This window comes from Patescibacteria group bacterium (assembly GCA_035288465.1).
Classification (GTDB): Bacteria; Patescibacteriota; UBA1384; order DATEAH01; family DATEAH01; genus DATEAH01.
Window position 1 is genome coordinate 57,672 of record DATEAH010000007.1, and the last position, 57,671, is coordinate 115,342.

Here is a 57,671-nt window from a genome sequence, read left to right on the forward strand (position 1 = left end):
GCGAGGTTTTACCCAGGATGATGCGCACATCTTTTGTACTCAAGGCCAAATGGAAGATGAGTTAGTAAAAACCGTAAAATTAGCGCAATTTATGTTAAAGAAATTTGGTTTTAAAAATTATAAAGTCTATCTGGCGACTCGACCTGAGGATTTTGTGGGCAAAATTGAAATTTGGGATAAAGCGGAAAAAGCCTTAGATTCAGCTTTAAAAAAAGCCGGCGTAGAATTTCAAATAGATGACGGCGAAGGCGTTTTTTATGGTCCCAAAATTGATATTAAATTAGAAGATTCTTTGGGCCGGTTATGGCAAGGTCCCACAATTCAGATTGATTTTAACGAACCAAAGAAATTTAAGGTTAATTACACTGGTGATGACGGTCAAGAACATCAAGCGATTATGATTCATCGCACCGTCTTAGGTTCAATGGAAAGATTTTTTGGTTGTTTAGTTGAGCATTATGCAGGGGCATTTCCATGGTGGTTGGCGCCAGTTCAAGTAAAGGTGGTGCAAATTACTGATCGAAATCAAAAATATGCTAAAAAGATTGTTGAAGAATTGAGCAGGCGAAAATTAAGGGTTGAATTAGATGATCGAAATGAATCGGTAGGTAAAAAAATCCGCGACGCGGAATTAGAAAAAGTGCCTTATATTTTAGTAGTTGGCGATAAAGAAGAAAAAGCAGAATCTGTTTCAGTGCGAAAGCGGGGGAGTAAAGAGCTGAAAAGCTTAAAAATTGATAAATTTATACTTCAAGTCACCGAATAAATATAAATATTAAATTCTATTTATTAATTAATGTGTTTAAAATCTGCCAGCGACGTTTCTTCTCGAGGCGTGAAACGTCATCTTTGAGACGAGCCGCGGCAGTGTCAGGTCTGGGTGAATATTGGGAGATGTAAGCCTTGTCAAATTGAGCTTTTCGACAAAGCAAGGGTGTGTTTTGAAAAGCTTTTTTTGTTTCGCCAGGAAATCCGACAATAATATCGGTGGAGAGTTTCAGACCCGAGATTTGAGACCTGAGATTTGAGACTAAGTCTAAATATTGTTTTGAAGTATAAGGTCGGTTCATGCGCTTTAAAATCTGATCATCGCCAGATTGGACTGGAAGGTGGATTTGTTTAGATATTTTAGGCTCGGTGGCAATTAGTTTGATTAATTCAGCCGGAAAATCCCAGGGATTCGGGCTCATAAAAAGAAGCTGAAAATTACCCGGGATCTTGATTAATTTTTTCAATAATTCCACAAATGGAGTTTTTGTATTTAATAATTTTGAATTTTTTCTTGTCATTTTGATTTTTGATTTTTGATTTTTTAATTTATAACGATTCACATTTTGCCCAAGGAGCATTATTTTTTTCGCGCCATTTTTGACCGCTTTTTTGACTTCGGCAATAATTTCTTGCTCCGAGCGAGATTTTTCGCGACCTCGGGTAAAGGGGACAGCACAATAAGAACAGAAGTTGTTACATCCATATATAATAGGAATATAAACTTCATCCTTTTTAGAATATTGAGGGGTGATTTTGGAATAATTTTTCGGACAAAGCCAGCTTTTTTCCAAGTGGGTGATTTCTTGAATTTTTTTTGCTAGCTTATTAAGATCATTAATTTTAAAAATCCAGTCAACTCTAGGGGTAAGTTTTTTAATATCTGCCGGTAGAATGCAGCCGGTAAGGAAAATGAGCGGTTTTGATTTTTTTTGCCAGACTTTAATGCGGCCAAAGATTCGATCAACCGCGGCTTGGCGGACCGAGCAAGCATTGATAATTACCAAATCAGTCCCGCCAGCTGGCGGGACTGATTTTAGTCCGCTCTTTTCGCAAACTGTTTTTAGACGCTCGGAATCAGAAATGTTCATTTGACAACCGAGCGTTACAATAAAATATTTCATAAATTAAAAATTATCGAGGATTGTTATTTTCAGGATTTTCCGGCGCCGGAGTTGGAGTAGCGGGTGTGGCCGTTTTTTCACCCTGTGCTTCTTCGGTACCAGCGGCAACTTCTGTTTCTTCGCCTTTTTCAGCTTCCGCTTCAACTTCGACTTCTTCAACCTTTTCTTCAACTTTTTCTTCCAATTCAGCTAATTCTTCTTCCGAACGAGGCGGCATCACCATTGCCACCACTTCATCCGGATTATCTAAAATTGTGATAGTTTCCGGGACTTTCAAATCAGAAACTAAAATACGGTCTTCGAAAGTTTTAAGGCTAGAAATATCAATTTTAATTTCGTGAATTAAATCTTGAGGGAATGTTTCAGTTTCCACCGTCGCTTTTTGCAGGATTAAACTGCCTTCCAAGTCTTTCACTGCCGCAGATTCGCCTTCAGCTGAAATTGGAACATCGGTTTTAATTTTTTCGGTCATTTTCACTTGATATAAATCAGTGTGAATTGCGTCACCTGAAATTGGGTCAATTTGGACTTCTTGGATTAAAACTTTTTTCGGATTTTCATTTTCAATTTTTAAATCAACCAAAGTGGTTTGGCCAGCTTCCTCAAAGACTTTTTCAAAATCTTTATGAGGAATCTGCAAACTTATATTCTTGGTTTTATGGCCATATAAAATAGCCGGAATAAAGCCTGATTTTCTCAAAGCCTGATTTTTTTTGCCGAAAGTGTTTCGGATTTGCGCGTTTAGTTTTGTCATTTCCATTTTAAATCCTAAATAGGGATAGGTTTATTTAATGTTGTGAAAAATTATTTAAAAGAGATCTGAAATTTTGCCGCGATAACGAGTTAAAAATTGATGCATTTGGATGATTTCATCGCTCGAAATTGGGACGCGATTTTGAGATTTTTTAGTTTTAGTAATATCTTGGCCAATTTTGTTTTGGGTATGGGTAGTTTTGGGCAAATTTGGAAGATTACCCTTAATGGCGATGTTCGCATAAACCGGAGTTTTACAATTAGCACAATTCAACTGCAATTGGTAATTTGAGCCAGCTTGGCCCTTAAGGAAAATATTTTCCAGATGAAAAATCTGGTTACATTTTGGACAACGCATCACAATTTGCAAATTTTTAATTAACTCACGGATTTGTTCAGAATTCATATGCCTCCTTTATCTCGAGCTTGCTGAGAAATTTACCCCGACTTATCCCGAACTTAGTTGAGGGAGTATGCTCGAGGGGTTTGTCCGGTAAAATTACTAGATTTTACATTTATATTCTATCTTTAAAAATTAAAATTGTCAAGATAAAATTGGTAATATTTTGTAGGCTAGCTTGATTTTGACTTAGTTTTGTGGTATTTTTTAGTTTTAGAACCTTTATAATTTATCCTGAAGCGGAAAGGGTGATCGGCATGGTCGGCGCGGCAAAAGCCATCTTCATTACGTACAATTCGGTTGGTATTGGTCGTGAAATGTTGGGCAATGGCTGGCACGGCAAAGATGGCGAACATCAAATTTTTATTGCGAGTACGGAAAGCATCCGAACAAAATCAATTACAAGCGGTAAGGCAATTCGAGAAAAGGACATTGATGGAATACTCGTCCCCCTTGCTGATATTCTTCATCTTATGGATGAAAAAATGATTTTTGTGATTTATCTTGGCGGGGAAGGACATGAACATATCTTTTCATATCTTTACCAGATCCCTGCAGAAAGAATAGTTTTCGTGATGTGCGAATGTGATAGACAAGGAAAGATGCATCAACTAAGAGAACACCGTTTGCTTGGAGCTCGAAGGATTGACAGCGAATGTGGTGGAGAGCTGACAATGAAAAAATTAGCTGATCACTTTCTGACTACTGGTCAAATTCCAGAGACAGAAGAAGAATGGGTTGGAGATCCAAATTCGGCAATCGTCTGGCGACGAAAATGAAAAAACAATAAATTAAACTTGACAAATCGTGATAAGTTTGGTATAATAAGGACATTCCAGCCTTGATTGTTTTGATTCTGCTCACCTCAGGCTTTGTGCCTGATAATCTCTGTTTAGGGGGGAACGTTATGTCGTTGAAGTTCTGGGCCATCGTGGCTGCGATCATCTCCTTCGGGCTATATGCCTGCGGGAAGGTCGAAGCCGGAAATGACGTGGCGTCCACCGGTTGGTGGATAGCCTCGACCATCGGTATGGCGATCGCGTTTTTCCTGGCGATTGCCTGCATGTGGCAGCCGTTCGAGGACATCCCTGACACCGCCGACGACTTTGAGTCGTACTGACGATTAGGTTTCGCCCCCAGTTTCACCCCGGTTGCGTTTCAGCACCACAAACCCCAGGAGGAGTCGATCAGATGGGCAAGAAGCAAACGTCTAAAGGACTCTGTTCCGCGATTGTCGGCTCTGCACCGTGCCAGCGAGCTTTCAAGAGCCACACCTGCCCGGCACACCCGAGCCGCAAGAATGACAAGACCTGCCTGGGGATCGCGAAGTTCGCGAAGGGTAGCGGACACCGCAAAAAGCGGTGACTACCGCGCCACACCAACCCGACAGCATTCGTTGTTTACCGGCGAGCAAGAGTGGAAAGGGCTTCACCCCTTTCGCAACCCCCACTCCTTGCCCGCCGGTTTCTTTTTATCGCCTCGATGGCGATAATCCCGCACTCCTAGCGTTATAATCGGAAAATCTGCGGGATAAAGAGAACTTATTCAAATAGCTTTTTAATCCGCACCTTAGAACCCTGGGCGGCTTTTTTTAATTCAATAATTTCATCGCGGATTTCGGCGGCTTTTTCAAATTGTAAATTTTTTGAAGCCAATTCCATCTGATTCTGTAAATTGACAATCAATCGTTTTAGCTCATCTTTGGGAATTTTATCTAAATTTATCACTTCTTCTTTTGGAGCAATAAATTCTTCACCAATTTCTTTTTGGATTGATTGAGGTTTTATACCGTGTCTGAGGTTATGTGCAAGTTGAATTTTACGACGACGGCCAGTTTCTGCGATCGCTTCGCGCATAGATTTGGTGGTTTTATCCGCATACATTATCACTTGACCCATCTGATGACGGGCAGCACGCCCCATCACCTGAATGAGCGACCAACGGCTGCGCAAAAAACCTTCCTTGCCTGCATCTAAAATCGCCACCAATGAAACCTCAGGCAGATCCAAACCTTCGCGCAACAAATTAATACCCACCAAAACATCATAAACTCCAAGCCTGAGATCGCGCAAAATTTGCGGTCGCTCCAAGGTATCGATTTCATGGTGCAAATAAGCGGTTTTAATGCCTTTTTCAACTAAAAATTCAGTCAGTTCTTCGGCCAATCTTTTAGTTAAAGTAGTGATCAAAACGCGTTGTTTTGAGGCAATTCTTTTTTTTACCTCAACAATCAAATCACTAATTTGTCCTTGAGTGGGTCGAATTTCAATTTCCGGGTCGATTAAACCGGTAGGTCTAATAATTTGTTCCACGACCTGGTTTGATTTTTCTAATTCAAACGGACCTGGTGTGGCAGTGGTAAAAATTGTGGTGCCGAGCCTTTTTTCAAATTCCTCAAAGTTCAAAGGCCGGTTATCCATAGCCGAAGGCAAACGAAAACCAAAATCAACCAAGGTTTGTTTTCGAGCTTTGTCTTGATTATACATACCACGAATTTGCGGCACGGTCATATGTGATTCATCAATAATTAATAAAAAATCTTTAGGAAAGAAATCCAAAAGCGTAAAAGGTGGTTTACCCGCTTGGCGTCGGTCAAAATAACGGGAATAATTTTCAATCCCCGAGCAAAAACCAGTTTCTTGAATCATTTCCAGGTCAAAATTAGTTCGAGATTCAAGACGGTGCGCTTCGAGAATTTTGTCTTGATTTTTTAACAGCGAAACTTGTTTTTTGAGATCTTGGCGAATTTGGGCGGTGGCTAATTTGGTGACACTTTCGTCTGTGATGTAATGGGTAGCCGGAAAAAGATCAATATTATTGAGAGTTGAAATGACCTCGCCAGAAATAGGCGAAAGGGTGAGAATTTTTTCAAGCCGGTTACCAAAAAATTCCAAACGGATGACTTCTTCACCATAGGCTGGTAAAATTTCCAAAACATCACCTCTGGGTCGGAAACTGCCTCGTACCATCTCAAAATCATTTCTTCTATATTGGATGGCCACTAATTTTTTAAAGAGTTCAGTCATGGTTTGATTTTGATTTTTCGCTAAGCTAATTTTGGTTTGGTCGTACAAAACTGGTGAACCTAAACCAAAAATACAAGAAACCGAAGCGACAATAATGACATCTTTCCGAGTTGCCAAGGCTTGGGTAGCAGCATGGCGGAGTCGGTCAATTTCGTCGTTGATGTTGGTTTCTTTTTCAATATATGTGTCAGTACGCGGTAAATACGCTTCAGGCTGGTAATAATCATAATATGAAACAAAATAATTGACTGAGTTTTCCGGGAAAAATTGTCGAAATTCTGAGGTCAGTTGGGCGGCTAAGGTTTTGTTATGGGAAATAATTAAGGTAGGTTTTTGATATTTGGCGATCAAATTAGCCATGGCAAAGGTTTTACCAGAACCGGTCACGCCCAAAAGAGTTTGAAATTTATAATTCTTTTTCAGGCCAGAATTTAGTTTTTCAATCGCTGTAGGTTGATCACCGGTAGGATTAAATGTAGAAACTAATTTGAAATTCATATTCCCTTTTTAGTTTTAAGGCTGACTTGCCCCGCATATATGACACCGTGAGGCGAGAATGGAATTCTCGCGAACTGCGAATATTGTGCGGGGTCGACGGTCGGTAAAAATTTAGAATTTAATTTAAAGCGCATAAAATTCTCATTAATTATTTTTTAAGAGATCTGGCCGATTTTTTTTAGTTTTTGAAAGCGACATTTTTTGACGCCATTTTTGAATTTGAGCGTGGTTTCCAGAAAGCAATATTTTTGGCACCGCCATTTTTTGGTAGATTTCTGGTCGGGTGTATTGAGGATATTCGAGAAGTGAATTTGAGAAAGATTCTTCTTTAAGCGATTCTTCTTTGCCGACCACGCCTGGAATTAAGCGTACTACCGCATCGCAAACAACCTGACTAGCTAATTCTCCGCCAGTGAGGACAAAATCACCAACCGAAATTTCCATATCCACTAGTTTTCTGATTCTTTCGTCAAAGCCTTCAAAATGGCCACAAATTAAAATTAAATGATCAAATTTAGATAATCTTTGCGCCATTTTTTGATGAAAGGTTTTCCCTTGCGGTGTCAATAAAATTACCTTTAGCTTTTTACTTTTTACTTTTGATTTTAAGTTTTTCAGGGCTCGATCAACAATATCCACGCGCATCACCATACCAGGGCCGCCACCGTATGGGCGATCGTCAACGGTGCGATGTTTGTCTTTGGTGTATTTTCTTAAATCAATCACGTTGATTTTAACAATTTTATTTTTTTGAGCTCTCAAAATCAGGCTTTGGTCTAAAAAGCCTAAATAAGCCCCAGGGAATAAAGTTAAAATATCAATAATCATTTTTTCCTATAAAAAAGATCGTAACCTAAAGTCTGTGGTCACGACCTTTTTAATAGCTCCGATTAAGTTCGAAGCTTTTCCCAAATGGGATAGCGTCATCTGTATTATGCTTGAGGTTCTTCTTCTTTTTTCGCCTCAGTTGAACGTTGTCCGCCAGCAGGTTCAATAATCTTCAAGTTGATTCTGGCGTTATTCTTGGCTCCAAGAACTCTCAAAAGGGTTCGCAAAGCTTTTGCGGTTTGCCCTTCTTTCCCGATGACTTGACCCATGTCTTCTGGGTTAACAGTCAATTCGATTAAAACACCCATTTCATCGACTGTTCTTTTAACGGTAACATCATCAGGATGGCTGACGAGAGCTTGAACGACGTATTCAACAAACTCTTGATCTTTTTCTGCCATTTTTACTCCAAGTTTGATTTTCTTATATCGGTACGTTCGACCATTTCCCTCTGATTACATATTAATGATAACAAAAATATTTAGCTTCGTCAAGTGTTTTTTAGGATTTTGGCTGGTCTGCCGGCTGTTTGGTTTCGGGCTTTTTTTCTTGGGGATTTTCAGCGGTATCAGCTGGTGATTTTTCGGGTTTATTTTCGGCTAGCGTAGATTCAGGCGTGGTTTCTTCGGCAGGGGTTTCTTCAGTTTTGGCTTCTTCTTCCTTTAATTCTTCCTCGGCTTGCTCTAAAAGTCCGCCACCTTCAGTTTCGGCTTTTTGCTGTTGAGGCGTTTCAATCACAGCTGGTTTTTCGGGCTTTTCTTCTTTTTTCTTTTTCTTCTTTTTGGTGACGGTTTTTTTAATAAGTTTAGATTTTTTGAAAAAGCCAATTTTAACTAATAAATTATTGACTGTGTCAGAAGTCAGGGCGCCATTTTTTAACCAATATTCAAGCCGGTCTTTTTTAATTTCAATTTTTTCCGGATTTGAAATTGGATTATAAGTGCCTAAAATTTCAATAAATTTACCTTTGGGGCTGGTGGTTTTGGGGGTGACGACAATTCGATAAAAGGGTTTTTTCTTTTTGCCATCTCGTTTTAATCTGATTGATAACATGATTTTACTCCTAAATTTAATCCTGATTTCTTGATTATAATCTTAAAATTAGAAAAAGTCAAATGATTATTTTTAATTATTTTTTAGAATGCTGCCGATAAAATCTGGGTAACCATTCATAAATTCAGTGCCGGTTTGGGGTTTTTTGCCTTCGAGTTGAAGTTCTAAAAGTAATAAACTGCCGGTGCCAGCCAAAACCGCTGGTAATTTGAGGTGTTGATCTAAAAATACCGTACCGGCTGAAGCGGGTGGTTCGGGAATGTTGGGAATTGCTTTGGCGTTTTTGATAATCAGTCTTTTTTTATCCCAAAAACTATAACTTTTTGGCCAATTCACGTATGAGCGAATTTCTCGTTCGAGAGTAATGGCAGGTTTGGTAAAATCCAACAAGCCGGCTTCTTTTTTGATCATTTGGCAATAAGTGGCTAGTTTGTGATTTTGGGGAGTAGGTTTAATTTTTCCAGAGAGATACCCGAGCAGAGTTTTGGGCAAAATATTGGCGGAAATAGCAGTTAATTTTTGAGAAAGAGTTAAAAAATTATCATCAGATAGAACTGGGACCTTTTTTTGTGCCAAAATTGGTCCAGTGTCCATTTTTTCGTCAATGAGCATCAGGCTCGTGCCTGTGGTTTTATCGCCTGCCAAAATCGTAGACTGGATAGGCGAAGCGCCACGCCAGCTCGGCAACAAGGAAAAATGAACATTAATAATACCATGCTTAAAAATATCAATAATTTCTTTGGGAATTATTTGGCCATAGGCGGTGACAACCGCTAAATTTGGTTTAAGTTTAATTAATTTTGATTTGATCTGTACAATTTTTTCAGGTTGCAAAATATCAAGACGATGTTTTTGGGCATAGTCTTTAATAGCTGAAGGTATAAATTGATTTCCTCGCCCAGATGTTTTATCTGGTTCACAAATGACTAAAATTATTTCAAAATCCGGAGTTTCTAATAAGCTTTGTAAGATAGGAACGGCAATTTGCGGCGTGCCCATAAAAACAATTTTAGTTTTTGCAGCTCGATTCATTTTAATCCTTTTTTAAATTTTCAAGATCTTTGGGCTCGATTTGGCGCAACGTTTCTGGTTTCACTTTATCGATAAATAAGACGCCATCCAAATGGTCGATCTCGTGTTGTAAGGAGACTGATGCCAGGTTTTCGGCAGTTAATTTCACTTTTCCACCATTTTCATTTTTGCCTTGAACTCGGACTTTTTTAGGCCGTTCAACTTCACCATAAAGTCCGGGGAAGGATAAACAGCCTTCTTCGATAGTGGCTTTTTCAGAAGAAGATTTGCATATCTTGGGATTAATTAAAATTCTGGAATGATCGCCATCTCGAAAAACTATCAAGCGAATCAATTTTCCGACTTGATTGGCAGCTAAACCGGCGCCATCATTTTCTTCCATTAACTTGATCATTTTTTTGCCCAATTTAACAATTTCCGGCGTGATGGCGGAAATTGTTTTAGCTTTTTCTCTTAAAGTTGGGTTTGGGTATTTAATTATTCTCATTTACTTTTCGCAGTTATTAATTCTTGGTATAAAGTGGCTAATTTTTGGGCAGTTTTGGTAGCGCTAAAATCTTGAGCTCTAATGATGGCATTTTTAGACATTTGTTCTCGTAGCTGGTCGTCTTTGAGTAATTTTAAAGTTTTTTGAGCAAATTTATCAACATCACCAGGGGTAGTGAGATAGCCTGATTTTCCGTCTTGGACAATTTCCGAAGGACCAAATTTATTAACTGCCACGCAGGGGATACCACCAGCAAATGCTTCAGCCACCACAATTCCTTGAGTTTCGGTCAGGGACGGCATGACAAAAATATCAGCTTCGGCAAAAATATGGTTAGTTTTTTCGTGTTCCAAATAGCCGGTCATGGTGACATTTTCTTTAAGCCCTAAATTTTCAACTTCGAGTTGATATCTTTTTTCTTCTTCGCCGCCACCCACTATTAACAAATGGCATTTTGGAAATTCTGAGTGAATTTTTTTAAAGGCTTGTAGCAAAAAACTTAAATTTTTTTCAGGAGCGAGGCGGCCAACATTTAGCAAAACTTTCTCATCGGGATTGATTTTGAACTCTTTTTTAAGCTCGTCAGAAGAAAGTTTTTGATAATTTTCGAGGAAAATGCCAGTTGGGACAGGTTCAATCCTGGATTTAACGCCATAAGAGCGGAGCAAGTCTCGAATTTGGGAGGTTGGAGTTATCACCAAATCTGCAGAATTAGCAAAATCGCGTGACAATTTGATTAAAACCTTTTTGGTAATTCCTTTAAAAAATGGCACATAATGAGCGTATTCGGTAAGCAGGGTGTGGTAAGTGTAGACTAAGGGCAGATTTAAATTTCTGGCAACTTTACGGCCGGCTCTGCCCATGCCAAAAAGATGTTGAACATGAATAATGTCAAGATTTAAAGGAGCTAGTTTTTTTGAAAGATGCGAAAAATAGGGGATACCGAGCGGGTAATAATTTTTGCCAGGTAAGGAGATTGAAGGTACGCGAATGATTTTTTCGTCGTCATTGTGGTAATTTTTATCTTTGGTGGCCGGGGCAATTACAAAAACTTCATGACCCATTTTGGTTAATTCTGACCGAAAAGTCTTAATAGAAATAACCACACCATTAATTGTTGGTTCAAAACATTCGCTAAAAATGCCAATTTTCATCATTCCTCAAGCCTAATTATAACCCAAAATTAAAAAAAGGGCAAAAGGATTTGAGGTTGAAGAAGGGTTTTGTGGAAGAGAGGCGTAAAGCGGAAAAATCCTTTTGCCTAAAATGGTTGAAAATTGTTGAGATTGATTTTATTGAGGAGTGTTTTGAAGAATAACCTTATTGGTTATGTCGTGGATAGAGGTCTTGGAAATTTTTTTATCAACATTGTCAATGTTTAAATTCATGTCAAAAGCTTCCTCGAGGCTTAAGGTAAAAGTGACAATATCGAGACTGTCAAAGCCAAGATCTCCATCAAGTGTAGCTGAGGGGGTAATTTTTGTGGCAGGGACATTGAATTCATTAGATAAAATATCTACAATTTGATTTAAAACGTCGCTATATTCCATTTGGGGTTTGATGTCGACAATGTCCTGAGTAGGCGGCATGCTGATTCCCCCAAGTCCAAGCGTTGCCAGCTAACCTGATTTTATATTAAAAATGATTTTTTGTAAAGATAATTATAATAGAGAAACCGGATCAACCTCAATTTTGATATCTTTAGGTAAAACCTCTGGGACTGGCATAATTTTAGTACCTTTGAGGATTATTTGCCAACAGAATTTTTCAGCTTTTTTGAATTTGAAACAAGGTGATGATCCCAAAATTTTAAGCGAAGAATCAGAATTTTGGATTTTTTCCACCAAAGACATGGCCTTTTCTTCTAAGTGTTTTAGATTTGAATCAGTAAGGATTAGTCTGATTAATTTGCCAAATGGCGGGTAGCCGGATTTTTTTCGAGCTAATAATTCTTGATGATAAAAAAGCTGATCTGAGTCGCGCAAAATTGCCTGATAAATTAAATGTTGCGGATAATGTGTCTGGACTAAAAATTCGTTTTTGGCATAAAGTTTCGCAATTTTTAGAAGCTGATAGGTTTTTTCAGCGGATTTAAAATCCGGCAAGTTTAAAGTTAAGTCTGGCTCAACTGCGACCACTAAATTAGCAGGTTGAAATATTTTAGAAAAGATTTGTTGTGTACCAATAATTAAATCGTATGACAGATTTTGTAAATTTATTTTTTCAAAATGATCGCTTTCTAAACGTAAAATTTTGGCTTCAGGTATTATTTTTTGAACTTCAGTGGCAACTTTTTCCGTACCGCCACCCAAAAAGCGTAAATTTGATCCTAAACAATTTGGGCATTGATTAGTAATTTGTTGAAAATATTGGCAGTGATGGCAAATTAAAGCTTGGCTAACTTGACCATATTGGATTCGAAAAGTGAGGACTTTTTGGCATTTGGGGCAGCGAAAAATATGCTGGCAGTCGCGGCATAGTACCACTGAGGCTGAGCCCTTTTTATTAATAAATAAGATTGAAGTTTGGTGATTTCGAAAATTTTCAATTATTTTTTGTTGAACAAGATCTGAGAGTAAGTTAAGGTTTTTATTTAAATATTCCAGATTCATATCAATTAGTTTGGTTTTAGGGGAAAAGGGGAGTTGGGGCTTGAGCCAGCTGATTTTTCGTTTTTTAATTTCCAGAAAATAATCTAAATTTAAACTTGGGGAATAAAAAAATAAATTGGCTTTTTGCAGTTGGCATAATTGTTCAGCCACTCGCCTGGTGTCATATCTGGGAGAGCGGTCTTGTTTATAGGTTTGATTTTCTGCCCCATCAATAATAATTTGGCCCAAATTAGCCAAGGGCGTAAAAACCGCAATTTGTGAGCCGACCACGACTTTTGCCTTTTGCGATAAGATTTTTAAATAATTTTGCCATTTTTCGGAATTTGGAAGCTGTGAATGATATAAAATTGTTTCGTTTTGAAGACGCTTTGGTAAATATTGATAAAATAATTTCGCGTTTTCAACGTCGCCAAATAACACAATTGATTGTTTATTTTTGGTTTGTGTTTTTTCAATTAGTTCTATAAATTTAATTAATTTAGTTTTAAAAATTAAGTCTTTATCAGTCAGCTTTTGGGGCTTTCTGAGGGTGGAAATTTTGGCGCGAGGCTTTAAAACTGGTTTTGGCAATAGGGCAAAAATGACTTGGGAAAGAGGAACGTGGTAGTAATTTGAAATCCAAAGTGATAATTTTTTTAATTGAGTTGGAAATTCAAAATCCGAAACCACAATTTTCACAATGCTTTTAAGTTTTAAATTTTGAATTTTGAAAGATCTTTTTCTTTTTATATCAAAAACCAAACCTAAAATCTTACGATTGCCAAAAGGAATTTTTACCAACGAACCTATTTTAACTTCTGGCAATAATGAGGCTGGAATTTTATATGTGAACAAGGTTTGTTTAAAATCAGTTTTAATATTTGGAACGATTTGGGCATACTGCATAAAAAATCCTTCGGATTTTTTTAAATCCTAAATTCAAATATCGAAATCCTAAACAATATCAAAATTCAAATTTTCAAAATTGGAACTTATTTGAGATTTGTAATTTTGAATTTATAATTTATTCCTCATGTCTTTTGACAGTGAATTTATACAAAAATACGGGTTCACCTTCAATAATACCGGCTTTTTGGCTGGCAATGGCGATTTGTTGATTGGCGGAATCTACCCCGTCTAAATCTGGTAATAATAAACCAGAACGACCATCAGCAGTTTTGACAATCACGCCATATTTTTTAGGATTTAGCTCACGATCGGGATTTTGAACTGGTTTTGGTGAGGATAAGACATCAACTGAAATTTCGATACTTTTTAGTTCAGACAAAGTTACCGGTTCAAATCTGGGGTCGCTGGTGGCCGCAGCCACCGCGTTTTTGATAATTTCTTCGGCTAAATTTGGTTGGGTGGCTAAGAAAGTGCCGATGCAACCTCGCAAATCATCATTTGATAAATGCAAACTGATAAAAGTCCCGGCGCGTTTGGTTAAGTTTTTTGGTAATGATTTTGGGGAATTTAAAAATTTGCCAGTTTTCAAATAATTATAAATTGATTTTCGAGCCAAGTTTGTATAAATATTTTTCATATAATTTATTTAATTTTAAATTCAACAACGGCATAACCGACGCCAAAGGGACATTCGTAGGAGAGTTTTTTAACTTGATATTTTAAATGGCTAATGGCACCCAATAAGATGAGGATTGAGCGATATCCACATTCACCAGCTTCATCTATAAATTCTTCGTCAAAATTTAAAATCTTAGTGACTTCATTTTTTTCAAGCGCTTTAATGAGCTGCTGGTCAAATTTTTTACCGAGGGTTGAATAACCGGCTGGAGATTGGGGTAAAAGCCGGTGGGACAAATCACCAGAGGCGATAATGGCAACCCTTTTGTTTTTGAGCTTTTCTAAAACATCGGCTAAGGCTTCACCAAAAGCAAAATGTGAATTTACATTTAAGTAAGAATAAGCGATTGGGACAACTTTTACATTTGTGAGGTGTTTGCAGATAAAATACAAAGGCACTAAACTGCCGTGGTCTAATTCAAAAGTGTTGTCCGGATTATCATTGGTATATAGCAGGGTTTCAATTCCTTCGGCATCAGCTTTGGCGTTAATTTCTTTGACAAGTTGCAGATCGTTTTCAAATTTGAATTTAATTTCCGGGTGGCCAAATTGAGAAAAATCGCCTTTTAATTTTGGCATGCCACAAATATTCATCCGGTCAGGATAAACTAAACCATGTGGGGAAATTAAAATAATCGTTTCCGGATCGGTTTTATCCAAGTCTTGGCTAAATTTTTCCATGGCGGCAATGGATTTTTGAACTTTTGTTGAGTCTGTTCCGCCAATTTCAGGAACCATAATCGGTGGATGTGGCGTTATCGCTGCGAAAATTATTGACATAATTTTCTCCGCTTAAATTTAAAATTAAAAAGTCAAAAATTAAAATTGATTATTCGAACCTATTATAGCACAATTTTGATTTTTAAGCTTGACTTCCAGAGAGAGAGTTAAATGGAAAATAGAGAACAATAAACAACTAACAATAATCCGCCGACGAAGCGGAAATGACCCACCTTCGCTAAAGCTATGGTGGGCGGGGAGGAAAATTATGACATCAGAAACTGAAGGTTATCAACCAGGTGAAGAAGAAGTTCAAGCAGCCGAAGAAATGATGGATGATAAACAAAAGAGAGAGAGTATGGGAAGAGAACGGGACATGTTAGACGAAAAAAGGCTTGAGGAAGGAGAAAAAATTGGCGATCCAACTGAAATGTTAGTTGACCATTTCCAAACCACGGCAGACAAAATGAAAGTAGAAGGGTTAGATAGTGATGCAAGAAGTGTTGAAAAATTAATAAGTATTTTTCAAAATTTTTCCAACAACGCAAAAAAAGAATACGAAAAGAAAAAATCCTTAGGACTTAATCCTGTTTGGCTGCGGGAGGATAAACGTTTAGCTATATTCTATAGCGGAAGAGGAATAGAGTTAGTAAATGTGCACAGAGGTGTTGATGTTTATGATGAATTGACAACGAAACGACAAAGCCCCGAACCTAAAACAACCATAGCTGGACCACTTGGTCGCTTATCTGAAAAGGGTTGGAAAATTTTTTACGAATCAACAGGTATTGATGAGAATTTAATGGAAATAAATAAAGAAGCATTTGATAAAAATTACAAATCAGCTAAAGATAAACACAATTTTAGTGTGGAAACAGAAGAATCTACAAATATTCCTGGTGTAAGATTAAGAGCTCGATCTAATGGTGCTAATTTTAACACAGAATACTACATTTCTTATAGTGAAGATTCGGTTCGTATATTATTTGATAATACTTTTATGAACCGAATGCGAAATAGAAGCGAAAGAGAAAAATAATTATTGTACGAGCTAGTTTATTAACTCTTGATAATTTACTAAATAAAATAATGAAGGTTTATACATTTCCCAAATGAACATATTTTAAGCCGGATTTTTTACCAATTTGGGCGGCTTTTTGACAAAGGATTTTTGGATGATATAATGAAAATCAGAACATTGAAAAGTTTTAAAGGGAGTAAAATGGCCTTAGAAAAAAAAGATTTTGAACAAATTGAAAAAATTGTCAATAAAACCGAATCTCGGTTAGAGAAGAAAATTGGTGCGACGGAAACCCATCTGGAAAAGAAAATTACTTCCACAGAAACTGGTCTGGAAGAAAAAATTGGTTCTATAAAAACTCATCTGGAAGAAAAAATTGAAGATTCTGAAAATAGAATTATTTCTGTTTTGAGCCGGGAAATCACTGATTTAGCGGAAATTAACCGAGCCGTAATTGAGAGAGTGGATCAAATTGCTGAATTAGAAAAACGTATTATCCACATTGAACATAAAATCGGAATCACCACTTGAGATTAAACATTTCCCAAATGAACATATTTTAGACCAGATTTTTTGCCGATTTGGCTGGCGAGCTCTAAAGTTTTAATTGGTGTGATGGTGCTATCCATCATTTTGAAAGCCGGGAAGAAGCGAGAGATGTGCCAGGGAATATTTTTATCAATTTTTGCTAAGAACTCGGCAATTTGGGTGAGTTCTTTTTTTGAATTATTAACACCCGGAATTATTAATGTTGTCACCTCTAAATGAATTTTTTTGGTGTGAACTGTCTTAATATTTTCTAAAACTGGGGCGAGTTTTGCGCCGCAGTATTTTTGATAGGTTTCGTCTTTGAAAGCCTTAAGGTCGATATTGATCGCGTCTAAGAATGGCGTGATGAGATTTAAAGTTTCTTTTGAAAAATAACCATTTGAGACCCAGGTATTTTTTAGACCTTTCTTGTGGGCGATTTTCATCGTATCTAAAGCAAGCTCTAAAAAGATAGTCGGTTCAGTATAAGTATAGGAAATAGACGGACAATTATTTTTGATAGCTTCAGCGACAATTTCTGCTGGCGTCATTTTTTGAAAAGGAATTTCGTCGATTGGTAAATTATATCCTGAAGCTTTTGAAGCTTGGGAAATATCTGCATTTTGGCACCAAGCGCAACGGAAATTACATCCAACCGTAGCGATAGAATAAGTCAAAGTTTTCGGCATAAAATGAAAGAGTGGTTTTTTCTCAATCGGGTCAATGTGGGCAGCAATTATTTTTCCGTAGGCTAAAAAATATAATTTACCTTGCTGATTTTCGCGCACACCACAAATTCCCCGATTCCCGGGTAAAATTTGACATTGATGAGAACAAGTTAGGCATTGGACTTTTTGCCCGCCCAATTTTTGATATAAATAAGATTCTTTCATTTTTAATTTTAATTAGAACCAAGAGATTATTTGGAGGCCAAAAACTTCATTTTCGGCAACAAAACATTATATTTTGGTCGTAAAATTCGGTGAAAGTTACGAAAAGAAATCATGGGTTTGCCAATAATTAATTTTTCATCAAGTGCTCCAAACGATCTGGAATCCAGGCTATTGGCACGATTGTCGCCCATCACAAAAACTTGATTTTGCCCTAAAGTAACTTTGAAATTAGTGGAGGTGGACGCAGAATAAATATCTGACGGTAAATAAGTTTCGCCTAAAATAATACCTTGCGGATGTTCATTATTAACAATGGTGATTTTGCCATTTTCAATTTGGAGCGTTTCGCCGGGCATGCCAATAATTCTTTTTATAAAATCGAGTTGCTGATTTTGTGGATATTTAAAAATAACTACATCACCGCGATGATATTTTTTTAGTTTAGGGGTAACCTTTTCAACTAATAAATATTCTTTATCATAATAATTTGGTTCCATACTTGGACCATCCACAATAAAGGGCTGAAAGACGAAAATTCTAAAAAGTAAAGCCAAAAGAAATAACAATATCACACCCTTGAAAAGGTCGAAAATAAAATAAGCGATTTTTTTCAGATTCGCAATTGAATCATTTGACATTTTTTCCCTAATTTTATTTTTATTTAAATCTCTTGGCCACTGACCGATTCGAACGGTCGACCTTCGCGATGTGAACGCGACGCTCTAACCAGCTGAGCTAAGTGACCATAGATTAATTTTATCTAAAAATCACTAATTTTGCAATTGATTTAAGGCTAAAAAAGTTTTATCTTGATAATTTTTGGTTTAATATGGTATAATAATAGCAAGGCACTACCCAACATTTTGGAAATTCAGGCTTTCAAAACAAGCTTTGAATTAGTAATTTAAGTAAGTAGGAGGTGAGATGTTAGACGAGAAATTTATTCGTGACAGGAAAGCTGATCTTGAGAAAGCAAAATTTAGACTTGAAAATGAGCTGGGAAAAGTTTCCACGGGCAAAGGGAAAGACCGACAAGCTCTTTTTCCTGATATTGGCAGCAAAGAAGATGAATCCGCCCAAGAAGTAGAAATGTACGAAAGCAGTTTATCACTTGAAAAGGGCATGGAACAAAAATTAAATGAAATAAATATCGCCTTAGATAAAATCGAAAAAGGTAAATACGGTTATTGTGAAAATTGCCGGAAAGAAATTCCCAAAGATCGGTTGAAAGCATATCCTGAGGCGACGACATGTTTAAATTGCCATTAAAAAAATTTGCAAATTATAATTTTTGGATATCGTTCACCCTCATCGTAGTTTTGGATCAATTATTAAAATTGTTTGTTCTCAAAATATATCCCGGAATAGTTTATGTAAGCTCGGGCGTATTCAGCCATTTTAATTTTGCTTGGGCGGGAATTTTACCGGCCTTTTTGGTGGTAATCTTTATAATTTTTCAAGAAACATTTTTTAAAGAAACCATCACTGCGGTTACATTTGGCGCTTTGTTGGGTGCGGCAATTAGTAACTTAATTGATCGGATTTTTAGGCATAGCGTTTTAGATTGGATTCCGATTTTTGGTGTAAAATTTAATTTTGCCGATATGATATTAATTATCGGTAGCATGATTTTGATCATTAATTTGTGGCAAAAACCAGAAGACTCGAAAAAATAGAACTTTAACTTATTTCAAATAAATTGAAAAGTTTGTTTGAAATATTTGCCAATAACGTCGTTTTAGTGTCAAGAAAATATATTGAAGAAATAAATGCGGCAATAATTAAGATGACCCAAGCAACCTTAAACAAATCAGATTTAACTTTGTGATCATCTATTGCCACGGTGGGCTTTTCAGTTTTATGGCTTTTTTTATCAAATTTAGAGAGAGCTTGAGTTAGATTTTTGTCTGGCGCAGATTCGGTTTGCGCCATTTTCAATCTTTGTTCAATGAGTTTTTTGAGTTGAAGTTTCGCTTTCTTATTTTTTGCCATGTGACTCCTAAGGCTAATTATAAGTGAATCGTTTTGGGATTGCAAGCAAGTGTTGATTCTTGATTTTATTGGTGGGATTTGATATTATTAAACTAAATTTCTGAATTCAAATTGCGGGTGTCGTATAGCGGCTATTATACGTCCTTGCCAAGGACGAGACGGCGGTTCGACTCCGCTCACCCGCTCATTTCGTCAATAGCAAAAAGAGCGAGGCTTACCATTTAAGGCGACTCGCTCCACAACTCTTCTTGGCCTAGTGTCCGAGTAGTTAGGAAGCGGTCTGCAAAACCGCGTACCCCGGTGCAAATCCGGGCTAGGCCTCCACCAATTTATCACTTCAATTTAAACAAAGGAAAAAATGGACAAAGCGATTAATATCGTCCAGATTACATCAGCATTATTATTAATCCTGACAATTTTACTTCAGCAACGCGGAGCAACTTTGGGGGGCGCTTTTGGCGGTGAAAGCGCAGTTTATAATACCAGAAGAGGACCCGAAAAATTGCTTTTTATTATTTCGATTATTTTTGCGATTATTTTTTTGGTTTCAGCCGTAATTAATGTTCTCAGGTAGGGGGACAATTTGAATATTAGGAAGGCAAAGCTATTTTTGTCTTTTAAATTGCGCCATTTTTTGAGACTAATCATCACTAAAATTAGTGGTTTTATTTCAATTTTTAAACGAATGAGACTCGCATTGGGTTTACTTTCGATTATGGAAAAAAGAATCATCATTATCTGTACGATTGTTTTTTTGGTGGCATTAGGTTTTTTGGTGCGAAAAATATACCTAAAAAATTCATATTTAGTCCCAGCAGTTGGCGGTAAAATCTCCATTGCTGAGGTTGGGGAACCAAAATTATTGAATCCGCTTTTTGCTAAATCCTCTGAAGATAAGGACGTGGTGAATTTGGTTTATTCGGGTTTATTTTACTGGGATAATAATTTAGTCTTAAAGCCTGATTTGGCAAAAAAATGGGTGATTTCTGAAGATCGAAAAACCTATACTTTTGCCCTAAACGAGGTAAATTGGCATGACAATATGCCAGTTACTTCTGAAGATATTGCTTTTACAGCAAGCGTGATTTCTGATCAACAATATGCCGGTCCTTTGAAGGGTTTGTTTGATAATGTCACAGTTGAACCGGTTGATGATAAAACAATTAAATTTACCTTAGCTGAACCTTACCAGCCATTTTTAAAAAGACTTACCTTTGGGATTTTGCCAGCACATGTTTTAGGTAATGTGCCAACTGATCAGCTCGAGGAAGATAATTTTAACCTTTCTCCAGTAGGCTCGGGACCTTATATGGTGCAAAAAACCAAACTTATCGGCAACACAAAACAAGTAATCTTAGAAAGAGTTGCCACGAGTAAAAATCGTGATTCCTTCATTTCTGAAATCACTATTAATTATTTTAAAGATTTTGAAGGAGCTGCTAAGGCTTATCAAAAAGGCGAGGTTTCAGTTTTAACCAATATTCCAGTAGAGGAATTTAAAGAAATTAGCAAGAATCGGGATTTAAATTTGTATCATCTTAAAGCTGCCAGTTATATGGTGTTATTTTTTAACCTGACAAGTGACAATTTAAAGCAAAAAAGCATTCGTGTCGCAATTGCGGAAAGCATTAATAAAAATGCGATCATTGACGAGGTTTTATCTGGCAACGCAGAACCGGTTGAGGGTCCGATTTTGCCAGGCTTTTTAGGCTATTCTGAACAAATGAAAGCGGTCAAATATGATTTTCAAAAAGCCGAAAAAGATTTAGCGCAAATAGGTTTTAAGAAAAACGATTTAGGAATTTTAACCAAAAATGGCAAAGTGCTGGAGTTTAATTTAGCCCTAACTGATGATGAAGTGAGTATGGCCACAGCGGAAAAAATCAAAGCGCAATTGGCCGAAGTTGGGATTAAGGCAAATGTGATACAAGCAGATTTGTTAACGCTCCAGACAGATTACATTTTTAACCGTAAATTTGATATGTTGCTTTTTGGTGAAAATTTAGGTCCAGACTCCGATCCTTACCCATTTTGGCATTCTTCTCAAATTGGCACGACTAAGCTAAACTTTTCTGGATTTTCCAATAAAGAAGTTGATAAGCTTTTGGAGCAAGCTCGAACCACCAGTGATAAAAAACTACGTCAGAAAAATTATCAACGCTTTCAACAAATTATTATTGATGATGTACCAGTAATCTTTATTTTTCGACCAGATAGTTTGTTGGCGGTGAACTCAAAAGTGAAAGGGGTTGAAGAAAATAACCTGATTTCAAGTTCTGATAAACTTTTTCAACTTAAAAACTGGTATTTAAAGATGGGTAGAAAAAAGAATAAATAAAGTTAGAGATTGAAATTTGAACTCAAAAAGGTTAAAATAGAGCTTGAATGGGGCGAATGGCGGAATTGGTAGACGCGCAGCGTTCAGGTCGCTGTGGGAGCAATCCTGTGGAGGTTCGAGTCCTCTTTCGCCCAGCGTGAAAATTGTGGGGACGTGGTGGAATTGGTATACACGACAGGTTGAGGGCCTGTGCTCGCAAGAGCGTGAGAGTTCAAGTCTCTCCGTCCCCATTTATATAATTTGCAGCCTTTAAACTAAAGTTTGGCTGTTTTTTTATTAATTATATGTTATACTTTCATCAAGTTGATACTCGAGTCCAATCCAGAACCGGAGGTCATAGGAATGGAACTGACAGCTAGAAACACGATTGTTTTAGCTATCAAGCGAACATATCCTCGAGGTTGTTGGGGTGAGAAAAATTACTGGTTTGATCAATTTCCGAAAGGTTCAGATTTACTCTCTGCTTCTCTTGCGCGTAATGAATCCGATAATTGTTGTATTTCAGCTCTGCTTGCTAAAGGGGTCGGGCAAAATGAAGCCCCAACGATTGCCAATTGGATATCTTTTGTGCTGGCTGGTGCAATTATCGCCACCAAAACCAGGAAATACATTATTCCTCCTGAAAAGAAACCATACGATTGGGAATCTAATATTGAGCAATTTGTTTGGGAACAGCTCTGGATGAAGATCCAGTGGAAGCGCCATCCCCTTGATTCTGATTTTGTGGTCGTTATGCTGCGTGAATTTGTACCCAGGCATCATATGGGCGGTGAGCTTTATCCTAGTTTTTGCCGAAGCACCTTTGCCGGTCTTTGGCCTCATGTGTATCAACCGGTGGGTGGATCTTCTATCCATTCATTACTACCAGAAACATTAGAGTTGGGTAACCGATCCTTTGATACTTCATCCGAAGAAATTCAAGATTCAATTCTTCAGGTGGCAGAACATGTTCCGACCATGCTTGAGATTGCCAATGCCCGAATTCGGAAAACTTATTCTTGGTGACCCCATTGATTCGGGAGGTGAGATGGGTGAGAAAACCGAATATCGGATCGATTTTGACGGATTAATTCTAAATGTCGCTGAACTGAAAGCTCGGGAATTGGCACATTTTGGTTTAGAGGTGGAAATTGACGGGGTTAAACGTAAATTTATTGTTGAGGAAGGGCTACTCACAGATCCAGAATATTCGGCTTTTCTTAAAGAAACTTATCGAAACCGAGACTTGATGAGAACCTATCAACCCGTACCAGATGCGATTGGATCAATTTGGCGTTTACAAAATGAAGGTTACCAAATTGTTGTGATTACGGCTCGCGAAGGTGAGGCATTAAATATTGCCAGGGATTGGATGCGAAGAGTAGGATTAGAATTAGAGATTTTAGGAGTCGGCTTAAGATAAGATAAGGTTGATGTTGCACGAGCATGCGAGTTGGCTATTTATATTGATGATGATATTGATAAACTCGCACCCTTGGTTGGTATTGTTCCATATCTTTTCTTGTTTTCCTGGCCATATAATCTTGCCGAAGATGAAAGAAATATTGCTAAGAGAATTTTTTCTTGGCAAGAGTTTTATAGGGAAATTCAACAGCTTAGGAAGGTTTAATTCCAGAGGGAGCCTTCCTTTTTTAATTTGCGGCAAAGCGAACAAAATGGTAAAATTTATTTAATAAAGAAATTAAATTCCTCGAGGATAACTGAGCTAAACCCCTAGAGCATACTCGGGGTAAATCCCGCCGAAAGTACAACGGGATAAAGGAGAAAAATGCTTTCAAAAATACCCACTGATTTATCCAAGATTAAAAAAGAAGACAAAGACCGACAAATTTTAAGGTTGGGAATGATGGCGGAATTAGATGCGATCAGCGTTTATGAACAATTAGCTGCAGAAACTAATAGTCGCAAAATCAAAAATGCCTTGTTGGATATTGCTCGAGAAGAAAAAACCCATGTTGGTGAATTTGAAACCCTGCTTTTACAAATCGACAAAGAACAAGTCGAAGAATCTGCAGCTGGTAAAAAAGAAGTTAATGAATTTTAAAGATATTATAAATTATGAAAATTTATTCTTGGAATGTGAACGGGATAAGATCAGCTTGGAATAAGGGTTTTTTAAGCTGGTTTGAGACGGAAAATCCAGACATTGTCGGTTTGCAGGAAATGAAAGCACAACCCGAAACGATTGAACATCTTGAAATTCCCAAAAATTACCATTTTTATTTTAATCCGGCTCAGAAAAAAGGCTATGCCGGGGTAGCGGTTTTTTCTAAAATTAAGCCTCAAAAAGTACTCTATAATATAGGAATAAAAAGATTTGACTCAGAGGGTCGTTTTTTACGTTTAGATTTTGAGGATTATATTTTAATTAGTGTTTATATGCCTCACGGAGGGCGCGCTAAAGAGAATTTGGATTATAAATTACAGGTCTATAAAAAATTATTGATTTTATTAAAAACATTGACTTCGCAAAAGGTAATTTTGATTGGTGATTTTAATATCGCCCATGACGAAAGAGATTTGGCAAGACCCAAGGAAAATAAAAATAATATTATGTTTTTGCCCGAAGAAAGAGAAAAAATAGATCAATTGATAAAAATGGGTTTTATTGATAGTTTTCGAAAATTTCATCAGAATAATGGACATTATTCTTGGTGGCCATATTATCGCCAAGCTCGTCAAAGAAATTTGGGTTGGCGTTTAGATTATATTTTTGTTTCAGATAAATTAAAATCAAAATTAAAAAACGCCCAGATTCAAGTGCGGGTTTTAGGTTCTGACCATTGTCCAGTTCAAGCGGAACTAATTAACTTCGCAAAATAATTTTTGGTTGTTGTTGAGTAAAATCAACAATTTTTGAGAGAGGTTTTTGAGGTAAAATACCAGCATCAATGATTAAATCTGGTTTAACTTTTTGTGATTTAAAAAATTTAATCGCCTTTTGAGCTGACCAAATTTCAGGGGATCCGGACAAATTGGCACTTGTTGCAGTATATGGGAGTTGAATCTGAGCCGAGAGAGCTTCGGTAAAAGGAAAATCAGGTATTCTTAAGCTAATTGAATTATTGGTGTTGGTATAAATTTTTTGATTTTTTTTCAAGGGTAAAATAATTGTATATGATCCTGGCAATATTTTTTTTAGCTCGATTTTGGTATATTGGTTAATTTTGGCAAATTTTTCCGCCATTTCTAAATTCGTCACGATTACTGAGATCGGTTTATCGGCCGGTCTGTTTTTAATCTGAAAAACTTTCCGAACCGCTTTCGGATTGGTGGCATCGGCCGCTAAACCATAGCAAGTGTCTGATGGAAAAACTATTACTCCGCCTTTTTTAATGATTTGGCTGATTTTGATTAATTTATTTTTCGAAATATTTTTAAGATTTATTTTGATAATTTTCATAAATCTATTATAAACTTAAACTTGATTTTAGGCGAAGGTTTTGATAAAATTGTTATGAATTGATTGGGATAAAAGGACGACCTTTGCGAAACGCACCCGTAGCTCAGCGGTTAGAGCGCTTGGTTTACATCCAAGAAGTCGTCCGTTCGAATCGGACCGGGTGTACCATTAGTGAAAGTTGCCGCGACGTGCCGAGGTAGCTCAGTGGCAGAGCACATGACTGAAAATCATGGTGTCGGCAGTTCGATCCTGCCCCTCGGCATAGCTTTTCATCTTTTTTGGATGTAAATATTTTATGAAGAATTTATTATTCGAGTTTTTTAAAAAATATTTTTCCCGCCAATTTTTATTGACTAATCAAATTGTCCCGCAAATTCAGGACACAGTTTTAATCATTTTGTTAGCAATTCTAATTTTAGCAACGATTATTAAGGTGGCGGAATATATTTGGTTTAGGACAAAAACTCCCTGGCAGCACTTTTTAAATCAAATTTTTAGTTGGTTGCTGACGGTGGCGTTGATTGGATTGGGATTTTGGCTTTTTGCTAAGGCTGATTTGCCTTTTTTCTCAGATTTTTTTTGGTGGTTATTGCTATCATTGACATTTATAGTTTGGGGGTTTATAATTTTAAATTATGGGATAAGAAAATTCCCGCAAGAATTATTTAGGCATCAAAATCAAGTTAGAAAAGAAAAATATCTGCCTCATCGGCAGACAAGCCTGCTTCGAAAACGGGTTAAGATGGCTAAATCTAAAAGGTAAAAAAGCATGATTAAAACTGAAGCGAAAATGGAAAAAATTCTTAAAAACCAGGTTTTGTATTTGCCCTTGAAAGAAGGTGATACTGCCGAAGGGTCAATTTTAAGTAAGACTCGAAATCGAATTTGGGTTGATGTCGAAGGTCGCGGTATTGGTATGATTCCGCCTCGTGAAATTCCTTTTGAGGCAGAAGATTTAAAAATTGGCGAAAAAATCATCGCCTTTGTCTTAAAACCCGAAGACGAAAAAGGCCATATCATCCTTTCTTTGAAAAAAGCGGATCGGGAAAAAATTTGGTTGAACCTAAAGCGCAAATTTGAAGATCAAGAAAATATTTTCGTGAAAGTCGTGGAAGCAAATCGGGGCGGTTTGATGGTGGAAACTTCTGGGGCAAAAGGATTTTTGCCTTTATCACAATTATCATCTAAGCATTATCCGCATGTTGGTGGGGACAAAGAAAAGATTTTAGAAAAATTAGCCAAGCTCGTTGGCTTGAAATTAGACGTTAAAATTATCAGTTTTGACCAACAAGCCTTAAAATTAATTTTTTCCGAGAAAAAAGCTTCTTCAAAGGTTGAGAAAGAAAAAATTGCGAGTTTGAAAGTTGGCACTAAAATTAGCGGAACAGTTTCAGGAGTAGTTGATTTTGGAATTTTTGTCCGCTTTAATTTGGGCGAAGAAGGCTCAGAAGAATATGAAGGTTTGGTCCACATTTCTGAAGTTTCCTGGAGTAAAGTCGAAGATATCAAAAAAGAGTTTAAAATTGGCCAAAAAATCGACGCCGAAATTATTTCCACCGAAGAAGGCCGGATTTCGTTAAGTATTAAAAGACTTTTGCCTGATCCTTGGGTGAAAAAAGTTAAAAAATATAAAACTGACCAAAAAATCTTCGGCAAAATTACTCGTGTGACGCCGTTTGGAGCTTTTGTACAATTAGAAAAAGATATTGAAGGTTTAGTTCATATTTCTGAAATTGGTGATGAACACATCACTGATCCGAGAAGTTTACTCGAAGAAGGTCAAGAAAAAGAATTTCGCATCATTTCGATTGAGCCAGGCGCACATAAAATTGGTCTCAGTTTAAATATTCCAAAAAGCAAAAAATAAATTAGCGATCATTAATTTATTGAGGGTAAAATGGAAATTAAATGGTATGGGCAATCATGTTTTGCCCTGCAAACCAAAAAAGTAAAAATTATTATTGATCCATATTCGGACAGCATTGGTTTGAAATTACCCTTACAATTAACGGCAAATATTGTTTTAGTCACCCATAATCATCAAGATCATAATAATGTTGAGGCAATTTCAGGAAACAATGGCGAAAAACCTTTTAGGATTACCGGTCCGGGCGAGTATGAAGTTTCGGGGATTTATTTTCATGGTATCGGAAGTTTTCATGATAAGTTAGAAGGAAAAGAGCGTGGTTTAAATACAATTTATACTATCGATGATGGCAATATTCGACTTTGTCATTTAGGAGATTTAGGCACGGGTTTAAGTGACGAGCAATTGGAACAAATTGGCGAAGTTGATATTTTATTTGTGCCAGTGGGTGGTACGTATACGATTGACGTGGCGAAAGCCGTCGCGGTAATTGGCCAAATTGATCCTAAAATTGTCATTCCAATGCACTATCAATTGCCGGGCTTGCAAGTTGATTTAGCTGAAGTCGGAGAATTTTTGGAAGCTGAGGGAATTTCTAACAAGGAAGCATGTGAAGTGTATCGAGTGGCAAAATCTGATTTACCAGCCGAAGAAAGAGATGTAGTGATTTTTAAGGCACAGAATAAGTAAATTTCTAATATCTAAGTCCTAATTTCTAAATAATTACCAAATCCCAAACATCAATAACCAATCAAATTCTAAACCTCAAATCTCAAAAAATTTGGAAATTGAAAACTAATATTAAGTTAATTAGAATAATTAGAAATTTTAATACTATGCCCGAGTGGTGAAATTGGTATACACGCGACACTTAAAATGTCGTGGCCTAAACAGCCGTGCCGGTTCGAGTCCGGCCTCGGGCACCAGATCAATCTTGCAGAAACAAAAGGAGTTTCTGTTTTTTATATTGATAATCACTTGCTATTTGGGAATTCTTGTTGTAAAATAGACAAAATAAGGGCTGAGCCTTGAGCTTGGTCTTGGTGACTTTAACAATTCAACCTAAGGGGGGTCGAGGATATGGAAAGTCCAGTCGTTCAGATTAGCGATGAGTTGTTTGAAGAATTGCGCCAGCTTTGGCGCGAATCAGGACTTTCCAGATTAGGATATTCATTCCATGCTTTTCCTCGGCATCTTCAACAAAAATTCGGTATCAAGAAAATGCCATTGCAGGACAAACTCTTGCTTTATGGCAGGGCGCGCAATGATACACATTTGTCAGAGCAGTTGGTTGGAAACCTAATCGCCATTTTTCCTGGCGTAGTAATATTTAAAGACACATCATTTGAACATCAACTCGATGGGCTTATGGTTCGCGTTGGTCCGACTCACCCATCAGCATTTATACTCCGGTCATTTCGAGCTCCGCATAGTAGCGTTTCGCTCGTAATTAATGTTTTTATTAAACCGGAAAACTATTTCGTTGACGGTCAGATTTGTCCAGCCTGTATTAGTTGGGGAATTGGTGGCGGCGGAGGATCCGGAAATACTTTGGCCATTGATCAGAACCGATGGGAAGCAATGATTGCCTGGCTTGACAAATGGTTGCCACCAACAGAAACTTAGACTTAATAGTATTTTTTCTTGACGGGGATGGCCCGATTCAAGACCCAGACCAACCCCGTTTTTTTATTTGTACTAAAAATTTGTCAAATTGTGAAAAATTAGTTATATTAATATTAGGATATTAAAAACTCTAAGCACGAAATCCTAAATTCGAAACAAATTTTAATAACCAAAATTAAAATATTCCAAACAGGTTTTGAACATTTGAACATTTGGATTTTGATATTGTTTGTTTAGAATTTAGATATTAGAGTTTAGAATTTGCGACCAGAGGGAGTATTTATGCCCATAGAGCCTGTAATAAAAAGTTACCTGCCTTTGGATGATGATTCAGAAACGCCAGATTCGAAAGAAGAAAGAATTGTTGAAAAGGAGGGAGATTCCAAGGAACCATTTTCCCTGGAAGACGAAAGAGCTTTTGCCGTAGGCCTTACCACCATCATTGTGGTAGTGGGTTTATTGGTAATTTTTGGTGTTTGGTATTTCGTGACGCATAACCAAGCCGCAGAAGTATCAACAAATGAATCTATGTCTGATCAACCGGGCGAAAAGGTTTTGGGCGAAAGCATCGAACCGGACCAAAATACTATTCCCACTGATTCCGAACAAACGGTCGGGACTGAAACTGAAACAACTTCAACATTTCCCGGCGGTGTTTATACAGTTGAATCAGGTGATACTTTATATTCAATTGGTTTGAAACTGAAAGTCGATTGGAAAGAAATTGCGCAATTAAACAATTTAGAGAGTCCATATAATTTAAAGAAGGGTCAGGAATTACAAATTCCCCAATAATAAATTCCTGATTAAGGATTAAATGAAACGTAAAATTAAAATTCTATCAGTAACGTTCATTGTTATTTTGGTCGGAATTTTCGTTTATTTCTATCTTCCAAAAATTTTAAGCGACACGGTTTATCCTTTGGAATATAAAGATTTAATTAAAAAATACGCGACAGAATATCAACTTGATCCAAATTTCGTTGCCGGGGTAATTTTTTCCGAAAGCCATTTTAACGCTCACGCGACTTCACCGGTGGGAGCACGAGGCTTGATGCAAATTATGCCCCAAACTGGCAGAGGAATCGCCCGCAGTTTGGGAGAAGAAGCAAGTTATAGCCCCGATAAATTATATAATCCCGAGACAAATATTAAGTATGGTTGCTGGTATTTGCGGAATTTAACCAACAAATATCCTTGGGATGTGAGTTATGTTTTAATCGCTTATAATGGCGGGGTAGCTTTGGCTGACAGATTTGCCACCTATGGCGGTTCGCTCAATGCGGAAACTTCATATTATTATGTGAAAGTGCAAAAGAATAAACAAATTTATGATCAATTATATGGTAAGTGGTGGGAAAGCGAAAAGAAAGTTAAAATGAAGCCAACCCTTAAAGATATAATTTTGTCTTGGATGTTAGGTCGGTAATAAAATAAGAGAATAAAGATTGTGATAAAATGAATTCGAATACAATCCGTGAAAAATTTGTCAGTTTTTTTAACAATAATAAGCATCAATTGGCCGCGCCATCTTCTCTAATACCCCACGAAACCGATGCCTCGGTTTTATTTACAACCGCCGGGATGCAGCAGTTTAAAAATTATTACGCTTATCCGGATCGTGCCTCAACTGCCAGGATGGTGACTATTCAACCGTGTGTGCGGACTTCTGATATTGAAGAAGTCGGTGATAAAACCCACCTCACTTTTTTCGAAATGCTGGGCAATTTTTCTTTTGGTTATCCTGGTAAAAAGGGATCATATTTTAAAAAAGAGGCGATTGATTTCGCGTGGGAATTTTTGACTGATAAAAAATGGTTAGGAATTGATCCTGGGAGAATTTCGGCGACTTATTTTGGCGGTGACGAGGAAAAAAAGTTAATGATTGATGAGGGTTCAAGAAGAAACCTTGAATCTGTCAAGGGTTTGGATAAAATTGAACCTCACGGTTTTGAAGATAATTTTTGGACTTTGGGGACAGAGTTAAGTCCGGCTGGTCCGACTATTGAATTTTATGTGGACCCCTCGACTTCGCTCGGGGCAGGTGGCATTGAAGTTTGGAATTTAGTTTTTAACGAATATGTTTTTCATGACAATGAATACGGACCTTCAAGATATCAAGGTGTTGATACGGGGATGGGTTTGGAACGGTTAGCAGCAATAATGCAAGAAAAAGATGATGTTTATGAAACTGATTTGTTTTGGCCAATAATTAAGTATTTAGGTGATGGTGAGGTGTTACCACTTAATTATAATCGCGATAAAGAATCTTTAAAAATTATTGTAGATCATCTTAAAGCCGCAACTTTTTTGGTAAACGATGGAGTTTTTCCCTCAAATAAAGATCAAGGTTATATAGTTCGAAGATTGATTAGAAGAGCATTATTACATAGTCAGTGGAGTGAATATAAAAATGATTGGGTTCCTGAAATTATCGAAGAAATCATTAATATTTATCCTTCACTTCAGAATTCAAAAGATAAAATTAATAAAGTGATTAGTCTGGAAATTGAAAAATTTCAAACAACAGTTGAGCGAGGGAAGAAAATTATTACAAAACTTGAAATCCTTGATGCCAAAGCAGTTTTTGATTTATATCAAACTTATGGATTTCCTTTGGAATTATCTCGCGAATATGCCGCGATGAAAAAAATTAAGATTAATAATGAGGATTTAAACGCGGAAATTAAAAAGCATCAGGAATTATCTAGAACCGCATCTGCTGGGAAGTTTAAAGGTGGTTTGGAAGATACCAGCGAACAGACAATTAAACTTCACACAGCAGCACATTTATTATTAGCAGCTTTGCGACAAATTTTAGGCGATCGGGTAATTCAAAAAGGTTCGAATATTAACGCTGAACGATTAAGATTTGATTTTTCACATCCGGAAAAATTAACACCTGAGCAGGTTAAAAAAGTTGAAAATCTAGTGAATGAAAAAATTAAAAGCAATCTGCTCGTAAAAATGAAACAGATGAGTTTAGAGGAAGCGAAAAAATCAGGTGCTCACGGCACTTTTGATGCCAGATATGGCGATAAAGTTAAAGTATATTCGATCGGCACATTTTCTAAAGAAATTTGCGGCGGCCCGCATGTTAAAAAAACCAGTCTACTCGGTAAATTTAAAATTATTAAAGAGGAATCTTCTTCTGCAGGAGTTCGCCGAATCAAAGCGGTTTTAAATAAAACATAAAGTATAAAGAGGGGCTGAAGGGAAAAAATGAATAAAGTAATTATTAAGATTTTTCAGATTTTTCTTATTTTTGTATTAATTTTTTCGTTTTCGTTTAAAGTTGGTTTGGCTAAAAATCAGAACTCGGACTCTAAAAAAGAACCAAGTAAAACCGATCAAAAAAAGCCGACTTTTGTTCCAGGCGAAATCATCGTCAAATTTAAAGAAAGCATTAATCCTAATAAAGATAAATCGCTCAAAGATTTGGAACAAAATTTAGGCGGTGAATCATGGCAATCGATTTTTAAGGGCAAAGCGAGCCAAAAATTAAATGTTTATAAAAAGAAAGTCATGGCTGGGTCAGAAGCCAAGGCAATCGAGAAATTATCTAAACATCCGGGGGTTGAATATGTCGAACTCAACCAAATAATCTACACGGAAATGATACCGAATGATCCTTTTTATTCTTCATCAGGTTCTTGGGGCCAGGGCTTTGACGACCTCTGGGGAATTAAGAAAATTCAACCAGAGTCAGCTTGGGATTTGGCGTTGGGAGAAGGAATAACTGTGGCAGTAGTTGACACTGGCGCAGATTATAATCATGAAGATTTGGCTCAAAATATTTGGAACAATCCCGGCGAAGTAGGCATAGATGCTAATGGTAATAATAAAAACAGCAATGGTCTTGATGACGACGGCAATGGCTATATTGACGATTGGCAGGGCTGGGATGCAAGTACTATCGTTACTCAACCTCGAGGATGGTCGTCTATGATCAGTGGCAGTAAAGAGCAGGATAATGATCCAATAGATGATAATGGTCACGGAACTCATGTTTCGGGCACGATCGCCGCGGTCGGCAATAATGGCGTGGGTGTAATTGGGGTAGCTCCAAAAGCCAAGATTATGCCGGTAAAATTTTTAACTAAAGATGGCGTAGGCACACATACGGATGCGGCTAATGCGCTAATTTACGCTGCCGAAAATGGTGCTGAGATTATTAATAATAGCTGGGGAGGGTCTTACAGCCGACTTGTTCATGACGCGATTAAATATGTTTATAGTGTGGGGCCAGTGATTGTTGCCGCTGCCGGTAACAGTAGCGAAGATAATCTTTATGACATTCCTTCTGGATTTCCTGAAGTAATTTCAGTTTCAGCGACTGATAATACTGATTCTTTAGCAGGGTTTTCTAGTTTTGGCAAGGTTGATGTTTCAGCGCCGGGTGTAGGCATTCTCTCATCTAAATCCTCCCTTGACGACTCAACTTATTTAAATGTGGGCGAAAAATATCGGGTTGCTTCCGGCACCTCAATGGCATCACCACATGTCGCGGGTTTAATTGCTTTAATCCTTGCCCAAAACTCAAATTTAACCAGTGAGGAAGTCAGGCAAGTTTTGGTAAAATCAGCCGACGACTTAGGAGCAACGGGTTTTGATCCTAATTTCGGTTTTGGTCGGATCAATGCTCAAAAAGCCTTAAATGAAACCTTGATGGGGCAGGCGGTAATTTTGGCACCAGTCGGTCATTTTGATGGGAATAGTGTCAATGTTTTTGGCACGGTCCAAGCCGCGAATTTTCAAGAATATTTGCTTGAGTATGGGGCAGGCGATTTGCCTCAAACTTGGATGGAAATTGTAACTTCCACAACTCCAAAAACTAATAATTTATTAGGCGCTTGGAATACCAGCGGTTTGGCTTTTGGCCGTTATACCATCAGACTAAAGGTAATTGATACCAGTGGCAATATTTATGAAAGTATGAACAGGGTTGATTATGGCGTCCCGCTTGAAATTTTTAACCTGGAGGCAGCTGTTTTTTCACCTACGGAGACAATAATTAACTGGAATACCAATCGTCAATCTTATAGTTGGGTAGAATATGGCAAAGACACAAACTATGGCAAGACGGCTTACCCTGATAGTGAGATTGCGGACTTTGCGGTTCAGCTTCTGGATTTAGAACCCAGCACTACTTATCATTATCGAATTATTGCTGATGAATTTGCCAAAGAAATATCCTCGCCAGATTATACTTTCACTACTCAAACGCCGTTTTTTTCAATTCAAAATGTTAATATTGCGCTAGAACCGCATCAGACCACAATTACTTGGGAGACTGACATCCCAACTACCGGTTTGGTTCAATATAACCGGACCTATTGGACAAAAAACTTGTATTATCAATATCGAAATGAAGCGGCAGACGCTAATCTATCCACCACTCATAGCGTGGTTTTATCTCAACTAGATGATAATCAGGAATATATTTTTATCATTAAATCTCAAGACCAAAATGGCAATGGCGCCACAACTTCGCCCACTTATTTTACCACCACCCAAGGTCAATATCCTCAAGTGATAAATTTTGTCAGTCAAAATCTAACCGAAAATAGCCTTGATCTTGTCTGGAATACTGATATTCCCTCTACGGCTGAAATTAGATTTCATGGCGCCAATGAAGTCGCGTACTACGATACAGTACAGCAAAATGATAATAATTTGGCCCAACATCATGAGAAAAATTTGACAGGATTAAAACCCTCAACCGTTTATTGGCTGACAATTGTCTCAATTTCTACTGACGGCAGTCGTTCTTATTACAACCCAGAAAATTTTAGAACTCCTGAGTCATCCCATATTAGCAACTTAGTGGTGCAGCCTCTTGACAGATCCGCGACTGTTAGTTGGACAACCGATATTCCAACTTACAGTCGAGTGTGGTACCAAGCTGGGGCGTTAGAGCTTTATAATTATCCGACTTCATATACAAGTTGGAGTTTAACGACAAATCATTCAATTACCTTGACCGGCTTATTGCCAGAAACTTTATACGGCTTTAAGGTTGAAAGTTTCGATGACAATAACAATGATTTTTTTCTAAATATTGGAGAATTTACTACTCTTCTATTAGATGATCAAGTTCCAACCGGTTTAATCAAAATTAACAATGATGCTTTATATGTAAACCAAACGGGAGTGACTCTTAATCTTACTGCCACAGATAATGTTAGTGTGACCGAAATGCAATTTTCCAACAATGGAACGATATTTAATTCTTGGGAGCCTTATTCTGCGAGTAAAAATTGGATTTTAAGTTCCGGAGATGGCTTAAAAACGGTTTATGTGCGATTTCGTGATGCTTCAGGTAATATCTCAACTACTTATTCTGACAGCATTTGGCTAGATACCACACAGCCCTCTAATGGTTTGGTTATAATCAACAATAACGCGGTCTATGCTACTTCAAGCGTTGTTGCTTTAACCCTTTCGGCTCAAGATAATGTTGGTGTAACCGAGATGCAGTTTTGCACTGATGAGGGTTATGTTTGCCGTTCTGACGCATGGGAGCCATATTCAACTACCAAATTTTGGACTTTCTATAATGGCGATGGGATAAAAACAATTTTTGTTCGTTTTCGCGATGCCGCTGGCAATATCTCACAAACTTACAATGATACGATTTCAATTGACACCACGGCGCCCACAGGTTCGATTTTAATCAATAATGGTGCTGTCTCCACCAAAACTCGTTATGTCACTTTAAATCTTTCTGCTTCTGATAACCTAGGCGGAACAGTGCAGATGAGATTTTCAAATGACAACATCACCTGGACTTCTTGGGAAAACTTTGCCTCGACAAAGAAATGGACTTTAACTACTGGCAAAGGTAGTAAAACAGTTTACGTTCAGTATCGTGACGCCGCCGGCAACATTACCATTTTTTCGGATTCAATAAAGTATTAAGATAAAATTATTGTATTAAAACAGGAGGAAAAATGTTTAAAAAAATAATTATTGGAATTTTGGTTTTGGGGTTGAGTTTTCCTCAAATTATTTTTGCAACTTCAAGCCAAAAAAATATCTATGATTCGCAGGGAACTTATGTAGGATATAGCAAAATATGGTCGGATAAAGACTCAGCCTTGGCTAATGGTTCTGAAATTATTAAGATAAACGGTGGTGTTTGGATTGTGAGCACAGAATGTCCAAGTGCGCCTTGCTATTGGCCTCCGGGCGGAGGTCATAAGTATAGAATTTTAGTTTCTGGTTCAGGAAATTCGATTTCTCCTTCAGAAATAACGAGCGGTGATGTAATTTTTCAACTTTCATCTACGGTGGCTGACACTAAAACCATAACTCTCCAAAATTGGCAAATGACAGACTGGGCTACAGATGCTTCAATTCAAATAACTTTTACTTCTGCTACTCAACCCAAATCCACCACCACGACCACCTCTGCCCCTGCCACTGTTCAAAAACCATCAGCACCTGCCATTTCTGCTATTAATGGCAATGCCCTGTCAGAAAACAAGACATATAATAAAACTTTAAGGCAAGGCCAAAAAATCACTTTTTCTGGCAAAACATCAGTCAATTCAACTGTTAAATTATATATCTACTCCGATCCGATTACCGCAGAGGTCAAATCAGATAAAGACGGTAATTGGTTGTACACTTTAACCCAAGATCTAGCAATTGGCGAGCATCGTGTCGAAGCTGAAGTCACTGACGCCAATAGTCAAAAATCTGATAAGGTAGAAATTGCTAAGTTTACCATTAAACCCAAAATTGAAACACCGGCATCAACTTCAACCAATATCCCCACTTTTATTTTCAGCACTTTAACCTATGGTTTATTTGGTTTAGTTTTAGTTTTGATGGGAATTTTGATTTATTTAATTATTAAAAGAAAAAAGAAAGTTGGAAATTCAAATATTCCATCGAATCCTGTAGTTTAAAATAATTAAAGGAATATTAAAGCTGTTTTAGCATAAATTTTATTGAGGGGCAAATTGGCACTATTCGATTTTCTAAAACCTAACAAGGGAAATTTTGGCTTAGTTTTAGATATTGGCACCGAATTTATTAAAGCTCTAATTTTTGAAATTAAAGGCGATGAAGCGGAAATTTTGGGTGTCGCCCGGGTGAGGCAGAAATTAACGGAAATGCGCGGCGGCGTAGTTTTGGATATTGAGGGAGTGATAAAAAATTCTCAAGAAGCGATTGCCAGAGCCGAAGAAATGGCAAAAGCAACTGCCACTCAAGTGATTGTCGGCATTGCTGGAGAATTGGTTAAAGGCACGACCACCACGGTTCATTATTCTCGCGCCAAAGCTAAAGAAAAAATTACCTATGCGGAGTTGAGAAATATCGTTGATAAGGTGCAGCGGCGTGCTTTTGATAAAGTTCGCGAATCGCTTTCTTTTGAAACTGGGCATGCAGAAATTGATGTCAAATTAGTTAATGCTGCAATCGTGGATGTTAAAATTGATGGGTACCGCGTCACTAACCCTTTGGGTTTCCAAGGAAAAGATGTCTCGGTCTCGGTTTTTAACGCTTTTGCGCCGATTGTGCATTTAGGGGCATTGCAAACAATCACTGAAGAATTGGGTTTAGATTTAATTGCGATTGCGGCCGAGCCATATGCAGTCGCCAAAGCAGTCGGTTTGGATGATTCCTTGGATTTTTCCGCGATCTTTATGGATTTAGGCGGGGGAACCACCGATATTGCGGTGGTGAGAAATGGCGGCTTGGAAGGGACAAAAATGATTGCCATTGGTGGCCGTTCATTTACTAAACGATTATCACAAAATTTGAGCATTTCTTTTGAGATGGCTGAAGAGATGAAAATTAGTTATTCAAATGGTTTTTTGGAAGGAAAATCTGCTGGCAGGGTCAAGAAAGCATTTTTGCCTGATTGCAAGGTTTGGCTTTCTGGAGTAGAATTAACATTAGAGGAGTTTTCTGATGATTTATTACCTTCTCGTATTTTGTTATGCGGTGGTGCTTCGGCTTTGCCAGAAATTAAATATATCTTAGAAACTGACGATTGGTATAAAAGGTTGGCTTTTGCGAAAAAACCAACCATAGAATTTATTCATACCGAGGACGTGGCAAGAATTAAGGATTTGACTCGTCGTTTACAAAATCCACAAGACATTACGCCCATGGCATTAGCCAATACCGCTTTAGATTTTACCGGACCAGAAAATATTGTGGACGGGATATTAAACAAGGTGGTGAAATCATTAAGAGAATAAAGGAGGAGGTTTGGAAAAAGTCCTATATTTAGAACCTGACGAAGAGATAACTTCGGTAATTGACCGGATGGAAAAAATTTCCTCAAACACCGTGGCTTTGGTTCTTCCTCGTAATGCGGTCGTGGCGCAAAGCCTGGTTAATTTGAAATTACTTAAAAAAGAAGCGGCCAGACTTAATAAAAAAATTGCCCTAATTACGACTGATAGGGTTGGCATAAATTTAGCTGAGCAATTGGGCATAAGGGTTTCCGATAAGTTGGATCGAGAATTTTTAGAACCAGAAGAAACCGGCTTAGATGATGAGGAAGAGAAAACTGAGAAGGCTGAAGAAAAAACCGAGGAAGCTGAAAAAAATGTTGCTTTTGAGCCTTCAGAGGAATTATTGGTAGATACCACCAAGTCTAAAGCTTTCCCAGAGCCAGCCAAGTCCGACTTAAAAACTAAACCTCTTGATCATAAACCTGAGGTTCATCCGCAATTTGCCAAAGCCGGCACGAAAGTGGCTGATTTTTCTGGGAAGCGTAAATTTAAATTTAATAAAAAATTATTGATTTTTGGATTAATTTTCAGCGTTTTTGTGTTAGCATTTGTCGCCTTTTTATTCTTGCCTCGCGCAAAAGTTAGTTTGATTGTAAAAACTGAAGCTTTTAATCATAGCTTTGATTTTACTGCTGATAAAGCTTTAGTAGATGTGGATTTGCCAAAAAGCTCTATTCCGGCAAAATTAACCGAAACAAGTCTGGAAAAAGAATCAAAAGCGACTGCGACTGGTACCAAAGAAATTGGAGCAAAAGCCTCAGGAACAGTGCGTATTTATAATAGTTATGATTCTGATGCCCAAGTTTTAAATGCCGGCGCCAGCTTGACAAAAAACGGCAAGGTTTTTAGAACCACCGCACGAGTGACAGTGCCCGGTTTTACACTTGAAGCTGGAGTCCCGGTTCCTGGAGTAGCGAATGCCTCAATTCAAGCAGACAAAGAAGGCGATAGCTATAATGTGGCGGCAGGGAAATTTTCTGTGTCAGGTTTCCCCTCTGATAAATTTTATGGACAATCGAGTGCGGCGATGGCGGGTGGCTATTCAAAAATTGTGACCGTGGTCAGTCAGTCTGACATTGATAAAATAAAAAAATCAGTTGGTGATGCCGCTTTGGTTGATGCTAAAAATGCTTTAAAAGAAAAAATTGATCCAGAATATGATTTTATTGAATCAGGGATTGAGACTTCAGAAACCCAATTTACAAGCTCGGCTAAAGTTTCAGATCAGGTTTCAGAATTTACGGTGAAGATAAAATATAAAGCGCAGGCTTTGATTTTTAAGAAAACTGATTTTGAAAAAGTCGCTCAAGATAATTTTAAGACCAAGGTGACTTCGCAACAAAAAGAATTGGTGGAAATGGATTATACAAAATTGTCGAAAGCAGTAAAAAGCCAAGATTTAAATAAAGGCGAAATGGTGGTTACGGTTTCAGGTGTCGGATATATCGGACCAAAACTAGACGAAAAAACCTTAAAATTAAATTTAATCGGCAAAGATCGCATTAAATCAGAACAATATTTAACGAGTTTTGTGGAAGTTGAATCAGCTCAGGTTGAATTATGGCCATTTTGGGTGAAAAAAGTACCATCATTAGATGATAATATAAAGATTAATGTTGAATATCAGAATCCGGCACCGACCGAATCTACTTCCACTAAAAACAAATAGCGAGATTTGTAGTTTGGACTGGGAATAATGGAAAAACTTGAATCTATATTAGGGATTGATCTGGGCGAAAAAAGGGTTGGTTTGGCAATGGCAAAATCTGGAATTGCTTTTGAGTATAAAACAATTAATTTTAATAATCTGTCTGAGCTGATAGAACAAATTGTGAAAATTTGCCAAGACGAGAAAATTGAAAAAATCATTTTAGGGGTCGCAAAAAATCGAGAAGGAGAGATTGGTTTTCAGGCGAATTTACAACTTGATTTTAAAAACCAACTCGAGAAAGCCGTAAAGTTGTCGGTTTTGATAATTTCAGAACTTTACACCACCAAAGAGGCCCGTCGGATTTTGACGGAGATGGGTTTGGGTGAAGACAAAATTAAAGCCAGGCTTGATGCGAAAGCCGCCCAATTGATATTAGAATCATATTTAGAAAAAAATAATGCCACAAATTGACACTTTAAGACCCAAAAAACAAACTTTTCCTCCTCGTCTTCTTCCCCCTCATCCTCCCAAAAAACGCACTGGTTGTTTAAAAGGAGGGATTTTTATTTTATTGGCCGTATTGTTGATTGGTGGAAGTGCCGGATGGCTGGGACACCAAATTAAAATTCCTAAAACATTAGCCGAGCCAGTTGATTTTACAGTTCAAAAAGGTGATTCCGTGGATGTGATTTCTCGTAATTTAGAAAAATCAGGCTTAATCGACTACCCGTTCGTTTTTAAAATATATTTAGTTTTAAGCAACCAGTCTTCGAATTTGAAAGCGGGCAGTTTTCATTTTGCCGATTCGGTAGATATTCCGCAAATTGTAAGAATAATTTCAGCTGGTGAAATCGCGAAAAATCAAGTCACTATTGTTGAGGGCATGAGAAGAGAAGAAATTGCGAAGTTTTTAGAAAGTCGTGGTTTAATTAAAGCTAAAGATTTTATTTTGGCGACAGATAGTCCGGCAGATAAATCGAAATATCCCTTTTTGGCCAGCCTAGATTCTAGCGATTCTCTGGAGGGATTTCTTTTTCCAGATACTTATCAATTGGGAGAAAAACCAACAGCTCAGCTTTTGGTAGAAAAAATGTTGACTAATTTTGAAGATAAATACAATTTGGAATTTGCCAATTTGCTAAAAAATCAAGATTTAAGTTTGCCAGAAGTAGTAAATTTGGCCTCAATAATCGAAAGAGAAGTTTCAAAGCCGAGCGAAAGAGCGACCGTGGCGGGAATTTATTTTAATCGATTAAATATCGAGATGAAATTGCAAGCTGATCCCACAATTCAATATGCTAAAGATACTCAAACACCACCGGCGAAATACTTAGATTATTGGGCAGAAATTACTATGGCTGATTATCGACAGGTTATTTCAAAATATAACACGTATTTACATTTAGGTTTGCCGCCAGGACCGATTTGTAATCCAAGTTTATCCTCAATTGAAGCAGTTTTGAAGCCAAAAAAATCAGATTATTATTACTTTTTTACGACTAACGGAGATATATATTATAGTAAAACTCTTGAAGAACACGAGCAGAAGCAAACTCAATATTTGAAATAAATTTTAACATACTTTACAATTTAGAAAATAATTAGATATGTGGGGGCTAACCCCCTTTTAATTTAATGAATTTTTTGAGATAATAATAAAGAATAAAATCCTAAATCCGAAATTCTAAACAAATCCAAAATTCAATTATTAAATTTCACAACCGTAAAGATTCAAAATTTTGGAAATTAGAATTTATTTGGAGTTTGTCTGCTAAACGGCGGATTAGAAATTAAAATTTGACGCTGGAGGCGTTTAATGATATTTGATCGTTTTTTAGGTTCTTTTTCGCACGATATTGGCATTGATTTGGGTACCTGCAATACCTTAGTTTATGTTAAAGGAAAAGGAATTGTAGTCAAGGAATCGTCAGTGGTGGCGATCAATACTAAAACCAAACTAATTTTGGCGATTGGTGATGAGGCCCAAAAGATGGTAGGTCGTACCCCAGCCCACATTGTGGCGATTAAGCCTTTGATTGATGGCGTGGTTTCAGATTTTGAAGTGACTGAAGAAATGTTAAAATATTTTATTGAAAAAGTGCACCGGCGTACCTTTGCTTTTTTACCTCGTCCTCGAGTGGTGATAGGAATTCCTTATGGTGTCACCGAAGTTGAAAGGCGGGCAGTTGAGGAGGCGGCGATGAATGCGGGCGCGAGACAAGTATTTTTGATTGAAGAACCGATGGCAGCCGCAATTGGGGCAAGGTTGCCGGTTCAGGAAGCGGCCGGGAATATGGTGATTGATATTGGTGGTGGCACCACGGAAGTGGCAGTCATTAGTTTGGGTGGGATTGTGGCTTCGAGATCTTTGCGAATTGCCGGCAACGAACTTAATGATGATATTATTCAATATGCCCGTGAACATTTTAACCTTTTATTAGGCGAAAGAACCTCGGAAGCGATTAAAATAAATATCGGTTCCGCTTATCCTCAAACTGAAAAAAAGACGGTGAAATTAAAAGGCCGAGATTTAATCACGGGTTTGCCAAAAGAAATTGTCGCCACTGATGAGCAGATTAGAACCGCAATTTCAGGATCAGTTCGAAAAATTGTTGACGCGGCAAAAACCACCCTCGAAGAAACCCCTCCAGAATTACTGGCTGATATTATGGATCGGGGAATTGTTTTAACTGGTGGCGGCGCTTTATTAAAGGGTTTGGATACTTTTATTTCGAAATCAACACAAACTAAAGTCTATATTGCTGATGATCCCTTAACTTCAGTGGTGCGGGGTGCCGGTTTGGTACTTGAAGATATTGATACTCTAAAAGACGTGCTCTTGCCTTCAGAACATCAAAGAATGCCAATGTAATTAGCATTTATTATTTTGAAACCTTGGGATAATTATGAAATTAACTTTAGATAAAATTTTAATTTCAATTTTAGCGTTGGTGATAATTGCGTCTTTAATTATTCCCAAAAAATATTTTCTAACACCTGTCAAAGGTGCGGCAATGACGGTTTTGGCACCGATTCAAAAAATAGTTTCAGGCTCTGGTAAATCGATTTATGATTTTTTCTCAACAATCTCTAAAATCTCGCGATTAGCGAAAGAAAATGATCAACTTCGATTAGAAAAAGACCGCTTGGTTGAAAAAAACACCGCTTTAGTTGAAGCTCAAAAAGAAAATGAAATTTTACGTTCAGAGTTGAATTTTCGAAATTCTAATCCATATAAATTATTACCCGTCAATGTGATTGGAAAAGATCCAACAAATGTCCAGGAATCTTTAACAATTGATGCCGGCACGAAGGATGGCTTGAAAGAAGGCATGCCAGTGGTAAGCGCCGGAATATTAGTGGGAAAAATTTCTGAGGTTCATTATACTTCTTCGAACGTTCTTTTGGTAACTAATCCAAATAGCGTAGTAAATGCAATGTTGCAAGAAAGTCGGGCATATGGTTTGGTGCGAGGTGAGTTGGGCTTTGGTTTAGTAATGGAATCAATTCCGCAAGAAACTAAAATTAATGTTGGTGACCGCGTCATTACTTCTGGGCTGGGAGGGATTTTTCCAAAAGGATTAATTATTGGTCAAGTTTTAGAAATTATTTCTAAACAAGGTGATATTTTTAAATCCGCCAGCCTTAAGCCAGACCTTGATTTGTCCAAACTCGAAATTGCCTTTGTCATATTAGGAGTTCAAGAATAGGAGGCATTTGAAAGATTGGCCATTAAATTTAATCCTGATTATATTTGCGGCTATTTTGCAAACAACTATTATGCATTATTTCTCGATTAAATTTGGTATTGCCAATATTATTTTGTGTGTATTCGTAATATTGCTGTTTTTTAAATATCGGAAAATTGCGTTATTATGGGTAGTGGTCGGAGGAATAATTTTAGATTTATTGTCTTCGAGTCCGGCCGGTCTTTATTTTTTTGGATTTTTGATAATTTATTTAGCCATTGCCCAGTTTTTAAAGAATACTGATTTAGAAGAAATTTTAGCCTTGTTGGTTTTGGAAGTTTTAGCCTCTTTAGTATTTGATATATTCTTCTTAATATATTTGAGAATTTGGGGTCAAATAATTCCCATAAATATATTTTTGAATCTGGCAATTTTTGATGGCATATTAAATATTATTTTAACCATCTTTATCTATTTACTAGTGATATTTTTCCAAAAACGTTTTTCGCGTCGCCGTAAAAATCAGATTTTTCTTGCCAGCTATATTAAATAATAAAATAAAATTATGGATATATTTGATTATTTTGATCGAAAAATTTTAGGTGATCATAAAACTCGAACCATCAAAAGAGATTTTGACGAGATTGGTGATTTAGCAGGTGATGACAGCGCTTTATCAGATGTCAAAAAGTCTCAACATTTTTATTTATTTTATTTAATCATCATCGCGGTTTTTGTGGTTTTGGTGTATCGGCTTTGGAATTTGCAACTTACACAAGGAGCCCATTTTCGGTACTTATCTGAGGGTAACCGTATTCGAACCACGGTCACAACCTCAACTCGAGGAGTAATTTATGATCAGGGTGGCAATATTTTAGTTTCAAATGTGCCTTCATTTGTACTTCAGGTGACACCCCAAGATTTGCCTAAAAAACAAGCCGATAAAAATGCTTTAATTCAAAAAGTCGCCAAAGCAACCGGCATTACTGCTTTGGAAATCTCAAATAAAATTAAACCAGAATTAGCTGAGCCGCAAGTTTTAGTGGAAAATATTGAACGAGAGAAAGCTTTGGCTTGGAAGGAGCAATTAGCAAATTTAGCCGCTTTCAGCGTTGAAGAAAGAGCTACCAGGCAATACAAATCTGAAGCAGCCTTAGCACATATATTGGGATATGTGGGTAAAATTAATCAAAAAGAATATGATGAACTTGGATCGCAGGGTTACACGATGTTGGATTTAATCGGTAAAACTGGTTTAGAAAATTTTTATGAAAAAGAACTCAAAGGGAAAAATGGTAAAAAACAGGTTGAAGTTGATGCCATGGGTAAAATTTCAAGAATTTTAGCACAATCAAATCCCGAGGCTGGCAATAGTTTAGTTTTGAATTTGGATTTAGGATTACAGAAAAAAATGACAAGCGTTCTCGAAAAAGCCGTCACCAATTCCAAAAGTACCGGTGCGGCCGCGGTCGCGATTAATCCACAAAATGGGGCAGTTTTAGGAATGGTATCTGTGCCAAGTTTTGATAATAATATTTTTACTACCCAAAGCTCTCAACAATTTGCACCACAATATCAGCAATTAATCACTGATCCCAAAAAACCTTTATATAATCGGGCAATTTCAGGAGTTTATCCACCCGGTTCAACCATCAAAATGCTAGTCGGATCCGCCGGTTTGCAAGAAGGGGTGATTAATGTAAATACGCATTTATTCGCCCAAGAAGCAATTTTGGTGCCGAATAAATATGATCCCTCGATTGTGTATCGATTTCCAGATTGGAAACCTGGCGGCCATGGTTATGTCAATGTGATTTCGTCAATTGCCAAAAGTTGTGACGTTTTTTTCTATGCTGTTGGAGGCGGTTATGAACAAATTTCAGGATTGGGAATTGATAAACTTTACCAATATTTTAAAAAGTATGGTCTAGGTGATAAGACTGGTATCGATTTGGCAGGTGAGAATTCTGGGTTAGCGCCAAATCCTGATTGGAAGAAAAAAGCCAAAAAAGAAGATTGGTATTTTGGCGATACCTACCATGTTTCAATTGGACAAGGCGATTTATTGGTAACGCCAATCCAATTGGCCGATTATGTGGCGGCAGTGGCAAATGGTGGGAGTTTACTTAAACCACATTTAATTTGGAAAATCCAAGATTCTGAAGGCAATGTCATCAAAGAATATACGAAAGATGTTAAAACTGCCAACATTGTCTCTCCAGAAAATATGGAAATTATTCGTCGTGGGATGAGAGAAGCCGTCACCTCAGGAACTGCAAAAATATTAAGTGCTTTGCCGGTTTCATCGGCTGGAAAAACTGGGACAGCTCAATTTGATAATAATGCCAAAACTCACTCGTGGTTTGCTTCTTTCGCCCCATACGATAATCCGACAATCGCTTTAGTGGTTTTAGCTGAAGGTGGCGGTGAAGGTCATGAAGTGGCGGCACCAGCTGCCAAAGAAATTTTACAGTATTATTTCAGCAGAAAATAAGTTAAAATTTAGGTTTGGGCTACTTGACAAATATTATTCAGTTTTTTACAATTTGTTCATATAGGAGAAAAAGGGGGGTATTTTTATCCTAAAATTAATATCAAACCCTTCTAAATCAGCTCGTCTCGGGGCTCTTTTTAAAAGGAAAACAATGAAAAACGTGATTACAAAACAAGGCTTAGATCGGCTTAAAAAGGAATTAGATTATTTAAAAAAAATTAGAAGAAGGGAAGTTGCCAATCAGATTCGTGAAGCTCAAGAATGGGGCGATTATTCTGAAAATGGCGAACTTGACGAGGCTCGGCAAGAACAGGCAATTGTGGAAGCTAAAATTCAAGAATTGAGTTTTTTGGTTAAAAATTCCCAAATTATCAATGAATCATCAAAGGAGATTGTCGAACCTGGTTGCCAAGTGGTTTTATTGTCTGGTGAAGAAAAATTTGAATACACAATTGTGGGATCGGCTGAGACTGATCCGGCAAATGGTAAAATTTCAACCGATTCTCCGTTAGGCATGGCCTTGGCTGGCAGGACACGCGGCGAAAAGATTTCCTTAGACACGATTTCTGGTCCAGCTGAATATATTATTCAAGAAATTAGATAAATATAACATATTTTCAAAATTTGGGCTTAATTCTAGCCCATTTTTTGAATTTTGTGGTATAATAAGATTAATTTTAACACTAAAGGAGTTTGATGTTTTGGGTTGATGAAATTATTGAAGACATTATCAAAAAAATTCCCAAAAATGACTATTTGATTACTGATTGGACAACTCCATCCGGACACGCACATATTGGGTCATTGCGAGGGGTGGTAATTCATGATTTGGTGCGCCAAGGATTAACTGAAAGGCAGAAAACAGTGGTTTTCCAATATGGTTTTGATGATTTTGACCCGATGGACGGCCTGCCAATATACATTGATTCATCTTGGAAAAAATATATGGGTATGCCGTTATCGAAGGTGCCGGCACCTGATGGAAAATCGGAAAGTTTTGCCGAGCAATATTTGCAGGAATTTTATTCAGCGATAAAGACCTTGGGAATTAATCCTAAAATTGTTAAAACCTCAAAGTTATATGCTGAGGGTAAATTTGATCCGGCAATAAAATTGGTTTTAGATAATGCGGACAAAATTCGCCAAATGTACAAAAAAATTTCAGGTTCTGACAAGGGTGAAAATTGGCAGCCTTTGCAAGTGGTTTGCCCAAAATGCGGCAAAATTGGAACTACCAAAGTGACGGGTTGGGATGGAAAATTAGTTAAATTTGAATGTGTTGAAAATTTAGTGGATTGGGCTGAAGGCTGTGGTTTTGAGGGTGAAATTTCACCATTTGGTGGCAAGGCGAAAATGCCTTGGAAAGTGGAATGGCCGGCGAAGTGGGCTTTATTTGGTTCAGATATTGAAGGTGAAGGGAAAGATCATTTTGCGGCAGGCGGTTCGAGAGATATTGCCGATGAAATTTATCGAGAAGTTTTTAAAAAAACTTCGCCCTATGATATTAGGTATGAACATTTTTTGATTGGTGGGGCAAAAATGTCTTCTTCAAAAGGATTAGGAACGACCGCTAAGGAAATGGCTGATTTTTTGCCAGCGAATATTCTAAAATTTTTATTAGTTCGAACAAAATATAAAAGAACTATTGATTTTCATCCGGCGGGAGTGACAATTCCGGTTTTATTTGACGAATATGATCGATTGGCAGCTTTACATTATCAAGATTCAAAAGCGCCCCTGGCTCGAGCTTTTTATTTTGCGCAACTTGATCCGGCGGCTCCACATGCGCAATATTTATTGCGTTTTTCCAAAATTGCTTATATGCTCCAAATTCCGCATTTGAATATTTTTGAATATGCGGAAAATGAAAAAGGCGCAAAATTGACTGAAATTGAAAAGCTCGAGATTGAAAATCGGGTTCAGGTGGCGAAAAATTGGTTAGAAAAATTTGCACCCGAAGAATTTAAATTTACGATTTTAGAAAAATTACCGGAGCAGGCTCGAAATTTGAGCCAGAAACAGAGAGAATTTTTAGCCGGGGTCTTAAAATTATTAAAAGAGAAAAAAATATCAGCTGAAAAATTACATGAGCAGATTCACGAGCTTAAAAAAACTATGTCTATTGACCCCAGAGAAGCCTTCTCCGCGATTTATTTGATCTTTATCGGTAAAGATTCCGGTCCCCAAGCAGGTTGGTTTTTAACCAGCCTGGATCACGATTTCGTTATAAAAAGATTCGAAGAAGCGATAAAATAAAGGGAGTAAAATGTTGGACATAAAATTTATTAGAGACAATTTAGAAACAGTCAAAAAAGCTACCACGGATAAAGGTTATGAGGTGGATTTTGAGAAATTATTAAAAATTGATGATGAGCGGAAAAGATTATTGGTGGAAACCGAAGAATCGCGAGCGCAGAAAAATCAGCTCAAAAAAGAAGATGCTGAGAAGGGTCGGGAAATTAAGGAAACTCTAAAAAAATTAGATCCAAAACTGGCGGAAATTGAAAAAGAATTTATGGAATTAATGTATAAAGTTCCAAATCCGGCCTTAAAAGACGTCAAAGTTGGCAAAGATGAAAAAGATAATGAAATTATTAAAAAAGAAGGTAAAATTGAATTGAAAAAAGGCCGAGACCATTTAGAAATTGGCAAAGCTTTAGATTTAATTGATGTTGAAGCTGGCGCAAAAGCTTCGGGTTCGCGATTTGCATATTTAAAAAATCAAGCCGCGCAATTAGAATTAGCCTTAATTAATTTTGCGATGGAGATTTTGGTCAAAGAAGGATTTGCGCCAATAATCCCGCCGCAGATGTTAAAAACTCCAGTGGCAAGAGCGACTGGTTATTATGAAAGTGGCGAAGATGATTCTTTCCATTTGAAAGATGAAGATTTGGTGATGATTGGCACGTCAGAGCATTCAATTTTGGCATATCATAAAGAGACGATTTTTCGCGAAAAAGATTTGCCAAAACGATATGCCGGTTTTTCGACTTGTTTTCGTCGGGAAGCTGGTTCTTACGGTAAAGATGTCAAAGGGATTTTACGCGTACATCAATTTGATAAAGTGGAGATGGTCTCATTTGTAAAACCGGAAGAGTCGGAAAAAGAACTTCAATATTTATTATCTTTGGAAAAAGAAATTGTTCAGGCTCTAAAATTACCATATCAGGTGGTCAAAATGTGCACGGGTGATTTAGGACGACCCGCCGCTACCAAATATGATTTGGAAACTTGGATGCCTGGTCAGGAAAAATATCGGGAAACTCATTCAGTTTCAAACTGCACTGATTTTCAGGCTCGCCGTTTAAATATCAAATATGCCACTGCCGAAGGTGTGAAAAAATATCCACATATTTTGAATGGGACCGCGGTGGCAATTGGCAGAATGATTATTGCGATTTTGGAAAATTACCAACAAAAAGACGGCACTGTTTTGGTGCCGGCAGTGCTCCAAAAATATTGCGGTTTTAAAAAAATTGAAAAGCCCAAATCTTAATTAGGCAGCTCTTTTTTCCTCTTCTTCAACATCTTTTGCGGTTTTAGTAAAGTCTTCATTGGCGGTTCTCAGGAAAGGGCGATCATTTTTCAAATCAGATTCAGTGTCGGGTTTTGGTTGTTGAATTCTGGCATCTTTAGCTTTTCTGGCTTTTTCAAAAGCTGCTTTAGCTGATTGTCTAATTTCTTCTGGGCTTTTTGCCTCAGGATCTAATCCAGTTTTAGCTTCATCGATTGATTCTTGTCTAGATCCTACTTCTTCAGGTCCAGCTTCAATATTTTGCATTTTTTCCTCCTTATTTAAATATACTTTTTGAAGATAGGTTTGTCAAAACAATCTTGAATGGTGGTGGTATTTTTGGTATAATAAAAAACACTAGCAAAAGGAGCAAAATGAGATTAATAATTAGAGGCAAGGGACAATTTAAAGTTCCGGCAGATTTGGCAGAATATGCCAAAGAGAAAATTTTAAAATACGAAAAAAGACTGCCTAAAAGTTCGATATTGGAATTAGAATTAGAAGACAATAATGGCCAAAAAGGGGGTTTAGACAAAATTTGCCAATTAATAATGGTGATTCCTCATGAAAAAAATCCCATTCATTATTGTGAACGGTCAGAAAGCTTCCGAAAATCCATAGATTTAGTCTTGGAAAAATTAGAACGAGAAGTCGAAGAATACAAAGAAAAAAGAAAGCCATACTTCTAGATTCTTTGTGGGGGTGATGGTGGCACGATAGAGCCTAAGTCTATCGAGCTGACTAATTCCCACAAGGAGTGAATCGTGGATGAGGCGAACTGCTAGGACAAAGAGAAAGTTTGGTGATCCGAATTACCGTTTTTTATACTTTGACAAAAGTCGGGAATGTCGAGAAGCGAAAAGATTTATCGAAGCATTGGGCGTCGCTTATCATCTGCTTAATATCGCTGGCTATAAATCAGATCAGAAAGTACCATTTGTAATGGATTCGCGAGGCAACTCATGGCAAGGCTTAGAAGCGATAAAGACATATTGGGTTGCTTGGGCGTTGTCCGGCGATATTTCTACTGATGAAGAACAAATTATTCGGCAAAGAGCTAATGAACTTTTGCGGATTGATCGAATCGCTGAAAACTATTTTAGCACCATCCTGGAAATTTAAGTTAAAACCCAAAAGGGGTTGCATCGAGAATGACAACAGCGGCAAAAAGGGCAGTAAGGATTGGAAACCCTAATTATCGTACTTTGCATAGAGACGGCAGTGAGGAAAGCCGCAAAACAGAAGAATTTATGGACGATTTGGGAATAGCCTATGAAATTTGCGAATGCACTGGCAATTGTCCTTATGAAACACTGCCGTGTATTAGTTCAAAATTTGCATCCGGCGTCTATTGCGGTTTTCATACTATTATCACCAATTGGCAGTCTTGGACTGAAGGCGATGATATTTCTGACGAAGATAAACAAATCTTGGCAGAAAATGCCCGTTTCTTAATGGCTACCTGCCAGTTCTTAGCAACCATAACATCTTGAACCTACTTTTAAAAAACATCATTCGGCACTTGTGAAAACAAAGGAGTGAAGCCATATGGATGCAAGCCTGATTCCAATCATGCGGACCGCAATTATTCACCGAAGAGGACGATTAATTCAAAAGCTAAGGGAGCTTCGTCAGCGATTAGACCAATTAAATTTGAAGTTTCCTTCTACTCGAGATTATCGACACGATAATAATGAGGAGCCAGATTTATATCAGGGTTTTCTTCTGAGGGCATTTAATAAGGGTTGTCGAGATCGCCAACAATTTCTTTTTCGATTCTATTATTAGTCCGAAGGGACAAACCTATTCTATTTTCCTACCAACCTTTTCCCTTCGGCTTTTTTTATGGCATCGCTTGCAAGGCGAAGCCGCAGCCCCGAAGGGGTAGTACAAGCACGCAACAAGTTTAGGTATTAATATGAAAAATCTGTGAGATAAAATTAACAGAAAGTGAACAAATTATATTATAGCGAAAACTTATGGTAAAATAGAAGTATCAAGTCAAGATATATTTGACTAAATTTAATAATATATATAATAGGAAATATAAAATGGCATTTCTACAGTTTTTAGTCGGAGACCAAAACAAAAAAGAAATTAATCGCTTAGAAAAAATCGTGGTTGAAATTAATGCTTTGGAATCTGAAACTGAAAAATGCTCCAACCCTGAGCTTAAAAAAGAAACTCAAAAATTAAAAGATGAAATTGCCGAATTTCAAAAAACTCACCAATTACCCTTGGGAAGTTTGGCTGAACTAGATAAAACCGAAGTTAAAAGAATTCAAAAAAAAGAACAAGAAATATTAAACCAAATTTTACCAAAAGCGGCCGCCTTGGTTCGAGAAGCGGCCAAAAGAACTATCAAACAACGGCATTTTGATGTTCAGTTAATAGGTGGGATAGTTTTGCATACTGGGAAAGTCGCAGAAATGAAAACTGGTGAAGGAAAAACTTTGGCGGCGACTATGCCTCTCTTTTTGAATGCCTTAGCGGGACATGGGGCGCATTTGGTGACCGTGAATGATTTTTTGGCCAAAAGAGACGCCCAATGGATGGGCCCAATTTATCATTTATTGGGATTATCAGTGGCCTGTATCCAACACGAAAAATCATATTTATTCGAACTGACTTCTGACAAAGTGGAATTTGGGGAAGAATTTAACCTTAAAGCCTGCACCCGTCGGGAAGCCTACGCGGCAGATATTACCTATGGCACTAATAATGAATTTGGCTTTGATTATTTAAGAGATAATATGGTTTCTAATATGTCTCAATGCGTGCAACGGGAACTTTATTTTGGAATTGTGGATGAGGTAGACTCAATTTTAATCGATGAAGCCCGCACACCTTTAATTATTTCTGCACCAGCAGAAGAATCAACGGAATTATATCAGCGTTTTGCTCGTTTTGTGCCAAGCCTTAATAAAGAAACGGATTATAGCGTTGATGAAAAAATGCAATCAGTGATGTTAACTGATGAAGGCATGAAAAAAACCGAGCGTTTTTTGGGCGTGAAAAACCTTTACCAAGAAGGTGGAGTAATGTTGGTTCACCATCTGGAAGAAGCCTTAAAAGCTCACGTTTTATTTAAAAAAGACAAAGATTATGTGGTTAAAGAAGGCGAAATTGTGATTGTTGATCAATTTACGGGCCGTTTGATGCCGGGTCGTCGCTATTCTGAAGGTTTACACCAGGCGATTGAGGCTAAAGAAAATGTGGAAATTAAGAGAGAGTCTGTGACCTTGGCGACAATTTCGTTTCAAAATTATTTTAGAATGTATGGCAAGTTGGCAGGAATGACTGGTACCGCCAAAACCGAAGAAGAGGAATTTTTCAAAATTTATGGTTTAGAGGTGATCGTGGTGCCAGCGAATAAACCGATGGTTCGTGCTGACTTAGCAGATCGAATATATCGGACCGAAGAAGGTAAATTTCAAGCGGTGGTTGAGGAAATTCGTCAACGCCATGAAAAAGGTCAGCCAGTTTTGGTGGGAACAATTGCGATTGAAAAATCAGAAGTCTTATCGCAAATGTTACGGCGCGAAGGAGTTAAGCATAATGTTTTAAATGCCAAATTTCACGAAAAAGAAGCTAAAATTATTGCCCAGGCGGGTCGGGTTGGAGCGGTGACAGTGGCAACTAATATGGCGGGTCGTGGTGTGGATATTATTTTAGGCGGAAGTCCTGCCGAACCTGCAGAACAAAAGAAAGTGTGCAAGGCAGGCGGTTTGCATGTTTTGGGAACTGAACGTCACGAGGCGCGCCGAATCGATAATCAGTTGAGAGGTCGATCTGGTCGGCAGGGCGATCCGGGATCATCGCAATTTTATGTTTCTATGGAAGATGATTTGATGAGAATTTTTGGCGGGGATCGCATTAAAAGAATTATGGAAGTCTTAAAAGTACCCGAAGACCAACCCGTGGAAAATAAATTAATTTCCAGATCATTAGAATCATCTCAAAAACGAGTCGAAGGCTATAACTTTGATTTGCGCAAACATTTGGTTGAATATGATGATGTGATGAATAAGCATCGGGAAACGATATATCGCCTTCGCAAAAAAATCTTAACTCATCAGGATTTGCGATCGGAAATTTTAGAAATCGTGGTCGAATATTTTCGACGCTTAGCCCAAATGCATGGGGCTGGCAATAAGGAAGTTTGGAATTTAGAGGAAATTGTTAAAAACTTAAAAGCGGTATTAGGTGTAAATTATTCAGATGATGTTGAAAAGCATCTTTTAAAACTTGAGACCGAAGCACAAATTGAAGATTATTTGGTTAAATTAGCGGGAATTATTTTTGAGGAAAAAGAAAAATCTCTAACTCCAGAAGTGATGCGTCAAGTCGAAAAAGCAATCTATTTGCGAACTATTGATGCCCTGTGGATAGAACATTTAACCAATATGGAGGAGTTGCGTGAAGGAATTGGCTTGCGCGGAATTGGACAACGCGATCCTCTTGTCGAATACAAGCGAGAAGCTTATAATATGTTTGAGGGTTTATTAGCAGATATTGAAACAAATGCGATAAATATGATTTTTAGGACCGAGGTGGAAGCAGCTCCGCAAAATTTAAGCGAAAGACCGGCTCGTCAAATGACAATGAGCGGCGCGAGCGAAACGGCGGCAGCGGGAACTTTTTCAGGATATAACCAAGAAAGCATGATGGAAAAAGAAGCGGCAACTCGATCTGAAACTGTTGTCAAATCTGAAAAAGTTGGTCGCAATGATCCTTGTCCGTGTAATTCTGGCAAAAAATACAAAAAATGTCATGGCCGCTTTGCTTAATTTGCATAAAATGAAATTATAAGGAGGTTTGTTGATCGAATTTAGACACGTCTCAAAAATATACAAAAGTGATAAAAAGGCTTTGGATGACGTGTCTTTTAAGATTCCCAAAAAAGAATTTGTATGTTTGGTGGGACCGTCTGGAGCAGGCAAGTCAACCTTAATCAAAATGCTAATTTGTGACGAGAAACCAAGTTCGGGAAAAATTTTAATCGGCGGATTTAATATCACGAATTTGAAACCGGCGGAAATCCCCTATTTTCGTCGTAAAATTGGCGTTGTTTTTCAAGACTATAAATTACTTTCCGATAAAAATGTTTTTGAAAATATCGCTTTTGCGCTTGAAGTTTGCGGCGCATCCGACGCGGAAATTCGTAAAAAAGTTCCCCGAGCCTTAAAATTGGTAGGGTTAGAAAAATGTCTTCAAAATTTTCCTGATGAATTATCTGGTGGCGAAAAGCAACGCGTTTCAATCGCAAGAGCTTTAATCCACAGCCCAAAATTACTCATTGCTGATGAGCCGACCGGAAATTTAGACCCCAAAACTGCCTGGGAAATTATTAAATTGCTTTTAAGAATTAATGAATTTCAAGGGACAATAATTCTATTAGCTACCCATCATAAAGAAATCGTGGATCGTTTAAAAAAACGGGTGATCACTGTCAAAAATGGTAAATTAGTTTCTGATCAACAAGAAGGTAAATACATAATATAGCGACTAAATTTTTTAATTTTAATAAATTTGAATTAGAGGATAAAAAATGCAACAAGTGACTGGAACTACGGCTCTTTCGAGAGTTTTCAAGTGGAGTATTTTGAGTTTTTGGCGAAACCGCTTATTGTCAATTGCGGCCACCCTAGTAATGACTCTAACGCTTTTGACGATTTCATTATTTGTAATTTTGAATTTAATTATTGGTACGACTGTTGACGTGGTACAACATAAAATTGACCTGGTGGTGTATTTAACTGAATCTGCGACCGAGGCAGATATTACAAATCTTAAAACTCAAGTAGAACAAATGCCTGAAGTTGCCTCAGTAAATTATATTGATAAAGCTCAAGCTTTGGCAAAGTGGCAATCAAAAGAAATAAAAGATGAGCTAAAAAATATTGCTACCACCGCTGACAACCCTTTGCCTCGCAGTTTGGAAATTAAAGTCAAAGATTTAACCAAACTTGAACAAACCGCCACCTTTTTTGAATCCGCAGAAGTTAAACCTTTGGTGGATAAAACCACCATGCACGAGAATCGGGCGACGATTAATCGATTATTAAAAACTACCCGTTTCTTTCGCATTAGCGGGATAATTTTTTCAGCATTTTTCGTTTTAATTTCTTTATTGGTTATTTTTAACACGATTCGTTTAGCAATATATAGCCGTCGCGACGAGATTGACATTATGAAATTAGTGGGCGCCACCAGCTCGGCGATTCGTTGGCCTTTTATAGTTGAAGGGATGTTTTATGGATTATTGGCAACAGTAATATCGGTGATTTTGCTCTTTGTGGGTTTTAGATTTTTATCACCAGTAGTAAATAAATATTTAGGCGAGTTAATGACTGAATGGGGTGGCAGTTTGATGAATTATTTTATTGCTAATTTGTGGCAAATTATTTTATGGCAATTATTGGTGGGATTCGCGATTGGCGCCGCTTGCAGTTTCTTGGCAATCAGAAAACACCTTAAAGTGTAGAGAGGTGAGACAGAGATTTGAGACAAAGACTTGGGGAAGGAGGGCTTGAAATATTTTTATAAATTTGGTATAATAGATATTAAAGAAAATCATAAATCCTAAATCCGAAATTCTAAACAAATTACAATTCCAAAATTATAAATCACAAACAGGTATTGTTTAGAGTTTAGTGCTTAGAAATTAGAATTTATAAATATTGAGGGGCAAATGCTCTTGAAGAATTTTTTGACAAAAACTATGCAAACTATGAGCAAAATTGTGCTTTATGTTTTTCTCATAGTTTTTTTATTTCCGCAATATACTGCTGCAGATTCAATTCAGGATAAACAAAGAGAACTGCAGAATATTCAATCTCAAATTGATCAGCAGCAAAAGCTCTTAAATCAAAAATCCGGCGAAAGAAGAACCTTGGCAGGTCAAGTTTCATCAATGGATGCGCAAATCAGACAGACTCAACTCTCAATTAATAAAACGCAGACTGAAATTGATTTAGCGCAGGTTGAAATTACTAAACTTAATACACAAATTGCTCAAAAGGAAAAAGAATTAAAACGTCAAAAACAAATTCTCAACGAAGCCTTGAGAGTAATTTATCAAGAAACTGACACCAGTTTTATTGAAATGCTATTTTCTTCTAATAATATTTCGCAGGTTTTGGACCAAACTGAATATTTGGGGGCAGTTGAAGGCAAAATCGAAAATACAATGGCAGAAATCAAACAAGTAAAGTCTGCCCTTGCAACTGATAAAAAAGAGCAGGAAACTAAAAAAACCCAATTGGCTGAGAAAAAAGATGAATTAAAAATAAAAGAGTCAGGTCTAAGCGGGCAAAGAAATACGCGGAATGGTTTACTGGTTGAGACAAGAGGTCAAGAGTTTGCATACCAACAATTATTGTCACAGAGACAAATAGAATGGGAGAGATCCAACGCCGAACTGAAACGTATGGAAGCTGCTTTGTATTCGGGTGGTCCTGATAGTGGACCTGGTTATAGTGTCCCAAATTGGCCGATGTATGGAAGAATAAGTGTCCCATATGGGGCTTGTGGGTGTGATGCATATTTTTGTGGTAAATGCCATACGGGCATAGATATTGTTGCCAGCCCCTATACTTCAGTTAGAGCAGCAAAAGACGGGGTTGTTAAAGATACAGTTAACTCTTGCCGTGATTCTGTTGGAGATTATGGTTGTGGTGGAGGATATGGTAATCGGGTTATAATTGAACATAATGATGGTCATGTTTCAATATATGGACATTTAAGTCAGGGTTCTGTGAGGGTAAGAGTGGGGACTAGAGTTTCTGGAGGAAAAACGGTGATTGGCTCAGAGGGTAATAGTGGTTTCTCAACCGATTTTCATCTCCATTTTGAAATTAGGAATAGGATGTGGGGATCATCTGTAAGACCATTACTACCATAAATTTAAATATTAATTAAAAATGAATTTAAAAAAGAGGGGCAAAAACCTTTGGTTTGTGTTTTAAGTTATTGACAAAATTTGATTTTTATCATAAAATAAAATTACTCGAATTATATTTGAGTAGTGCGCAACGCACTAAAGTTGGTGTTTTTTCGCCTCCAAAATTTCTTGCCGTTTGTTACTACTACTCAACTGCGAAAATGGAGTTATGGATTATGTGATTTAAGATAATAATATTCAAAATTATTTTAATGATCAACTCACGAATTTGAAGTATGCATGGAACTGCTTTTGCCATAATCAGCCTTTAACTGCACCTCCTTTTATTAAGGCAAGAAAGGAGGTTTATGAAAATTAAACTAAAAGGCTGGTTGAAAAGGTCTGGAATGATTCTCGATTTAGTTGCTAAATTATTAGCAGTGATCAAAGTCATAAAGGACCTTTTAGGGTACCGATTAATGCCCTCATGAAGAGGGATTAAATATGAAATTGCAACCCATACGTTCTCAAAAAGATTTAAATGATATTTTTGATATTAACGATCAAAAAATTATTAGTCTTATTAAGCTAAAAAATAAATATAAAAAGCGATCTATCCCGAAAAAATCTGGTGGAATAAGGGTAA

The 57,671-nt window shown here is 37.3% G+C and carries 62 protein-coding genes and 8 tRNA genes (2 of these 70 cut by a window edge); 50 read left to right on the forward strand and 20 right to left on the reverse strand.

From position 1 onward, the window contains the following. Positions 1-766, forward strand: the 3' end of a protein-coding gene (gene thrS, locus VJJ80_02590; protein HLC38986.1) for a threonine--tRNA ligase. Its footprint begins 956 nt before the window's first position; the window shows 766 of its 1,722 coding nt (coding positions 957-1,722); the start codon falls outside the window, past its left edge; its stop codon occupies positions 764-766. Positions 767-782: 16 nt separating this feature from the next. Here the strand turns inward: thrS and VJJ80_02595 are convergent, their stop codons facing one another. The 3 genes from VJJ80_02595 to VJJ80_02605 are packed head-to-tail and all read right to left on the reverse strand — an operon-like array spanning position 783 to position 3,051. Further along, complete coding sequence (locus tag VJJ80_02595; protein ID HLC38987.1) at positions 783-1,892, reverse strand: MiaB/RimO family radical SAM methylthiotransferase; 1,110 nt, start codon at positions 1,890-1,892, stop codon at positions 783-785. Between the two features lie 10 nt (positions 1,893-1,902). Then, positions 1,903-2,652 carry a 50S ribosomal protein L25 gene (locus VJJ80_02600; GenBank protein HLC38988.1) on the reverse strand — a complete coding sequence of 250 codons (750 nt, stop codon included), beginning with the start codon at positions 2,650-2,652 and terminating at the stop codon, positions 1,903-1,905. Between the two features lie 48 nt (positions 2,653-2,700). After that, a complete protein-coding gene (locus tag VJJ80_02605; protein HLC38989.1) occupies positions 2,701-3,051 on the reverse strand; it encodes a hypothetical protein in 351 nt (116 codons plus the stop codon). 191 nt (positions 3,052-3,242) lie between these two features. Between VJJ80_02605 and VJJ80_02610 the strand changes: the two genes are divergently transcribed. Beyond that, the gene (locus VJJ80_02610) at positions 3,243-3,824 is read left to right on the forward strand and encodes a hypothetical protein (GenBank protein ID HLC38990.1); all 582 of its coding nucleotides are present in this window, start codon (positions 3,243-3,245) and stop codon (positions 3,822-3,824) included. 128 nt (positions 3,825-3,952) lie between these two features. Further along, positions 3,953-4,165 carry a hypothetical protein gene (locus VJJ80_02615; protein HLC38991.1) on the forward strand — a complete coding sequence of 71 codons (213 nt, stop codon included), beginning with the start codon at positions 3,953-3,955 and terminating at the stop codon, positions 4,163-4,165. A gap of 421 nt (positions 4,166-4,586) precedes the next feature. Here VJJ80_02615 and uvrB read toward each other — a convergent pair whose 3' ends face one another. The 11 genes from uvrB to amrB form a co-directional block, all read right to left on the reverse strand. Then, the gene (gene uvrB / locus VJJ80_02620) at positions 4,587-6,569 is read right to left on the reverse strand and encodes an excinuclease ABC subunit UvrB (GenBank protein HLC38992.1); all 1,983 of its coding nucleotides are present in this window, start codon (positions 6,567-6,569) and stop codon (positions 4,587-4,589) included. Positions 6,570-6,713: 144 nt separating this feature from the next. Next, complete coding sequence (trmD, locus tag VJJ80_02625) at positions 6,714-7,397, reverse strand: tRNA (guanosine(37)-N1)-methyltransferase TrmD (protein HLC38993.1); 684 nt, start codon at positions 7,395-7,397, stop codon at positions 6,714-6,716. A 104-nt stretch (positions 7,398-7,501) separates the two neighbouring features. Then, the gene (locus VJJ80_02630) at positions 7,502-7,798 is read right to left on the reverse strand and encodes a KH domain-containing protein (protein ID HLC38994.1); all 297 of its coding nucleotides are present in this window, start codon (positions 7,796-7,798) and stop codon (positions 7,502-7,504) included. A 100-nt stretch (positions 7,799-7,898) separates the two neighbouring features. Next, positions 7,899-8,450, reverse strand: coding sequence for a 30S ribosomal protein S16 (gene rpsP / locus VJJ80_02635; protein ID HLC38995.1), 552 nt, complete (start codon positions 8,448-8,450; stop codon positions 7,899-7,901). A 72-nt stretch (positions 8,451-8,522) separates the two neighbouring features. Beyond that, positions 8,523-9,482, reverse strand: a complete 960-nt coding sequence (gene fmt, locus VJJ80_02640) for a methionyl-tRNA formyltransferase (protein HLC38996.1) — start codon at positions 9,480-9,482, stop codon at positions 8,523-8,525. A gap of 1 nt (position 9,483) precedes the next feature. Beyond that, positions 9,484-9,969: a peptide deformylase gene (gene def / locus VJJ80_02645; GenBank protein ID HLC38997.1), complete on the reverse strand. Its 486-nt coding sequence runs from the start codon at positions 9,967-9,969 to the stop codon at positions 9,484-9,486. After that, a complete protein-coding gene (locus VJJ80_02650; protein ID HLC38998.1) occupies positions 9,966-11,123 on the reverse strand; it encodes a glycosyltransferase family 4 protein in 1,158 nt (385 codons plus the stop codon). Before VJJ80_02650 ends, def begins: the two co-directional genes overlap by 4 nt. Positions 11,124-11,261: 138 nt before the next feature. Continuing rightward, positions 11,262-11,558: a phosphopantetheine-binding protein gene (locus tag VJJ80_02655; GenBank protein HLC38999.1), complete on the reverse strand. Its 297-nt coding sequence runs from the start codon at positions 11,556-11,558 to the stop codon at positions 11,262-11,264. Between the two features lie 72 nt (positions 11,559-11,630). Beyond that, positions 11,631-13,466 carry a primosomal protein N' gene (gene priA, locus VJJ80_02660; protein HLC39000.1) on the reverse strand — a complete coding sequence of 612 codons (1,836 nt, stop codon included), beginning with the start codon at positions 13,464-13,466 and terminating at the stop codon, positions 11,631-11,633. A gap of 118 nt (positions 13,467-13,584) precedes the next feature. Beyond that, the gene (gene amrA, locus VJJ80_02665; GenBank protein ID HLC39001.1) at positions 13,585-14,106 is read right to left on the reverse strand and encodes an AmmeMemoRadiSam system protein A; all 522 of its coding nucleotides are present in this window, start codon (positions 14,104-14,106) and stop codon (positions 13,585-13,587) included. A gap of 5 nt (positions 14,107-14,111) precedes the next feature. Further along, positions 14,112-14,927 (reverse strand): AmmeMemoRadiSam system protein B, encoded by an 816-nt coding sequence (gene amrB, locus VJJ80_02670; GenBank protein ID HLC39002.1) that lies wholly within the window; start codon positions 14,925-14,927, stop codon positions 14,112-14,114. Between the two features lie 208 nt (positions 14,928-15,135). Here amrB and VJJ80_02675 point away from each other — a divergent pair, with 208 nt between their 5' ends. Next, a complete protein-coding gene (locus VJJ80_02675) occupies positions 15,136-15,906 on the forward strand; it encodes a hypothetical protein (protein ID HLC39003.1) in 771 nt (256 codons plus the stop codon). A 144-nt stretch (positions 15,907-16,050) separates the two neighbouring features. Continuing rightward, entirely contained in the window at positions 16,051-16,419 is a 369-nt protein-coding gene (locus VJJ80_02680; protein ID HLC39004.1) for a hypothetical protein, read from the forward strand. A gap of 2 nt (positions 16,420-16,421) precedes the next feature. On the opposite strand, the gene amrS is transcribed toward VJJ80_02680, so the two are convergent. From amrS to VJJ80_02695, 3 genes are all read right to left on the reverse strand, one after another. Beyond that, positions 16,422-17,309, reverse strand: coding sequence for an AmmeMemoRadiSam system radical SAM enzyme (amrS, locus tag VJJ80_02685; GenBank protein HLC39005.1), 888 nt, complete (start codon positions 17,307-17,309; stop codon positions 16,422-16,424). Between the two features lie 26 nt (positions 17,310-17,335). Further along, positions 17,336-17,947, reverse strand: a complete 612-nt coding sequence (gene lepB, locus VJJ80_02690; protein HLC39006.1) for a signal peptidase I — start codon at positions 17,945-17,947, stop codon at positions 17,336-17,338. A gap of 33 nt (positions 17,948-17,980) precedes the next feature. Further along, positions 17,981-18,054 (reverse strand) — tRNA-Val (locus VJJ80_02695). Positions 18,055-18,233: 179 nt separating this feature from the next. Here VJJ80_02695 and VJJ80_02700 point away from each other — a divergent pair. Then, positions 18,234-18,578, forward strand: coding sequence for a TraR/DksA family transcriptional regulator (locus tag VJJ80_02700; protein HLC39007.1), 345 nt, complete (start codon positions 18,234-18,236; stop codon positions 18,576-18,578). After that, complete coding sequence (locus VJJ80_02705) at positions 18,560-18,985, forward strand: signal peptidase II (protein HLC39008.1); 426 nt, start codon at positions 18,560-18,562, stop codon at positions 18,983-18,985. Before VJJ80_02700 ends, VJJ80_02705 begins: the two co-directional genes overlap by 19 nt. Before the next feature lie 4 nt (positions 18,986-18,989). Here the strand turns inward: VJJ80_02705 and VJJ80_02710 are convergent, their stop codons facing one another. Continuing rightward, positions 18,990-19,301 (reverse strand): hypothetical protein, encoded by a 312-nt coding sequence (locus VJJ80_02710; GenBank protein ID HLC39009.1) that lies wholly within the window; start codon positions 19,299-19,301, stop codon positions 18,990-18,992. 113 nt (positions 19,302-19,414) lie between these two features. Here VJJ80_02710 and VJJ80_02715 point away from each other — a divergent pair. From VJJ80_02715 to VJJ80_02765, 11 genes are all read left to right on the forward strand, one after another. Further along, a tRNA-Gly gene (locus tag VJJ80_02715) sits at positions 19,415-19,486 on the forward strand. Between the two features lie 65 nt (positions 19,487-19,551). Continuing rightward, positions 19,552-19,625: transfer RNA gene (locus VJJ80_02720), tRNA-Cys, on the forward strand. 34 nt (positions 19,626-19,659) lie between these two features. After that, positions 19,660-19,875 carry a preprotein translocase subunit SecG gene (secG, locus tag VJJ80_02725; GenBank protein ID HLC39010.1) on the forward strand — a complete coding sequence of 72 codons (216 nt, stop codon included), beginning with the start codon at positions 19,660-19,662 and terminating at the stop codon, positions 19,873-19,875. A 111-nt stretch (positions 19,876-19,986) separates the two neighbouring features. Further along, positions 19,987-21,639 (forward strand): ABC transporter substrate-binding protein, encoded by a 1,653-nt coding sequence (locus VJJ80_02730; GenBank protein HLC39011.1) that lies wholly within the window; start codon positions 19,987-19,989, stop codon positions 21,637-21,639. Positions 21,640-21,689: 50 nt separating this feature from the next. After that, a tRNA-Leu gene (locus tag VJJ80_02735) sits at positions 21,690-21,773 on the forward strand. 13 nt (positions 21,774-21,786) lie between these two features. Next, positions 21,787-21,869: transfer RNA gene (locus tag VJJ80_02740), tRNA-Leu, on the forward strand. 112 nt (positions 21,870-21,981) lie between these two features. Then, positions 21,982-22,644 (forward strand): hypothetical protein, encoded by a 663-nt coding sequence (locus VJJ80_02745; protein HLC39012.1) that lies wholly within the window; start codon positions 21,982-21,984, stop codon positions 22,642-22,644. A 22-nt stretch (positions 22,645-22,666) separates the two neighbouring features. Continuing rightward, complete coding sequence (locus VJJ80_02750) at positions 22,667-23,041, forward strand: hypothetical protein (GenBank protein HLC39013.1); 375 nt, start codon at positions 22,667-22,669, stop codon at positions 23,039-23,041. A gap of 30 nt (positions 23,042-23,071) precedes the next feature. Then, a complete protein-coding gene (locus tag VJJ80_02755) occupies positions 23,072-23,248 on the forward strand; it encodes a hypothetical protein (GenBank protein HLC39014.1) in 177 nt (58 codons plus the stop codon). Between the two features lie 159 nt (positions 23,249-23,407). After that, complete coding sequence (locus VJJ80_02760; protein HLC39015.1) at positions 23,408-23,683, forward strand: ferritin family protein; 276 nt, start codon at positions 23,408-23,410, stop codon at positions 23,681-23,683. Between the two features lie 14 nt (positions 23,684-23,697). Continuing rightward, complete coding sequence (locus tag VJJ80_02765) at positions 23,698-24,462, forward strand: exodeoxyribonuclease III (protein ID HLC39016.1); 765 nt, start codon at positions 23,698-23,700, stop codon at positions 24,460-24,462. On the opposite strand, the gene VJJ80_02770 is transcribed toward VJJ80_02765, so the two are convergent. Continuing rightward, a complete protein-coding gene (locus tag VJJ80_02770; GenBank protein ID HLC39017.1) occupies positions 24,446-25,042 on the reverse strand; it encodes an L-threonylcarbamoyladenylate synthase in 597 nt (198 codons plus the stop codon). The genes VJJ80_02765 and VJJ80_02770 overlap by 17 nt on opposite strands. Before the next feature lie 92 nt (positions 25,043-25,134). On the opposite strand from VJJ80_02770, the gene VJJ80_02775 reads away from it, so the two are divergent. From VJJ80_02775 to serS, 23 genes are all read left to right on the forward strand, one after another. Beyond that, positions 25,135-25,210 (forward strand) — tRNA-Val (locus tag VJJ80_02775). A 22-nt stretch (positions 25,211-25,232) separates the two neighbouring features. After that, positions 25,233-25,304 (forward strand) — tRNA-Phe (locus VJJ80_02780). 33 nt (positions 25,305-25,337) lie between these two features. After that, complete coding sequence (locus tag VJJ80_02785) at positions 25,338-25,805, forward strand: hypothetical protein (GenBank protein HLC39018.1); 468 nt, start codon at positions 25,338-25,340, stop codon at positions 25,803-25,805. Between the two features lie 6 nt (positions 25,806-25,811). After that, a complete protein-coding gene (locus tag VJJ80_02790) occupies positions 25,812-26,909 on the forward strand; it encodes a S1 RNA-binding domain-containing protein (GenBank protein ID HLC39019.1) in 1,098 nt (365 codons plus the stop codon). A gap of 30 nt (positions 26,910-26,939) precedes the next feature. Next, entirely contained in the window at positions 26,940-27,599 is a 660-nt protein-coding gene (locus VJJ80_02795) for an MBL fold metallo-hydrolase (GenBank protein HLC39020.1), read from the forward strand. Between the two features lie 148 nt (positions 27,600-27,747). Then, positions 27,748-27,835: transfer RNA gene (locus VJJ80_02800), tRNA-Leu, on the forward strand. A gap of 154 nt (positions 27,836-27,989) precedes the next feature. After that, entirely contained in the window at positions 27,990-28,535 is a 546-nt protein-coding gene (locus VJJ80_02805; protein HLC39021.1) for a hypothetical protein, read from the forward strand. Between the two features lie 282 nt (positions 28,536-28,817). Continuing rightward, positions 28,818-29,330 (forward strand): LysM peptidoglycan-binding domain-containing protein, encoded by a 513-nt coding sequence (locus VJJ80_02810; protein ID HLC39022.1) that lies wholly within the window; start codon positions 28,818-28,820, stop codon positions 29,328-29,330. A 22-nt stretch (positions 29,331-29,352) separates the two neighbouring features. Further along, complete coding sequence (locus tag VJJ80_02815) at positions 29,353-29,964, forward strand: lytic transglycosylase domain-containing protein (protein ID HLC39023.1); 612 nt, start codon at positions 29,353-29,355, stop codon at positions 29,962-29,964. A gap of 29 nt (positions 29,965-29,993) precedes the next feature. After that, the gene (locus tag VJJ80_02820; protein HLC39024.1) at positions 29,994-31,730 is read left to right on the forward strand and encodes an alanine--tRNA ligase; all 1,737 of its coding nucleotides are present in this window, start codon (positions 29,994-29,996) and stop codon (positions 31,728-31,730) included. 27 nt (positions 31,731-31,757) lie between these two features. After that, positions 31,758-35,456 carry a S8 family serine peptidase gene (locus VJJ80_02825; GenBank protein HLC39025.1) on the forward strand — a complete coding sequence of 1,233 codons (3,699 nt, stop codon included), beginning with the start codon at positions 31,758-31,760 and terminating at the stop codon, positions 35,454-35,456. A gap of 32 nt (positions 35,457-35,488) precedes the next feature. Further along, entirely contained in the window at positions 35,489-36,451 is a 963-nt protein-coding gene (locus VJJ80_02830; GenBank protein HLC39026.1) for an Ig-like domain-containing protein, read from the forward strand. Between the two features lie 54 nt (positions 36,452-36,505). Further along, positions 36,506-37,753, forward strand: coding sequence for a cell division FtsA domain-containing protein (locus VJJ80_02835; protein ID HLC39027.1), 1,248 nt, complete (start codon positions 36,506-36,508; stop codon positions 37,751-37,753). A 10-nt stretch (positions 37,754-37,763) separates the two neighbouring features. After that, positions 37,764-39,461 (forward strand): hypothetical protein, encoded by a 1,698-nt coding sequence (locus VJJ80_02840; protein ID HLC39028.1) that lies wholly within the window; start codon positions 37,764-37,766, stop codon positions 39,459-39,461. A gap of 27 nt (positions 39,462-39,488) precedes the next feature. Continuing rightward, positions 39,489-39,914, forward strand: coding sequence for a Holliday junction resolvase RuvX (gene ruvX / locus VJJ80_02845; GenBank protein ID HLC39029.1), 426 nt, complete (start codon positions 39,489-39,491; stop codon positions 39,912-39,914). After that, on the forward strand, positions 39,901-41,013 hold the full coding sequence (mltG, locus tag VJJ80_02850; protein HLC39030.1) for an endolytic transglycosylase MltG: 1,113 nt from the start codon (positions 39,901-39,903) through the stop codon (positions 41,011-41,013). The genes ruvX and mltG overlap by 14 nt, the downstream gene beginning before the upstream one ends. A gap of 246 nt (positions 41,014-41,259) precedes the next feature. Then, a complete protein-coding gene (locus VJJ80_02855; GenBank protein ID HLC39031.1) occupies positions 41,260-42,315 on the forward strand; it encodes a rod shape-determining protein in 1,056 nt (351 codons plus the stop codon). Between the two features lie 34 nt (positions 42,316-42,349). Then, positions 42,350-43,153 carry a rod shape-determining protein MreC gene (gene mreC, locus VJJ80_02860; protein HLC39032.1) on the forward strand — a complete coding sequence of 268 codons (804 nt, stop codon included), beginning with the start codon at positions 42,350-42,352 and terminating at the stop codon, positions 43,151-43,153. Between the two features lie 7 nt (positions 43,154-43,160). Continuing rightward, positions 43,161-43,685: a hypothetical protein gene (locus VJJ80_02865; protein ID HLC39033.1), complete on the forward strand. Its 525-nt coding sequence runs from the start codon at positions 43,161-43,163 to the stop codon at positions 43,683-43,685. 12 nt (positions 43,686-43,697) lie between these two features. Further along, positions 43,698-45,626, forward strand: coding sequence for a penicillin-binding protein 2 (gene mrdA / locus VJJ80_02870; GenBank protein HLC39034.1), 1,929 nt, complete (start codon positions 43,698-43,700; stop codon positions 45,624-45,626). Positions 45,627-45,777: 151 nt separating this feature from the next. Further along, entirely contained in the window at positions 45,778-46,230 is a 453-nt protein-coding gene (gene greA / locus VJJ80_02875; GenBank protein ID HLC39035.1) for a transcription elongation factor GreA, read from the forward strand. Between the two features lie 92 nt (positions 46,231-46,322). Further along, positions 46,323-47,882: a lysine--tRNA ligase gene (gene lysS / locus VJJ80_02880; protein ID HLC39036.1), complete on the forward strand. Its 1,560-nt coding sequence runs from the start codon at positions 46,323-46,325 to the stop codon at positions 47,880-47,882. 10 nt (positions 47,883-47,892) lie between these two features. Then, a complete protein-coding gene (serS, locus tag VJJ80_02885) occupies positions 47,893-49,122 on the forward strand; it encodes a serine--tRNA ligase (protein HLC39037.1) in 1,230 nt (409 codons plus the stop codon). Here serS and VJJ80_02890 read toward each other — a convergent pair whose 3' ends face one another. Beyond that, positions 49,123-49,407 (reverse strand): hypothetical protein, encoded by a 285-nt coding sequence (locus tag VJJ80_02890; GenBank protein ID HLC39038.1) that lies wholly within the window; start codon positions 49,405-49,407, stop codon positions 49,123-49,125. A 107-nt stretch (positions 49,408-49,514) separates the two neighbouring features. Here VJJ80_02890 and VJJ80_02895 point away from each other — a divergent pair, with 107 nt between their 5' ends. The 9 genes from VJJ80_02895 to VJJ80_02935 all read left to right on the forward strand — a co-directional run. Further along, entirely contained in the window at positions 49,515-49,829 is a 315-nt protein-coding gene (locus VJJ80_02895; protein ID HLC39039.1) for an HPF/RaiA family ribosome-associated protein, read from the forward strand. A gap of 79 nt (positions 49,830-49,908) precedes the next feature. Beyond that, entirely contained in the window at positions 49,909-50,262 is a 354-nt protein-coding gene (locus VJJ80_02900; GenBank protein ID HLC39040.1) for a hypothetical protein, read from the forward strand. Between the two features lie 128 nt (positions 50,263-50,390). Next, complete coding sequence (locus tag VJJ80_02905) at positions 50,391-50,633, forward strand: hypothetical protein (protein ID HLC39041.1); 243 nt, start codon at positions 50,391-50,393, stop codon at positions 50,631-50,633. 558 nt (positions 50,634-51,191) lie between these two features. Beyond that, positions 51,192-53,930 (forward strand): preprotein translocase subunit SecA, encoded by a 2,739-nt coding sequence (secA, locus tag VJJ80_02910; protein HLC39042.1) that lies wholly within the window; start codon positions 51,192-51,194, stop codon positions 53,928-53,930. Positions 53,931-53,961: 31 nt separating this feature from the next. Next, a complete protein-coding gene (gene ftsE, locus VJJ80_02915; protein HLC39043.1) occupies positions 53,962-54,645 on the forward strand; it encodes a cell division ATP-binding protein FtsE in 684 nt (227 codons plus the stop codon). 46 nt (positions 54,646-54,691) lie between these two features. Beyond that, positions 54,692-55,627: a permease-like cell division protein FtsX gene (locus VJJ80_02920; GenBank protein HLC39044.1), complete on the forward strand. Its 936-nt coding sequence runs from the start codon at positions 54,692-54,694 to the stop codon at positions 55,625-55,627. Positions 55,628-55,834: 207 nt separating this feature from the next. Continuing rightward, a complete protein-coding gene (locus tag VJJ80_02925) occupies positions 55,835-57,046 on the forward strand; it encodes a peptidoglycan DD-metalloendopeptidase family protein (GenBank protein HLC39045.1) in 1,212 nt (403 codons plus the stop codon). 347 nt (positions 57,047-57,393) lie between these two features. Next, positions 57,394-57,516 (forward strand): hypothetical protein, encoded by a 123-nt coding sequence (locus tag VJJ80_02930; protein HLC39046.1) that lies wholly within the window; start codon positions 57,394-57,396, stop codon positions 57,514-57,516. 13 nt (positions 57,517-57,529) lie between these two features. After that, positions 57,530-57,671: the 5' end (the start) of a reverse transcriptase domain-containing protein gene (locus tag VJJ80_02935; protein ID HLC39047.1), read on the forward strand. It continues 761 nt past the right edge of the window; 142 of the gene's 903 nt are visible here — the first part of the coding sequence; it begins with the start codon at positions 57,530-57,532; its stop codon lies off the right edge, out of view.

Bases quoted from the DNA above. Each gene is read 5' to 3' on its own strand.
- VJJ80_02595 (HLC38987.1), bottom strand. From the start codon at position 1,892: ATGAAATATTTTATTGTAACGCTCGGTTGTCAAATGAACATTTCTGAT.
- VJJ80_02600 (HLC38988.1), bottom strand. From the start codon at position 2,652: ATGGAAATGACAAAACTAAACGCGCAAATCCGAAACACTTTCGGCAAA.
- VJJ80_02605 (HLC38989.1), bottom strand. From the start codon at position 3,051: ATGAATTCTGAACAAATCCGTGAGTTAATTAAAAATTTGCAAATTGTG.
- VJJ80_02615 (HLC38991.1), top strand. From the start codon at position 3,953: ATGTCGTTGAAGTTCTGGGCCATCGTGGCTGCGATCATCTCCTTCGGG.
- uvrB (HLC38992.1), bottom strand. From the start codon at position 6,569: ATGAATTTCAAATTAGTTTCTACATTTAATCCTACCGGTGATCAACCT.
- trmD (HLC38993.1), bottom strand. From the start codon at position 7,397: ATGATTATTGATATTTTAACTTTATTCCCTGGGGCTTATTTAGGCTTT.
- VJJ80_02630 (HLC38994.1), bottom strand. From the start codon at position 7,798: ATGGCAGAAAAAGATCAAGAGTTTGTTGAATACGTCGTTCAAGCTCTC.
- rpsP (HLC38995.1), bottom strand. From the start codon at position 8,450: ATGTTATCAATCAGATTAAAACGAGATGGCAAAAAGAAAAAACCCTTT.
- fmt (HLC38996.1), bottom strand. From the start codon at position 9,482: ATGAATCGAGCTGCAAAAACTAAAATTGTTTTTATGGGCACGCCGCAA.
- def (HLC38997.1), bottom strand. From the start codon at position 9,969: ATGAGAATAATTAAATACCCAAACCCAACTTTAAGAGAAAAAGCTAAA.
- VJJ80_02650 (HLC38998.1), bottom strand. From the start codon at position 11,123: ATGAAAATTGGCATTTTTAGCGAATGTTTTGAACCAACAATTAATGGT.
- VJJ80_02655 (HLC38999.1), bottom strand. From the start codon at position 11,558: ATGCCGCCTACTCAGGACATTGTCGACATCAAACCCCAAATGGAATAT.
- priA (HLC39000.1), bottom strand. From the start codon at position 13,466: ATGCAGTATGCCCAAATCGTTCCAAATATTAAAACTGATTTTAAACAA.
- amrA (HLC39001.1), bottom strand. From the start codon at position 14,106: ATGAAAAATATTTATACAAACTTGGCTCGAAAATCAATTTATAATTAT.
- amrB (HLC39002.1), bottom strand. From the start codon at position 14,927: ATGTCAATAATTTTCGCAGCGATAACGCCACATCCACCGATTATGGTT.
- VJJ80_02675 (HLC39003.1), top strand. From the start codon at position 15,136: ATGACATCAGAAACTGAAGGTTATCAACCAGGTGAAGAAGAAGTTCAA.
- VJJ80_02680 (HLC39004.1), top strand. From the start codon at position 16,051: ATGAAAATCAGAACATTGAAAAGTTTTAAAGGGAGTAAAATGGCCTTA.
- amrS (HLC39005.1), bottom strand. From the start codon at position 17,309: ATGAAAGAATCTTATTTATATCAAAAATTGGGCGGGCAAAAAGTCCAA.
- lepB (HLC39006.1), bottom strand. From the start codon at position 17,947: ATGTCAAATGATTCAATTGCGAATCTGAAAAAAATCGCTTATTTTATT.
- VJJ80_02700 (HLC39007.1), top strand. From the start codon at position 18,234: ATGTTAGACGAGAAATTTATTCGTGACAGGAAAGCTGATCTTGAGAAA.
- VJJ80_02705 (HLC39008.1), top strand. From the start codon at position 18,560: ATGTTTAAATTGCCATTAAAAAAATTTGCAAATTATAATTTTTGGATA.
- VJJ80_02710 (HLC39009.1), bottom strand. From the start codon at position 19,301: ATGGCAAAAAATAAGAAAGCGAAACTTCAACTCAAAAAACTCATTGAA.
- secG (HLC39010.1), top strand. From the start codon at position 19,660: ATGGACAAAGCGATTAATATCGTCCAGATTACATCAGCATTATTATTA.
- VJJ80_02730 (HLC39011.1), top strand. From the start codon at position 19,987: ATGAGACTCGCATTGGGTTTACTTTCGATTATGGAAAAAAGAATCATC.
- VJJ80_02745 (HLC39012.1), top strand. From the start codon at position 21,982: ATGGAACTGACAGCTAGAAACACGATTGTTTTAGCTATCAAGCGAACA.
- VJJ80_02750 (HLC39013.1), top strand. From the start codon at position 22,667: ATGGGTGAGAAAACCGAATATCGGATCGATTTTGACGGATTAATTCTA.
- VJJ80_02760 (HLC39015.1), top strand. From the start codon at position 23,408: ATGCTTTCAAAAATACCCACTGATTTATCCAAGATTAAAAAAGAAGAC.
- VJJ80_02765 (HLC39016.1), top strand. From the start codon at position 23,698: ATGAAAATTTATTCTTGGAATGTGAACGGGATAAGATCAGCTTGGAAT.
- VJJ80_02770 (HLC39017.1), bottom strand. From the start codon at position 25,042: ATGAAAATTATCAAAATAAATCTTAAAAATATTTCGAAAAATAAATTA.
- VJJ80_02785 (HLC39018.1), top strand. From the start codon at position 25,338: ATGAAGAATTTATTATTCGAGTTTTTTAAAAAATATTTTTCCCGCCAA.
- VJJ80_02790 (HLC39019.1), top strand. From the start codon at position 25,812: ATGATTAAAACTGAAGCGAAAATGGAAAAAATTCTTAAAAACCAGGTT.
- VJJ80_02795 (HLC39020.1), top strand. From the start codon at position 26,940: ATGGAAATTAAATGGTATGGGCAATCATGTTTTGCCCTGCAAACCAAA.
- VJJ80_02805 (HLC39021.1), top strand. From the start codon at position 27,990: ATGGAAAGTCCAGTCGTTCAGATTAGCGATGAGTTGTTTGAAGAATTG.
- VJJ80_02810 (HLC39022.1), top strand. From the start codon at position 28,818: ATGCCCATAGAGCCTGTAATAAAAAGTTACCTGCCTTTGGATGATGAT.
- VJJ80_02815 (HLC39023.1), top strand. From the start codon at position 29,353: ATGAAACGTAAAATTAAAATTCTATCAGTAACGTTCATTGTTATTTTG.
- VJJ80_02820 (HLC39024.1), top strand. From the start codon at position 29,994: ATGAATTCGAATACAATCCGTGAAAAATTTGTCAGTTTTTTTAACAAT.
- VJJ80_02825 (HLC39025.1), top strand. From the start codon at position 31,758: ATGAATAAAGTAATTATTAAGATTTTTCAGATTTTTCTTATTTTTGTA.
- VJJ80_02830 (HLC39026.1), top strand. From the start codon at position 35,489: ATGTTTAAAAAAATAATTATTGGAATTTTGGTTTTGGGGTTGAGTTTT.
- ruvX (HLC39029.1), top strand. From the start codon at position 39,489: ATGGAAAAACTTGAATCTATATTAGGGATTGATCTGGGCGAAAAAAGG.
- mltG (HLC39030.1), top strand. From the start codon at position 39,901: ATGCCACAAATTGACACTTTAAGACCCAAAAAACAAACTTTTCCTCCT.
- VJJ80_02855 (HLC39031.1), top strand. From the start codon at position 41,260: ATGATATTTGATCGTTTTTTAGGTTCTTTTTCGCACGATATTGGCATT.
- mreC (HLC39032.1), top strand. From the start codon at position 42,350: ATGAAATTAACTTTAGATAAAATTTTAATTTCAATTTTAGCGTTGGTG.
- mrdA (HLC39034.1), top strand. From the start codon at position 43,698: ATGGATATATTTGATTATTTTGATCGAAAAATTTTAGGTGATCATAAA.
- greA (HLC39035.1), top strand. From the start codon at position 45,778: ATGAAAAACGTGATTACAAAACAAGGCTTAGATCGGCTTAAAAAGGAA.
- lysS (HLC39036.1), top strand. From the start codon at position 46,323: ATGTTTTGGGTTGATGAAATTATTGAAGACATTATCAAAAAAATTCCC.
- serS (HLC39037.1), top strand. From the start codon at position 47,893: ATGTTGGACATAAAATTTATTAGAGACAATTTAGAAACAGTCAAAAAA.
- VJJ80_02890 (HLC39038.1), bottom strand. From the start codon at position 49,407: ATGCAAAATATTGAAGCTGGACCTGAAGAAGTAGGATCTAGACAAGAA.
- VJJ80_02895 (HLC39039.1), top strand. From the start codon at position 49,515: ATGAGATTAATAATTAGAGGCAAGGGACAATTTAAAGTTCCGGCAGAT.
- VJJ80_02900 (HLC39040.1), top strand. From the start codon at position 49,909: ATGAGGCGAACTGCTAGGACAAAGAGAAAGTTTGGTGATCCGAATTAC.
- VJJ80_02905 (HLC39041.1), top strand. From the start codon at position 50,391: ATGGACGATTTGGGAATAGCCTATGAAATTTGCGAATGCACTGGCAAT.
- secA (HLC39042.1), top strand. From the start codon at position 51,192: ATGGCATTTCTACAGTTTTTAGTCGGAGACCAAAACAAAAAAGAAATT.
- VJJ80_02920 (HLC39044.1), top strand. From the start codon at position 54,692: ATGCAACAAGTGACTGGAACTACGGCTCTTTCGAGAGTTTTCAAGTGG.
- VJJ80_02925 (HLC39045.1), top strand. From the start codon at position 55,835: ATGCTCTTGAAGAATTTTTTGACAAAAACTATGCAAACTATGAGCAAA.
- VJJ80_02930 (HLC39046.1), top strand. From the start codon at position 57,394: ATGAAAATTAAACTAAAAGGCTGGTTGAAAAGGTCTGGAATGATTCTC.